52 protein-coding genes, 3 tRNA genes, 1 rRNA gene and 2 riboswitches are annotated in these 52,334 nt (G+C 34.5%); of the genes, 44 read left to right on the forward strand and 12 right to left on the reverse strand.

Annotated elements, in window-relative coordinates; translation table 11 throughout:
• The first annotated feature begins 117 nt into the window (after nucleotides 1-117).
• The 20 genes from F7888_RS19400 (at nucleotide 118) to F7888_RS19495 (ending at nucleotide 22,214) form a co-directional block, all read left to right on the forward strand.
• On the forward strand, nucleotides 118-1,032 hold the full coding sequence (locus tag F7888_RS19400) for an SP_1767 family glycosyltransferase (RefSeq protein ID WP_225228912.1): 915 nt from the start codon (nucleotides 118-120) through the stop codon (nucleotides 1,030-1,032).
• Between the two features lie 80 nt (nucleotides 1,033-1,112).
• Nucleotides 1,113-2,078, forward strand: coding sequence for a glycosyltransferase family 8 protein (locus F7888_RS19405; protein ID WP_318246327.1), 966 nt, complete (start codon nucleotides 1,113-1,115; stop codon nucleotides 2,076-2,078).
• A 197-nt stretch (nucleotides 2,079-2,275) separates the two neighbouring features.
• Nucleotides 2,276-3,106: a 6-hydroxymethylpterin diphosphokinase MptE-like protein gene (locus F7888_RS19410; protein WP_191782500.1), complete on the forward strand. Its 831-nt coding sequence runs from the start codon at nucleotides 2,276-2,278 to the stop codon at nucleotides 3,104-3,106.
• Nucleotides 3,107-3,188: 82 nt separating this feature from the next.
• Nucleotides 3,189-4,796: an aldolase catalytic domain-containing protein gene (locus tag F7888_RS19415; protein WP_191782502.1), complete on the forward strand. Its 1,608-nt coding sequence runs from the start codon at nucleotides 3,189-3,191 to the stop codon at nucleotides 4,794-4,796.
• Between the two features lie 12 nt (nucleotides 4,797-4,808).
• On the forward strand, nucleotides 4,809-5,546 hold the full coding sequence (locus tag F7888_RS19420; protein ID WP_191782504.1) for a 3-deoxy-manno-octulosonate cytidylyltransferase: 738 nt from the start codon (nucleotides 4,809-4,811) through the stop codon (nucleotides 5,544-5,546).
• Between the two features lie 60 nt (nucleotides 5,547-5,606).
• Nucleotides 5,607-6,284 (forward strand): HAD family hydrolase, encoded by a 678-nt coding sequence (locus F7888_RS19425; protein WP_191782506.1) that lies wholly within the window; start codon nucleotides 5,607-5,609, stop codon nucleotides 6,282-6,284.
• 48 nt (nucleotides 6,285-6,332) lie between these two features.
• Nucleotides 6,333-7,781, forward strand: a complete 1,449-nt coding sequence (locus F7888_RS19430; protein WP_191782508.1) for an MBOAT family O-acyltransferase — start codon at nucleotides 6,333-6,335, stop codon at nucleotides 7,779-7,781.
• 16 nt (nucleotides 7,782-7,797) lie between these two features.
• Complete coding sequence (locus F7888_RS19435; protein WP_191782510.1) at nucleotides 7,798-8,886, forward strand: hypothetical protein; 1,089 nt, start codon at nucleotides 7,798-7,800, stop codon at nucleotides 8,884-8,886.
• 603 nt (nucleotides 8,887-9,489) lie between these two features.
• Entirely contained in the window at nucleotides 9,490-10,602 is a 1,113-nt protein-coding gene (locus F7888_RS19440; protein ID WP_191782512.1) for a glycosyltransferase family 4 protein, read from the forward strand.
• On the forward strand, nucleotides 10,589-11,971 hold the full coding sequence (locus F7888_RS19445) for a nucleotide sugar dehydrogenase (RefSeq protein WP_191782514.1): 1,383 nt from the start codon (nucleotides 10,589-10,591) through the stop codon (nucleotides 11,969-11,971). The genes F7888_RS19440 and F7888_RS19445 overlap by 14 nt, the downstream gene beginning before the upstream one ends.
• Nucleotides 11,972-11,973: 2 nt before the next feature.
• Nucleotides 11,974-12,966, forward strand: coding sequence for an SDR family oxidoreductase (locus F7888_RS19450; protein WP_191782517.1), 993 nt, complete (start codon nucleotides 11,974-11,976; stop codon nucleotides 12,964-12,966).
• Between the two features lie 25 nt (nucleotides 12,967-12,991).
• Nucleotides 12,992-14,101 carry a glycosyltransferase family 1 protein gene (locus tag F7888_RS19455; protein ID WP_191782598.1) on the forward strand — a complete coding sequence of 370 codons (1,110 nt, stop codon included), beginning with the start codon at nucleotides 12,992-12,994 and terminating at the stop codon, nucleotides 14,099-14,101.
• A 5-nt stretch (nucleotides 14,102-14,106) separates the two neighbouring features.
• Nucleotides 14,107-14,991, forward strand: coding sequence for a glycosyltransferase family 2 protein (locus tag F7888_RS19460; RefSeq protein WP_191782519.1), 885 nt, complete (start codon nucleotides 14,107-14,109; stop codon nucleotides 14,989-14,991).
• Between the two features lie 183 nt (nucleotides 14,992-15,174).
• Nucleotides 15,175-17,103, forward strand: coding sequence for an asparagine synthase-related protein (locus tag F7888_RS19465; protein ID WP_191782521.1), 1,929 nt, complete (start codon nucleotides 15,175-15,177; stop codon nucleotides 17,101-17,103).
• A gap of 17 nt (nucleotides 17,104-17,120) precedes the next feature.
• The gene (locus F7888_RS19470; RefSeq protein WP_191782523.1) at nucleotides 17,121-17,279 is read left to right on the forward strand and encodes a paeninodin family lasso peptide; all 159 of its coding nucleotides are present in this window, start codon (nucleotides 17,121-17,123) and stop codon (nucleotides 17,277-17,279) included.
• 84 nt (nucleotides 17,280-17,363) lie between these two features.
• Nucleotides 17,364-18,314, forward strand: a complete 951-nt coding sequence (locus F7888_RS19475; protein ID WP_191782525.1) for an aldolase — start codon at nucleotides 17,364-17,366, stop codon at nucleotides 18,312-18,314.
• 4 nt (nucleotides 18,315-18,318) lie between these two features.
• Nucleotides 18,319-18,765: a lasso peptide biosynthesis B2 protein gene (locus F7888_RS19480; RefSeq protein WP_191782528.1), complete on the forward strand. Its 447-nt coding sequence runs from the start codon at nucleotides 18,319-18,321 to the stop codon at nucleotides 18,763-18,765.
• 25 nt (nucleotides 18,766-18,790) lie between these two features.
• The gene (locus tag F7888_RS19485; protein ID WP_191782600.1) at nucleotides 18,791-20,599 is read left to right on the forward strand and encodes an ABC transporter ATP-binding protein; all 1,809 of its coding nucleotides are present in this window, start codon (nucleotides 18,791-18,793) and stop codon (nucleotides 20,597-20,599) included.
• Nucleotides 20,600-20,711: 112 nt separating this feature from the next.
• Nucleotides 20,712-21,002 carry a lasso peptide biosynthesis PqqD family chaperone gene (locus F7888_RS19490; protein ID WP_191782530.1) on the forward strand — a complete coding sequence of 97 codons (291 nt, stop codon included), beginning with the start codon at nucleotides 20,712-20,714 and terminating at the stop codon, nucleotides 21,000-21,002.
• 51 nt (nucleotides 21,003-21,053) lie between these two features.
• The gene (locus F7888_RS19495) at nucleotides 21,054-22,214 is read left to right on the forward strand and encodes a nucleotidyltransferase domain-containing protein (RefSeq protein ID WP_191782532.1); all 1,161 of its coding nucleotides are present in this window, start codon (nucleotides 21,054-21,056) and stop codon (nucleotides 22,212-22,214) included.
• Between the two features lie 156 nt (nucleotides 22,215-22,370).
• Here the strand turns inward: F7888_RS19495 and F7888_RS19500 are convergent, their stop codons facing one another.
• From F7888_RS19500 to F7888_RS19530, 7 genes are all read right to left on the reverse strand, one after another.
• Complete coding sequence (locus F7888_RS19500) at nucleotides 22,371-23,168, reverse strand: class I SAM-dependent methyltransferase (RefSeq protein ID WP_191782534.1); 798 nt, start codon at nucleotides 23,166-23,168, stop codon at nucleotides 22,371-22,373.
• Nucleotides 23,169-23,286: 118 nt separating this feature from the next.
• Entirely contained in the window at nucleotides 23,287-24,387 is a 1,101-nt protein-coding gene (locus F7888_RS19505; protein ID WP_191782536.1) for a nucleotidyltransferase family protein, read from the reverse strand.
• A complete protein-coding gene (locus tag F7888_RS19510; RefSeq protein ID WP_191782539.1) occupies nucleotides 24,387-26,222 on the reverse strand; it encodes an ABC transporter ATP-binding protein in 1,836 nt (611 codons plus the stop codon). Before F7888_RS19510 ends, F7888_RS19505 begins: the two co-directional genes overlap by 1 nt.
• Before the next feature lie 18 nt (nucleotides 26,223-26,240).
• Nucleotides 26,241-26,696, reverse strand: a complete 456-nt coding sequence (locus F7888_RS19515; protein ID WP_191782541.1) for a signal peptidase I — start codon at nucleotides 26,694-26,696, stop codon at nucleotides 26,241-26,243.
• Nucleotides 26,686-26,949 carry a PqqD family protein gene (locus F7888_RS19520; protein ID WP_191782543.1) on the reverse strand — a complete coding sequence of 88 codons (264 nt, stop codon included), beginning with the start codon at nucleotides 26,947-26,949 and terminating at the stop codon, nucleotides 26,686-26,688. Before F7888_RS19520 ends, F7888_RS19515 begins: the two co-directional genes overlap by 11 nt.
• Nucleotides 26,946-27,728: a hypothetical protein gene (locus F7888_RS19525; protein WP_191782545.1), complete on the reverse strand. Its 783-nt coding sequence runs from the start codon at nucleotides 27,726-27,728 to the stop codon at nucleotides 26,946-26,948. The genes F7888_RS19520 and F7888_RS19525 overlap by 4 nt, the downstream gene beginning before the upstream one ends.
• 66 nt (nucleotides 27,729-27,794) lie before the next feature.
• Nucleotides 27,795-28,022 carry a hypothetical protein gene (locus tag F7888_RS19530; RefSeq protein WP_191782547.1) on the reverse strand — a complete coding sequence of 76 codons (228 nt, stop codon included), beginning with the start codon at nucleotides 28,020-28,022 and terminating at the stop codon, nucleotides 27,795-27,797.
• 357 nt (nucleotides 28,023-28,379) lie between these two features.
• Between F7888_RS19530 and F7888_RS19535 the strand changes: the two genes are divergently transcribed.
• Nucleotides 28,380-28,802 carry a hypothetical protein gene (locus F7888_RS19535; RefSeq protein WP_191782549.1) on the forward strand — a complete coding sequence of 141 codons (423 nt, stop codon included), beginning with the start codon at nucleotides 28,380-28,382 and terminating at the stop codon, nucleotides 28,800-28,802.
• Nucleotides 28,803-28,994: 192 nt separating this feature from the next.
• Here the strand turns inward: F7888_RS19535 and F7888_RS22870 are convergent, their stop codons facing one another.
• Nucleotides 28,995-29,210: a hypothetical protein gene (locus F7888_RS22870; protein ID WP_263601330.1), complete on the reverse strand. Its 216-nt coding sequence runs from the start codon at nucleotides 29,208-29,210 to the stop codon at nucleotides 28,995-28,997.
• Between F7888_RS22870 and F7888_RS23130 the strand changes: the two genes are divergently transcribed.
• The gene (locus tag F7888_RS23130) at nucleotides 29,113-29,409 is read left to right on the forward strand and encodes a VanZ family protein (protein ID WP_412096020.1); all 297 of its coding nucleotides are present in this window, start codon (nucleotides 29,113-29,115) and stop codon (nucleotides 29,407-29,409) included. The genes F7888_RS22870 and F7888_RS23130 overlap by 98 nt on opposite strands.
• Nucleotides 29,410-29,453: 44 nt before the next feature.
• On the opposite strand, the gene F7888_RS19545 is transcribed toward F7888_RS23130, so the two are convergent.
• The 4 genes from F7888_RS19545 to F7888_RS19560 form a co-directional block, all read right to left on the reverse strand.
• Nucleotides 29,454-29,777, reverse strand: coding sequence for a helix-turn-helix domain-containing protein (locus F7888_RS19545; RefSeq protein ID WP_191782553.1), 324 nt, complete (start codon nucleotides 29,775-29,777; stop codon nucleotides 29,454-29,456).
• Between the two features lie 158 nt (nucleotides 29,778-29,935).
• The gene (locus F7888_RS19550; RefSeq protein WP_191782555.1) at nucleotides 29,936-30,082 is read right to left on the reverse strand and encodes an anti-repressor SinI family protein; all 147 of its coding nucleotides are present in this window, start codon (nucleotides 30,080-30,082) and stop codon (nucleotides 29,936-29,938) included.
• A gap of 28 nt (nucleotides 30,083-30,110) precedes the next feature.
• Nucleotides 30,111-30,201, reverse strand: a riboswitch (cyclic di-GMP riboswitch).
• A gap of 212 nt (nucleotides 30,202-30,413) precedes the next feature.
• The gene (locus F7888_RS19555) at nucleotides 30,414-31,214 is read right to left on the reverse strand and encodes a YqhG family protein (protein WP_191782557.1); all 801 of its coding nucleotides are present in this window, start codon (nucleotides 31,212-31,214) and stop codon (nucleotides 30,414-30,416) included.
• A complete protein-coding gene (locus F7888_RS19560; protein ID WP_191782560.1) occupies nucleotides 31,192-32,877 on the reverse strand; it encodes a DEAD/DEAH box helicase in 1,686 nt (561 codons plus the stop codon). Before F7888_RS19560 ends, F7888_RS19555 begins: the two co-directional genes overlap by 23 nt.
• 249 nt (nucleotides 32,878-33,126) lie before the next feature.
• A riboswitch (glycine riboswitch) is annotated at nucleotides 33,127-33,224 on the forward strand.
• 243 nt (nucleotides 33,225-33,467) lie between these two features.
• On the opposite strand from F7888_RS19560, the gene gcvT reads away from it, so the two are divergent.
• The 22 genes from gcvT to F7888_RS19670 all read left to right on the forward strand — a co-directional run.
• The gene (gene gcvT, locus F7888_RS19565) at nucleotides 33,468-34,571 is read left to right on the forward strand and encodes a glycine cleavage system aminomethyltransferase GcvT (RefSeq protein WP_225228914.1); all 1,104 of its coding nucleotides are present in this window, start codon (nucleotides 33,468-33,470) and stop codon (nucleotides 34,569-34,571) included.
• A gap of 29 nt (nucleotides 34,572-34,600) precedes the next feature.
• Nucleotides 34,601-35,950, forward strand: coding sequence for an aminomethyl-transferring glycine dehydrogenase subunit GcvPA (gene gcvPA, locus F7888_RS19570; RefSeq protein ID WP_191782562.1), 1,350 nt, complete (start codon nucleotides 34,601-34,603; stop codon nucleotides 35,948-35,950).
• Nucleotides 35,943-37,400, forward strand: coding sequence for an aminomethyl-transferring glycine dehydrogenase subunit GcvPB (gene gcvPB, locus F7888_RS19575; protein ID WP_191782564.1), 1,458 nt, complete (start codon nucleotides 35,943-35,945; stop codon nucleotides 37,398-37,400). The genes gcvPA and gcvPB overlap by 8 nt, the downstream gene beginning before the upstream one ends.
• A gap of 409 nt (nucleotides 37,401-37,809) precedes the next feature.
• A complete protein-coding gene (gene cpaB, locus F7888_RS19580; protein WP_191782566.1) occupies nucleotides 37,810-38,559 on the forward strand; it encodes a Flp pilus assembly protein CpaB in 750 nt (249 codons plus the stop codon).
• A gap of 23 nt (nucleotides 38,560-38,582) precedes the next feature.
• Entirely contained in the window at nucleotides 38,583-39,734 is a 1,152-nt protein-coding gene (locus F7888_RS19585; protein WP_191782569.1) for an AAA family ATPase, read from the forward strand.
• Between the two features lie 12 nt (nucleotides 39,735-39,746).
• Nucleotides 39,747-41,096 (forward strand): CpaF family protein, encoded by a 1,350-nt coding sequence (locus F7888_RS19590; RefSeq protein ID WP_191782571.1) that lies wholly within the window; start codon nucleotides 39,747-39,749, stop codon nucleotides 41,094-41,096.
• Nucleotides 41,096-42,022, forward strand: a complete 927-nt coding sequence (locus F7888_RS19595; protein WP_191782573.1) for a type II secretion system F family protein — start codon at nucleotides 41,096-41,098, stop codon at nucleotides 42,020-42,022. Before F7888_RS19590 ends, F7888_RS19595 begins: the two co-directional genes overlap by 1 nt.
• Before the next feature lie 4 nt (nucleotides 42,023-42,026).
• Nucleotides 42,027-42,959 (forward strand): type II secretion system F family protein, encoded by a 933-nt coding sequence (locus tag F7888_RS19600; protein ID WP_191782575.1) that lies wholly within the window; start codon nucleotides 42,027-42,029, stop codon nucleotides 42,957-42,959.
• Nucleotides 42,960-43,009: 50 nt separating this feature from the next.
• Nucleotides 43,010-43,222 carry a hypothetical protein gene (locus F7888_RS19605; RefSeq protein WP_225228915.1) on the forward strand — a complete coding sequence of 71 codons (213 nt, stop codon included), beginning with the start codon at nucleotides 43,010-43,012 and terminating at the stop codon, nucleotides 43,220-43,222.
• Between the two features lie 33 nt (nucleotides 43,223-43,255).
• Nucleotides 43,256-44,653 (forward strand): vWA domain-containing protein, encoded by a 1,398-nt coding sequence (locus tag F7888_RS19610; RefSeq protein WP_191782579.1) that lies wholly within the window; start codon nucleotides 43,256-43,258, stop codon nucleotides 44,651-44,653.
• 179 nt (nucleotides 44,654-44,832) lie between these two features.
• Entirely contained in the window at nucleotides 44,833-45,237 is a 405-nt protein-coding gene (locus tag F7888_RS19615) for a pilus assembly protein (RefSeq protein ID WP_191782581.1), read from the forward strand.
• On the forward strand, nucleotides 45,234-45,893 hold the full coding sequence (locus F7888_RS19620) for a hypothetical protein (RefSeq protein ID WP_191782583.1): 660 nt from the start codon (nucleotides 45,234-45,236) through the stop codon (nucleotides 45,891-45,893). Before F7888_RS19615 ends, F7888_RS19620 begins: the two co-directional genes overlap by 4 nt.
• A gap of 29 nt (nucleotides 45,894-45,922) precedes the next feature.
• Nucleotides 45,923-47,665, forward strand: a complete 1,743-nt coding sequence (locus F7888_RS19625; protein WP_191782585.1) for an ICP22 family protein — start codon at nucleotides 45,923-45,925, stop codon at nucleotides 47,663-47,665.
• 29 nt (nucleotides 47,666-47,694) lie between these two features.
• Nucleotides 47,695-48,258 carry a hypothetical protein gene (locus tag F7888_RS19630; protein WP_191782587.1) on the forward strand — a complete coding sequence of 188 codons (564 nt, stop codon included), beginning with the start codon at nucleotides 47,695-47,697 and terminating at the stop codon, nucleotides 48,256-48,258.
• A gap of 25 nt (nucleotides 48,259-48,283) precedes the next feature.
• Nucleotides 48,284-48,640, forward strand: a complete 357-nt coding sequence (locus F7888_RS19635; RefSeq protein ID WP_191782589.1) for a hypothetical protein — start codon at nucleotides 48,284-48,286, stop codon at nucleotides 48,638-48,640.
• A complete protein-coding gene (locus F7888_RS19640; protein WP_191782591.1) occupies nucleotides 48,633-49,292 on the forward strand; it encodes a hypothetical protein in 660 nt (219 codons plus the stop codon). Before F7888_RS19635 ends, F7888_RS19640 begins: the two co-directional genes overlap by 8 nt.
• Before the next feature lie 3 nt (nucleotides 49,293-49,295).
• Nucleotides 49,296-49,730 (forward strand): DUF4234 domain-containing protein, encoded by a 435-nt coding sequence (locus F7888_RS19645; RefSeq protein WP_191782593.1) that lies wholly within the window; start codon nucleotides 49,296-49,298, stop codon nucleotides 49,728-49,730.
• A gap of 208 nt (nucleotides 49,731-49,938) precedes the next feature.
• Nucleotides 49,939-50,970 (forward strand): UDP-glucose 4-epimerase GalE, encoded by a 1,032-nt coding sequence (gene galE, locus F7888_RS19650; RefSeq protein ID WP_191782595.1) that lies wholly within the window; start codon nucleotides 49,939-49,941, stop codon nucleotides 50,968-50,970.
• A gap of 650 nt (nucleotides 50,971-51,620) precedes the next feature.
• Nucleotides 51,621-51,697: transfer RNA gene (locus F7888_RS19655), tRNA-Met, on the forward strand.
• A 7-nt stretch (nucleotides 51,698-51,704) separates the two neighbouring features.
• Nucleotides 51,705-51,778 (forward strand) — tRNA-Gly (locus F7888_RS19660).
• A 9-nt stretch (nucleotides 51,779-51,787) separates the two neighbouring features.
• Nucleotides 51,788-51,862, forward strand: a tRNA-Asn gene (locus tag F7888_RS19665).
• Nucleotides 51,863-52,227: 365 nt separating this feature from the next.
• Nucleotides 52,228-52,334 (forward strand): 16S ribosomal RNA (locus tag F7888_RS19670); the annotation flags it as partial.

The following is a 52,334-nucleotide window of genomic DNA, read 5'->3' on the forward strand; positions in this document are numbered from 1 at the left end:
AGAGTTTCACATATTATGAAAAATTTATTAGGAACCGTGTCGAAAAATATTTTTTTGACACTCTAGCAACGAGTCAAACCGTTGATATATCAATATTTATAGAGGGAGGAAATGAAATTGTGGAAATATCTAAAAAAAATTCTATTGAAATTATATTATATCATACTTGATGATTTATTACCTCGAATGACTGTTTTATATAATAAGTTTGTTTCGAAAGTTGTAAAACCTCCATTAGTCAGAACAACAGATGAAACAATAGATAAAATAATAAAAGATAAATGTTCAGTTAGCCGCTACGGAGATGGAGAATTTAAAATAATCCTAAAAGGGAAACAATATTTCCAAGAATATGATGATAATTTGAGAAATCGTCTTGTTGAGATTCTCAATTCAAATAGTAATAACCATATAGTTTGTATACCAGATGTTTTTGGTAGTTTGGATAGATTTACAGACCTAGGTGTTAACTTCTGGAATAAGTACTTATCCTTAAACAGAAGCAAATTATATGGAATTATCAATAAAGAGAAAACTTTTTATGATGCAATGATAACTCGTCTTTATATGGATAAAAAGGATAAAGATAAAGCTGATGAACGTTTTTTGAAGTTCAAGAAAATCTGGGATGGAAAAGAAGTTATTCTAGTTGAAGGGAACCTTAGTAGATTAGGTGCGGGAAATGATTTATTTAATAATGTTAAATCTTTAAAACGGGTTTTGTGCCCCTCAGAAAACGCATTTTCAAAATATGAAAATATCCTAGATGAGGTCAAGAAGAACGATCATTCAAAATTAATACTTATTGCTCTTGGACCTACTGCAACAGTTTTAGCGTATGATCTTTCTAAAATGGGTTACCAGGCAGTTGATATTGGAAATATTGATATAGAATATGAGTGGTTTTTAAAGAGAACTCAAGTTAAGATACCAATTAAAAATAAATATACTGGTGAAGCTCCGAATGGGAGAGTTGTTGGTAGAATACAAAGCAAAGAATATGAAAATGAAATACAAACTCAAATTCTATAAGTAATTTTATAAAGGGTTATACACATAACAGTATAAGCACTGATAAGAATCTGGCTATTATTATTTTTCTTTATTATGGGGTGTTAGTTTTGAATGAATGCAATATTTTAATTTACGGAGATGAGTCATACGTTAAACATGCGGGGGTTCTCTGTATGTCAATTGCTTTGAATGCAACAGAAAAAAATAACTATAATATTTATTTCTGTTATACAGGAAAAGAATGTGATACATCACTTGCTATAATTAAAAGAGATTTAAGTAAGTTTAAAAACATTAGCATAAGATTTATTGAAATTACTGAACATTTAAACGCAGATATAAAATCAAAGTCTAATAAGTCATATATATCCGAAAACATATATGCAAAACTTTATATTTTCAAGCAAATACCTTCAAAATTAAATAAGATTCTATTTCTGGATAGTGACACTATAGCACTCCGTGACATATACGATTTATATAATATGGATGTGTCAGATGTTTTGTTGGCTGCAAGAGGTGAGTCCCAAACTTTTGTGAAATATTATGGTGCTGAAGATAAAGTGAATATTCTCGGGTTAAGTAATATGGAGCAGTATTTTAATTCAGGCGTAATGTTAGTGAATTTAGAGAAGTGGCGTGAAGAATTTGTTTCAGAACGTACAATTCAATTTTTGGTGGAAAATGGTAGTGATATCTACTTACATGATCAAGATGGTCTCAATTCTATCATACAGGGTAATTGGATGAAACTACCTCATGAATGGCATCCACATCCACATTCTCTTAATAATATTTTTACAACTGGAGGATTATGTGCACAATTAACAGATGGGGATTTGGCAAGAATGAAGTTAGCAGGATTAGCTCACTTTCTAGGACGTGAAAAACCTTGGAGAGCTGGATGCAAAAGCCCATGGAAAAAAGAATATCTATATTACCTTAGTAAAACAAGTTTTAATCAATTGTTTGAAGATGTAAAAAAAATTCACCACAAAGAGAATAAAACTGACCTTATAAAAAAAGTATACTTTCGTATGCGACATTTGAACAAATTAATATAAAGGTAAATATTAAATAATAAACTAGTAGGATAAAGGATAACAACTAGATTGTTTTTAAACTTAGATATAGATAGTTAATGAGAAGGAAATTAATCTTTCTGTCCGCTTGTTCTTTAAAACGAACTAAGGCTGAACCGAAATTACGTTTAAGGGTATAAGCTAAGTAAAATATTAATTTTTAAGAAAGGAGATTAAAATTGTTAAAAAAAACTATAAAAAAGTTATACAAGATAACTAAATATTGGTTTTTGGGCACAGAAATTCTTTTATCTAAAGCTAATGTTCCTTTTAGTATAAACAATTACAAGGTATTAAATTTGAAAAATAAATTTAAGGGAAAGAGATGTTTTATTATAGGAAATGGTCCGAGTCTCAAACCAGAGGACTTAGATAAACTGAAAGGTGAAATTACATTTGCTTCGAATAAGATTTACAAAATTTTTAATAAGACTTCTTGGAGACCAACTTTTTATATGGTAGTTGACCCTATTGTACTAGAGGAAAATGTAAAAGATATAAATTTAGTAGAAGCAAAGACAAAGTTTACTTTAAAGGATTATAAGCATTTATTTAAGGCAGATATATATTTTAATAATAATCTTAATAATAAAAGAGGCACCTTTTCTAAGAATATAATGGAATCTTTGTACTCTTCAGGTAGTGTCTCATATCATCTCCTCCAAATAGCTTATTATATGGGGTTTTCTGAGGTGTACTTACTAGGACATGATTACAATTATAAGGAAGCTATTTCGAGAACAAAAGATTTATCATTTCTGAAAGAGGAAGAAAATTCAGAACATTATTTTACAAAAGATTACATTAGAGTAGATGAGAAGAAACCAGGCCAAGCACCAGAACTAATCTATCAAGGAATGGAAATTGCTAAAATTGTATTTGAAAGATCTGGTAGAAAAATATATAACGCAACACGGATTACTTATTTGGATATTTTTGAACATAAAAATTTTGATGAGCTAGGTAGAGATAAAGATAATGATAAGCAATATATAAAAGAAGTTTTATGAAAAAAATATTTTTGTGAAAAGCAAGGGTGAATTTTGTGAAGTGTAAATCTTGTTTTTAGTAAAGAAAGATAGGGTGAGAGCGATGGGAAATGTAAAGTTGTTGGACTGCACTTTGCGCGATGGTGGATATTATAATTCTTGGGATTTTGATATCTCATTAGTCCAAGAATACTTAAAAGCAATGCATGAAATTTCCGTTGATTATGTAGAACTAGGCTTACGAGGGTTTAATAAACAAGGGTTTAAAGGTGCTTGTGCGTATACTACAGATAACTTTATTAATAGTCTAATAATACCAGTAGGCTTAAAAATAGGAGTAATGGTTAATGCAAGTGATCTAGTTAAGTTCGAAGGTGGACTTGAAGTAGCTCTATCACAGCTCTTTGTGCCAGCAACTGAATCACCTGTTAGTTTGGTTCGTATTGCATGTCATGTACATGAATTTGAAGAAGCGCTTCCTGCGGCAACTTGGTTGAAATCTCATGGATATACTGTTGGGTTTAACCTTATGCAAATTGCTGATAGAAGTGAAGTGGAAATTAAAAAACTAGCATCCGCAGCTCATAACTCTCCAATAGATGTACTCTATTTTGCAGATAGTTTAGGTAGCTTAAACCCTGATAGTACTGCTAATATAATAAAAATTATTCGTGAAGTTTGGCATGGGCCACTTGGTATCCATACCCATGATAATATGGGGTATGCCTTGGCAAACTCAATGCGTGCAATTGAAGAAGGTGTGACATGGATTGACGGAACAGTTACAGGAATGGGGAGAGGTCCAGGAAATGCTAAAACTGAATATCTTGCAATAGAAATGGAAGATTATCGGAATGTAGAAAGCAATATAACTCAATTGATGAAGTTGATTGAGAGATATTTTAGACCTTTACAGAATAGATGTGGTTGGGGAACAAACACTTACTATTATCTAGCAGGAAAATTTGGAATTCACCCTACTTATATTCAAGAAATGCTTAGTGACTCTAGATATATTGAGGAAGATATATTAGCAGTTATTGATTATTTAAAATTAGAAGGTGGAAAGAAATTTAGTATTAACACTTTGGAAGCTGCACGTAACTTCTATAAGGGAGAACCAACTGGTACTTGGAAACCTAAAGATATAATTTCTGGAAGAGAAGTCTTAATAATTGGAAATGGGCCAAATATTGTAAAGCATAGGTATGCCTTAGAAGAATATATTCGAAACAAACGCCCTTATGTAATAGCTTTGAACACTCAATCACACATCTCGGCAGAGTTAATTAATATTAGAGCTGCATGTCATCCTGTTAGGATTCTTGCAGATAGTAGTCTACATGCAAGTTTACCACACCCTTTAGTAATTCCTGCTTCTATGTTATCTGAAAGTATAATTAAAGCTTTTAATGGAAAAGACCTACTAGACTTTGGTATCTCAATTCATGAGAATACTTTTAAGTTTGAATCGAATTTTAGTGTACTACCTAATTCATTAGTACTATCATATGCACTAGCTATCGCAACTAGTGGAAATGCATTGCGTATCCTTTTAGCAGGATTTGATGGATATGGAGCAGATGATCCAAGGACTAGTGAAGTAAATAACCTTTTATCTCAATTTACACAAGTTCCCAACACACCACCTATAGTATCTATTACTCCAACTCAATACAAAATTTCTACAAGTTCAGTATATGCTTTTTAGGAGGGATTAAATATGAATTATTGTGTTATCATTCCAGCCAGATTTAAATCTACGAGACTACCAGGAAAACCTCTAATTAATTTAGCTGGTATTCCAATGGTTATAAGAACTTACAAACAATGTATAAAAGCTTGTCCTGCAGAAAAAGTTTATGTTGCAACCGATGATGTACGGATTAAGGAGGTCTGTGAATTAAATAATATTCAAGTTGTAATGACTTCAAGTTCTTGTTTAACGGGGACTGATAGAATAGCAGAGTGTGCTAATTATATTGATGCAGATGTATACATTAATGTCCAAGGTGATGAACCTCTATTTAATCCAGATGATTTGGAAAGGTTAATTTCATATACAGAAAAATATCCAAGTGAAATATTGAATGGTTATTGTGAGATAAATGATGAAAGTCTTTATCGGAGTGGTTCTATTCCAAAAGTAGTTTTCCGTCCAGATGGTAGACTACTATACATGTCTCGTTCACCAATCCCTTCAAATAAAGAACAAAGTTTTGAAAAAGCATGGCGTCAAGTTTGTGCTTATGCATTTCCAAAACAAGCTTTAATGGATTTCTCAAGAGTATCAGAAAAAACAAATCTTGAAAGAATCGAAGATATTGAAATTCTTCGATTCTTAGAACTAGGTTGGGAAGTAAGAATGTTAGAACTTTCAAGTGATTCTGTTGCAGTTGATACTCCGAAAGACGTACAACGTGTAGAAGCCATATTAGAAGAAGGACTAAAAGTATATTAAAAATATATTAACATCTAACTGAGATTGGCCTATTAATCAATTAAAAAAGGGAGTAAATAAATGGATTTAGGAATTTTAAATAACTATGATATTATCATTTTTGATTGTGATGGTGTAATCTTTGATATTAATAATCTAAAATGTGAGGCTTTTGGAAAGGCAATAGAAGGCTATCAATCTAATATAGTGGAGGGTTTTGTTGAACATTGTAAAAATACTTTCGGAGTATCTAGATATATTAAATTCAAGGAGTTCTTCAAGGATTTTGCAAATGAGCAATTTCAAGAAGACAAATATAATAAGTTCTTAAAAAACTATGCAAATCTCTGTAAAGAAAATTATAAAATTGCAAACATTACACCATATACAGAAAATTTACTTTTAGAGTTATCGAGAAATAAAAAATTATATATTGCTTCTGGAAGTGATGAGGAAGAATTAAAAGAAGTATTTGTAAATAGAAATTTAAGTAAACATTTTTCAGGAATATTTGGATCACCGAAAACTAAACTAGAGTGTGCTTCAAAAATATTAGATAATTCTTCTAAACGGAAAGCGGTGTTTATTGGAGACGCAATAACTGATATGAAAACAGCTAGGGAGTTAGATTTAGACTTTATTTATATGTCTAGATATACAGTGCAATCCGAAGAACAGGATTTAATATGTCAAAAGGAAGCTAAAAAAGTTATTGGTACATTTGAAGATTTTATGACTACTAAAGATAGAATTCAATAGGTTTATAAGAAATTTGAAAGTAATTTCATGAAATGGAGAATAGAGTAAATGCTGTTTAATTCATATGAATTTATTTTTGCTTTTTTGCCAGTGGTTTTTATTATTTATTTCTCTTTGAACAGGTTACGACTTTTAATAGCTTCAAAGATATGGTTAGTAGCAAGTTCTCTCTTTTTTTACAGCTGGTGGAATATTTCTTATTTACCTTTAATACTAATTTCGATGGCATTTAACTATGCAATTGGGTCGGCCCTAAGTAAGGAAAAAGTTAAGATTAATAGAAAGTTAATATTAACAATTGGTACTCTATTCAACACCGGATTATTAGGTTATTTTAAGTATTCCGACTTTTTCATTTCTAATGTTAATACTTTATTTACGACAAATATGGCACTTCTTAACCTTGCATTGCCTTTAGCTATTAGTTTTTTTACCTTTCAACAAATAGCTTATTTAGTAGATGCTTATAGATTTGAAACTAGAGAGTATTCTTTTTTAAATTACGCACTATTCGTTACGTTCTTCCCGCAATTAATAGCTGGTCCAATTGTTCATCATAAAGAAATGATGCCTCAATTTGAACAACTTAGAAATAAGGTTATTAATTATCGGAACATTGCATTAGGCATGTTTATTTTCTCAATAGGTTTGTTTAAAAAGGTAGCTGTCGCGGATACGTTTGCAGTTTGGGCGACTAAGGGTTTTGATGAAACTGAAACTCTCACATTTATTGAGGGATGGATTACTTCATTATCTTATACGTTTCAATTGTATTTTGATTTCAGTGGTTATACAGATATGGCAATAGGAGCTGCACTACTGTTTAATATTAATCTACCGAGGAATTTTAATTCTCCTTATAAAGCTCTAGATATACAAGATTTTTGGAGAAGGTGGCATATCACTCTTAGCCGATTTTTAACCCAATATATTTATATCCCTCTCGGTGGAAATAGAAAAGGGGCATCTAGAACTTATATAAATATATTAATTATTTTCATGATAAGTGGCTTTTGGCATGGAGCAGGTTGGACATTTGTTTTTTGGGGGTTTTTACATGGTCTTGCTACTGTTATCAATCGGTTATGGAAGACTTTCAGATTAAAGTTAAATACAGTTGTGGCTTGGTTTATTACATTTAACTTTATTAATATTGCTTGGGTATTCTTTAGAGCTACAACTTGGAGTGATGCAATTAAAGTGTTAAAGGGAATGGTTGGGTTTAATGGAATCGTGTTACCAAGCTTCGAAAGCTTATCTTTTTTGGAGAGTTATGGAATTTTACTAGGTTCTTATTTCGTGGATCTGAGCGAGTTAATTAAGATCGTTCCATACTTAATTGCTGCTTTAATTATTGTAGTCTATTGTAAAAATTCTAACACAAATATGGAGAATTTTCATTCTAATCTATTAACGTCAGTTTTGATTTCTGTTGCATTTGTGTATTGTATAGTGAACTTTAATAAAATTAGCGAATTTTTATATTTTAATTTTTAATAAGGAGCTTTTAAACTTGAATAAAAAGTGGGTTCGATTTACATTAGCTTTTACGTTTTTATTCTCAATTTTTATAGTTCTATTCAACTTTTTTATTGATCCGTTGCACTTTTATAGAAGTAATGAAGAAAAAAAAGTATATTGGGGAGAACAAAGGTGGCAATTAGCTGGTCTAGCAAAGAATTATAACTATAATACTATTATTCTAGGAACTTCTATGACAGAAAACTTTATTCCTTCAGAGGTGGATAGTATTTTTCCTGAAGCAACAACATTAAAGTTATCTATGTCGGGTTCGTCAACCAATGAACAAAGTAAGATTGCTCATTTAGCTTTTAGTAATCGTGATATTAAAAATGTCATTTGGGGAATTGATTATACCTCACTAAGCAAAGATAACTCTGTAAATGAAGATTTTCCAGCTTTCCTTTATGATGAAAATGTAATAAATGATTTGAAATATTTACTGAATATGACAACTATAAAGTACAGCATTAGTTCAATCCTAAATTACTTATCGCCGAAGATATCACAAATTTCTTTATCTGTAATTAATCTTAATGATCAGCCCAAGCAAGATATAGACTATTTAAATTATTGGGGAGACCAACATACTTATAATAAAGAAATAGTGATAGCGGATTATCTACAAAAAATTAATGAAATTGAAGCAAATAAACAGGAATTACTTAAACAATTTAATATTATTAAGTTTAAAGATAATATTGATGAAAATATAATTCCTTATGTTAAAAATAATCCTGACACACAGTTTTATTTTTATTATCCTCCTTATTCTGTGTTAATGAACAAACGCTTTTATATTGCTGATCCCAAAATTGTAGAAGACATAATAAAAAGCAGAGAGTATTTTTACTCACAGATAAAATCTTATCCAAATGTAAAACTATATGATTTTACCTCTGAAAAAGATATTACATATAATTTAGATCTTTACAAAGATACAATGCATCATAACCCAGAGGTTAATAAGTTTATCTTAGAATCCTTTACTGACAGTAAATATTTAGTTACTGACAATAATATAGATTCTTTTCTACGGGAGTTTATAATGCAAATTGAAAACTTCTCCCTTGAACAGTAATTTTTGCTTCTTATGAAAATTATTTACCTAAAAGAATCCTTTCTTAAAAATTTAATCATTAGTGAAACAATTATAAAAAGAACACTAAATATAAGGAAGATAAATAATGAGATTGAAGAGTATTCATAATGAACCGGTATAAAATTAGTCATGACAGATTCTTTACCTATCAACATGTCGAATCTCCACTCCTTAATTTATGTATGTTAGTTATTTACATAATGGAGGTAAGTAATAAGCATTGAATAATAAGCTTAAACCAATAATCCTGAAAATAGATAATAAGGAATAATAGTCTTCCATTTAAAAAAGTGTTGACTTCATTAGATTTGAGTTATAGTATTATGTTAACTAATTTTGTTCTTTATAAAGAACTTGTAATAGTAGTCTTACTAATTGAGGTTTTAGAAGTTATAGAATTAATCCTCTTAGTAATTTTTTTGAATCAGGCGTTCTTTTTAAGGAACTTTCTCTTGTTGACATTATACCTTGTAAGTTAAGTTGGGTGTATCTTAAATGATGCTGTCAGTTTAAATGTATGTCTAATTTTAACATCGAATTCTAAAATTCACCTTATTATAGTTCCCTAAGGAGAGCTTATAAATGAAGATCCTTGTATTAGCAAATTTCGGTATGGGTTTATATAACTTCAGAAAAGAATTATTAGAGGAACTAATAAGTCAAAGTAATGAAGTGTTTATTTCTTTACCGAATGATGAATATGTACCAAAACTTAATAATTTGGGCTGTAAATACGTAGAAACGAATCTGGATCGCCGCGGCACAAATCCAATTAGTGATTTGAAGCTTTTACTACACTACATACAAATAATCAAAGAAATAAAACCAGACATTGTTTTGACGTATACCATCAAGCCTAATGTTTATGGTGGTCTTGCGTGTAGAATCACTCAAACCCGATATATCACGAATATAACAGGGCTTGGGACCTCCCTTGAAACGAAAAGTGTGATTCAAAGAATTACATTGCTGCTATATAAGGTTGGACTAAAAGATGCATCATGCATATTTTTTCAAAATAAAACCAATCTGAAGTTTTTCCGTGATCATCAAATAGCTAAGAGTAAAACTAGACTTGTTCCTGGATCTGGTGTGAACTTAAATAATCATAGTTTTGAAGATTATCCTGAGAACGATAAGAGTATTAGATTCCTCTTTATTGGACGGATGATGAAAGCCAAAGGAATTGATGAACTTCTTCAGGCCGCAAAAATAGTCAAAGAAAAAAATGTGAATGTACATTTTGAGTTAATTGGCAGTTGTGAAGAGGATTATCAACAACGACTAAATGATTTCAATGAAAAAGGAATCATCACGTATCATGGCCAACAAAACGATGTCCATTCATTTATAAAGCAATCTCATGCAACCATCCTACCTTCCTATCACGAAGGAACCGCCAATGTTCTGCTTGAATCAGCATCAGCAGGACGTGTTGTGTTGGCTTCAAGAGTACCAGGGTGTAAAGAAACTTTTGATGAAGATATAAGCGGCATCGGTTTTGACGTTCAAGATGTTGATAGTTTAGTAGAAGCCATCATTACATTTATCAACTTACCGTATGAACAAAAGAAAGCAATGGGGATGGCAGGACGCAAGAAGATGGAAAAAGAGTATGATCGGCAAATTGTCATTAATGCTTATTTAGATGAAATAAATCAGCTTGTGAGGAGGGAACGATATGAGCTTGTATGAAAAAATAGTGAACGGAGAAGAAAAGGTCTCATTAATTGGACTTGGATATGTGGGGATGCCAATTGCAGTCTCGTTTGCTAAGCAAGTGGATGTGATTGGATTTGATGTGAATACAGAAAAGATTGAGCTTTATAAAAAAGGAATAGATCCAACAAGAGAAGTTGGAGATGAGGTTATTTCCAATACCACGGTTGAATTTACGTCAGATGAAAAAAGATTAAGAGAAGCAAAGTTTCATATTGTAGCAGTTCCTACACCAGTTAAGGAAGATCGAACCCCTGATTTAACACCTCTTCAATCTGCAAGTAGAACGCTTGGTAAAAACTTAACCAAAGGCTCAATTGTTGTCTTTGAATCAACGGTTTATCCAGGTGTTACGGAAGACATTTGCGTACCTATTTTAGAAAAAGAATCAGGATTAACCTATGGCATAGATTTTAAAGTCGGATATTCACCAGAAAGAATCAACCCAGGAGACAAAGACCATCGACTTGAAACCATCATCAAGGTTGTTGCTGGAATGGACCAAGAAACCCTTGATATTGTTGCTAAAGTGTACGAATTAGTTGTTGATGCAGGGGTGTATAGAGCTGAGAGCATTAAAGTGGCTGAAGCCGCTAAGGTAATTGAGAATTCTCAACGCGACATCAATATCGCTTTTATGAATGAACTTTCTATTATTTTTAACAAAATGGACATTGATACAAAAGCTGTGCTAGATGCTGCAGGTACGAAGTGGAATTTTCTTAAATTCTCTCCAGGACTTGTAGGTGGGCACTGTATTGGTGTGGATCCCTACTATCTAACGTATAAAGCTGAACAAATGGGCTACTATTCTCAAATTATCTTATCTGGAAGAAAAATTAACGATGATATGGGGAAGTACGTCGCAGAAAGTATCGTAAAGAAAATGATTAAAGCTAATAAGCAGATAAATGGTTCAAGAGTGGCCATCTTTGGTGTGACTTTCAAAGAAAATTGTCCAGATGTTCGGAATACGAAGGTCATAGATGTAATTAATGAATTAGAGGAATATGGTGTAGATGTAAAAGTCGTGGATCCTCTTGCGGATAAAGATGATCTTTGGGATGAATATCGGATTAATCCAAGTGAAGTTCATGAAATTAAAGAAATGGATGCCGTCATTTTTGCAGTTCCACATGATGAGTTTAGATCAATTTCATTAGAAGATGTTAAAAAGATGTATAGAGCATCTGTGTCTAAGTATATGAACTATGAAGTTTTAAATGAAATTGCGGCAGCATCTGAGATAACAATTAAGGATACAAACAATGTATTAATGGACATAAAGGGCATATTTAATCGCAGAGAAGCTGAAGAAGCGGGCTTCATGTATTGGAGGCTATAAATATGGGGTATGAAAATATAACCTTTCCTAAAGGGAGTACATTTTTAGTCACAGGAGCAGCAGGATTTATTGGTTCGAATTTAGTTGAAGCCATCTTAAAGTTAGGTTATCAAGTGAGAGGGTTAGATAACTTTTCAACAGGGAAAGAAAAAAATGTAGATCAGTTTATTTACCATTCTAACTATGAATTTATAGAAGGAGATATTCGTGAACTGGATACTTGCTTGAAAGCTTGTGAAGGAGTCGATTATGTTCTTCATCAAGCGGCATGGGGAAGTGTTCCTAGGAGTATCGAGATGCCATTATTATATGAAGAAATTAATATAAAAGGTACGTTAAATATGATGGAAGCAGCACGTCAAAATGGGGTGAAAAAATTTGTGTATGCTTCTAGTTCTTCTGTGTATGGTGATGAGCCTGTGTTACCAAAAAAAGAAGGTAGAGAAGGCAATGTTTTATCACCTTATGCACTTACTAAAAAGGTTAATGAAGAATATGCGAAGTTATATACAAAATTATATGGACTTGATACCTATGGTTTAAGGTATTTTAATGTTTTTGGTCGAAGGCAAGACCCAAATGGTGCATATGCTGCAGTGATTCCAAAGTTTATCCAACAATTACTAAATAACGAATCGCCAACAATTAATGGAGATGGACAGCAGAGCAGAGATTTTACATATATCGAAAATGTAATAGAGGCCAACTTAAAGGCTTGTAATGCAAGTAGTGATGCTGCAGGAAACGCTTATAATATCGCATTTGGTGGTAGGGAGTATTTAATTGATATGTATCATCATTTATTAACTGCATTAGGCAAGGATATACAACCCTTCTTCGGACCTCCACGCAAAGGAGATATAAAGCATAGTAATGCAAATATTTCTAAAGCAAAAGAAATGCTAGGGTATGAGCCTGACTGGAGCTTTGAGCGGGGGATTGAAGTAGCAATTGAATGGTATAAAGAAGAATTTGAGGTGTTAAAACCAATTTAGTTTTTTGAATGGTGGTGAATGTGAAATGAATAAACCGGTCAGAGTTTTACATGTAGTGGTTAATATGAACCGGGGTGGGGCTGAAACGCTAATCATGAATCTATATCGAAATATAGATCGCACCAGAGTTCAGTTTGACTTCCTCACGTGTAAAGAAGGAGTTTTTGATAGCGAAATAAAAGAACTTGGGGGGATGGTACATCGGATTCCCTATGTAAGTGATGTAGGTCATTTTGGTTATATAAAGTCACTTAATCATTTTTTCTCTACTCATCATAACTACTCGATTGTTCATTCACATTTGAATCAAATGAGTGGGTTGGTTGTTAGGGAAGCTAAAAAGAATGGAATAAGATACTGCATTACCCACAGCCATAATACAGGTGGGGAAGGTAGTTTTTTAGCAAAGAGCTATAAATGGTATTCTAGATTACATATTGCTCCTTATTCAGATTATACCTTTGCCTGTTCTCAAGCTGCTGCAAAGTGGTTATTCGGTCATAAATCAAATGAAGCGAAATTGCTCAACAATGGAATAGAACCGGAATCCTTCATGTACTCTCCCGACATTAGATTGGTCAAAAGGAAAGAATTAGGGATTGATAACCAACTAGTGATTGGGCATGTTGGGAGATTTACAAAGCAAAAAAATCACAAATTTATAGTTGGGTTATTCTCTGAATTTTTAAAAAAAGAACCCAATTCTATTTTATTATTATGTGGGGACGGTGTTTTAAGAAAAGAGATTGAAAAAAAAGTTAATGAATTAAATATACAAGATAATGTCAAGTTCTTAGGAGTTAGAAGTGACATAAATTATTTACTTCAAGCCTTTGACATTTTCATTTTTCCCTCTCTCTATGAGGGATTAGGAGTAGTACTTATAGAAGCACAAGCAGCTGGACTCCCTTGCTTGATATCAGAAGAAATACCAAAAGAGGTAGATATGGGGTTAAATTTAGTAAAACCTCTGGATATTACTCGCAGAGATTTATGGATAAATGAACTTGAAGAACTTAACAAAGAAAAATATAATCGAAATCCCTCACAACTGAACAGCTTAAGAGAGAGAGGTTATGACATAAAAGTTACAGCAGGCTGGCTTCAAGATTTTTATATAATGAATTCGAGGTGACCTTTTTGACATTATTAACAGTATTTACCCCAACCTATAATAGAGCTTACATCCTCCATCAATGCTATGAGAGTCTTAAAAGACAAACGAATAAGGATTTTGTCTGGTTGGTTATTGATGATGGGTCCTCAGATAATACGGAAGAGATGGTGAGAAGCTGGATATCAGAAAATGTAATTTCAATTCAATATTACCGACAAGAAAACCAAGGGATGCATGGTGCTCATAATACTGCTTATACGTTGATAAACACAGAATTAAATGTCTGTATTGATAGTGATGATTATATGCCTGACGATGCTGTTGAAAAAATCGCCTCATTTTGGAAAGAATATGGTAGTGAAAATGTTGGAGGTATTATAGGACTTGATTGCTATAGTGATGGACGTATCATAGGAACAGAACTACCTATGAATATAGTAACCTCTACTTTATTTAACTTGTACCATAAACATGGAGTAAAAGGTGACAAGAAGTTAGTCTATCGAACGGAGTTAACAAAGAAGTTTCCTTATCCAGTTTATCCAAATGAGAAATTAGTCCCTTTATCGTATAAATATTATATGATCGACCAGGAATATGAGATGCTTCTTATGAATGACCCACTTTGTATTGTGGAGTATCTGCCAGATGGATCATCTATGAACATATTAAAACACTATAAAAATAGTCCCAACGGATTTAGGTTTTATCGGATGGAAATGATGAAGCTATCGAATACTCCGTTACAGTTCAAATTTAAGCAGGCCATTCACTATGTTTCTTGTAGTTTATTTGCAGAAAGTAAAGATATATTAAATCAAACTCCACACAAATTACTTACACTTGTTGCAATTCCTTTTGGTATATTACTCAATAGATATATCTTAGGTAAGATGGTAGAAAAATAATATAATTTTTGTAGTTGACATTATATAGTAAAGGTGATAATTTTAACCTAGGTGTTCTTATTAAAGAACGAGTTTGCGTGGGAAATACATTAAACTTAGTTTAGAAAGTAAAACTTATTATCTAATGGATTTGAAAATCAACTTTAACCATATTTTCGCTAATGAGAATAACAGGGGGAAAAGATGAGTGCAATTGCTGGACTTTACAATAAAGATAAAGTAACAGTTACAATAGAACAAATTAGTAGAATCATGGAACCATTAACTCAGTATCCAGCTGATGATATTCAGGTTTGGAATAAGGAAAATGTTTTTATAGGTTGTCATGCTCAGTGGATCACTCCTGAATCAGTAAATGAACAGCTACCTTACTTTGATTACGAAAGGCAGATGGTAATTACAGTTGATGCAATTATTGATAATAGGCAAGAACTTTTAGAGAGACTCCAGTTAGATCGAGAAGAAAGAAAAGTTGTTTCAGATAGTTTGTTAATCCTATTAGCGTATCAAAAGTGGGGGGAAGAATGTCCCAAATACCTAAATGGTGATTTTGCTTTTATGATATGGGATAAAAAGCAACAAAAGTTTTTTGGAGCAAGAGACTTTTCTGGAGGTCGTACTTTATATTATTATAACTGCTTTTCACACTTTGCGTTTTGTACAATGATCGCACCATTATTAAATCTCCCATTTGTTAGTGAAACCATTAATGAAGAATGGATTGCAGAATTTTTAGTTATTGCGGGTATGGTTGATGTGGTGGACACAACTATCACACCTTATAAGGATATTAAACAACTCCCTCCGGCCCACAGTATTACAGTAACAAGTGGAAGTATTAGTTTAAAAAGATATTGTATGTTAAAAAGTGAAAGTACTCTTTATTTAAACTCAGATGAGGAGTATGTAGAGGCATTTCAAGAGGTTTTCCAAGAAGCTGTAAATTCTAGACTTAGAACTCATAAAAAAGTTGGAGCACAGTTAAGTGGTGGTTTGGATTCAGGTTCTATTGTTAGTTTTGCTTCACGTAAACTACGACAAGAAAATAAGCAATTGTATACCTATAGTTATGTGCCAACAGCTAATTTTAATGACTATACAGCAAGTCATTTAACAGCAAATGAGACCCCATTTATAAAATCAACAGTAAATTATGTTGGTGGAATAAAAGATTATTATTTAGAATTTCAAGGACGTGACTCTTACTCTGAAATCGACAATTTGATGGATATAACAGAAATTCCTTACAAGTTTTATGTTAACTCATTTTGGTTAAAAGGGATTTTTGAACAAGCAAATAACCATGGTGTAGGCATATTGTTAAACGGAGGTAGAGGGAACTTATCGATATCATGGGGAAATGCACTTAACTATTATGCCGTGCTAATAAAGAGGTTAAGGTGGATTCATGCACTTAAAGAAATTGGAAAATTCAGTCAAAACGTAGGATCAGGGCGAAAAAGAGTAATTTCCTCTGTGTTTAAATTAGCTTTTCCGATACAACTTATCAACTCTGATAGTAGAACAGGTACTGATTCACCACTTATTAATCCAGATTTTGCTGCACAGACAAAAGTTTATGAGAGAATCTCAAAACATGGATTTGATAGATTAGGAAAATCAGTGCTGAGGGATCCATATGAACTAAGGAAACAACACTTTGAACAATTATGTCAATGGAATGCTAGTAACACTTTATCTACAAAACTGTCATTACGATATGCTCTTTGGAAACGTGATCCAACAAATGATGTACGAGTTATTAGGTATTGCCTTTCACTACCTGAAAGTCAATATGTTCAGAATGGATTAAACAGAGCTTTAATCAGAAGAGCAACTGAAAATTTACTACCAGACGACGTAAGGTTGAACATGAAAGTTAGAGGTGTTCAAGGAGCTGACTGGGTCTTTCGAATGATTCCAAAGTGGGCAGAATTCAAAAATGAAGTTGATAGAATGTGTAATGATAACTCATTTATGAGAATAGTAAATCACAAAAAATTATTAGAAGCAAAAGCTCAGCTTAAAGAAGATGTCATGCCAGAACATGCATATTCCAACCATTTGAAAGTATTAATGGATAGTCTAATTATGTATCGTTTCTTAAATTAGAAGGGGGGTGAAAAGATATGACAAAAAAAGTATGGGCTAGACCAACACTTGATATTCTTAGCGTTAACATGACGGAAGCTGCTACATATGACCAGCCGGAACATGATGAGGCATATAACGGGGATAATACTCGTAAAAAGCCTGATGGTACACTTGTTCCTCACCATGAAAGCTAAGTAATATTTACTTGGATTGTTGGGGCTCTTATGTAATTCATAAGAGCTTCTAGTTTTATTTTGCAAAATGGAGTGAGTATATTAATGATTAATAAAGGTTATTTCCAATTTGAAGCATTTGGTTTAGTAGTTAGTAGTGATATCAACTTTCCTGAGCTGCATAAAAAAAATGATCGTACTCTAAACATTGATATTACTCTTAGTATAAATAAAGAACTTGCATATCATTATTCTGGTAGACCTTTTGATTTTGTCATGAAAAATAACATAGTAACATTACTAGTGCCAAAAGTCGGAGTTTTTCAGATGAAAGATGGGAAAGAGATACTGATATCTCCATATAAAGATGCGAACGAAGATATCATTAGATTATATATATTGGGTTCCTGCTTCGGTACTTTGTTATTACAAAGGGGGATTTTACCTCTGCATGGTAGTGCAATCGCTGTAGATGGTAAGGCTTATGCAATTGTAGGGGAATCTGGGGCAGGTAAATCAACTCTTGCTTCAGCTTTTATGGAGAAAGGTTACCAGCTTTTAAGTGATGATGTCATTGCATTATCATTTTCGGGAGTTGATGATAATCCTCATGTAATTCCTTCTTATCCACAACAAAAACTTTGGCAACAAAGTCTAGAGGAGTTTGGAATAGATTACAACTCTTTGCGTCCAATTTACGGACGAGAAGATAAATATTGTATACCTGTTAACGATAAATACTGCTCGATTCCTATGCAATTGGCCGGAATTTTTGAACTTAAAAAAACTGATGCAGGTTCTGTTTCAATCCATCCAATTATTGGTTTAGAACAGCTTCGAATACTGTTTGAACATACCTATCGCCAGTTCTTAATTCCTAAAATGAATTTAACAGAATGGCATTTTAAGCAATCAACGCTACTTGCTTCAAATCTACCGCTTTATAAGATTTCTAGACCAATAACAGGATTTTCAGCGTATCAGATAGTAGAGCAAATATTAAATACTATTCATAAAAATAGCCATAAAAATTATAGAAATATCGCTATAGGGTGATTCAATGCTTAATAGGATTATTGTAATATTTAGGTTAGATGTAAAAACAGTATTTCTTTTAACAGAGTCATTTATATTCTTAGGATGGGCTAGATTTCAACTCGTTTTTCGACAATTCTCTAAGATTGCACCTAGTCTTGGGCATTACATGAAAGAAACTGAGGAAGTGAGTCCCGAAGAGCATAAAGAAGCTTTAAAAAAAATCCGTCACACTATTCATATTATGAGCAAATATACACCTTGGGATAGTAAGTGTTTGGTTAGAGCAATGGCAGCAATGAAGATGTTAGAAAGACGTGGAATCGAGAGCACTCTTTATTTAGGAACAGGAAAAGACCGTTCAGGCAAAATGATTGCTCACGCATGGCTAAGAAGTGGTCCTATTTATATTACAGGTTATGAAGAAATGCATCTTTTTACGGTAACTGGAAAGTTTGCGAAAACAAACTAAATAATAGATGGAAAGTGATAGAATGATAAGGTCTTTGTTCTACTTTTTAAAGAAATTACATGCTTATTCAGGAAGAATTTTATATTTAAATCTTTTTGGGAGTATGTTAATGGGTCTGCTGGATAGTATCGGAATTTTGTTGTTAATTCCCCTACTTAGTATTATCGGTATTGTGGATGGCTCTATGACGGATATATCTGGTCTTAATATTTTTATACCTTTACAAGAAATTTCACAAGAAACAGCTCTATTGATGATTTTAGGACTATATTTATTAATTGTTTTTGGTCAAACTCTAATTTCGCGAAATTTAGGGTTAAGAGAAATCAGGATTCATACAGGTTTTATAAACCATATTCGTTTAGAACTATATCAAGCTTTGTTAAAAGCAAATTGGGAGTTTTTTATTAGTCGAAGAAAATCAGATTTGATTAATTCACTAACAACTGAGCTAGGAAGGGTAACGAATAGTACATTTCTTTTATTACAATTATTAGCATCAATTGTATTTACAACCATTCAAGTCATAATAGCAATGATCATTTCTTTCAAATTGACTCTGTTTGTTTTAGGTTGTGGTTTGGTTATTGCTTTACTTTCTAGAAGGTTTATCAAAAAGTCTGGTGAATTGGGTAATGTTATGAATGAGTTATCACAAAGCTACCTTGCTGGAATATCAGACCATTTTAACGGCATTAAGGATATAAAGAGTAATTTATTGGAGGTTTCCCGTTATCAATGGTTAACTAGTTGGTCTGACAGGATTGCTGCTGAAAGGTTCGAAAATGCTAGAATTAGAAGTAATTCTAAGATCATGTATAAGTTATTTTCTACAGTAATGATTGCAGGCTTTATATATGGATCATTTAAGCTGTTTCCCAATCAAGGATTCACTTTATTGTTAATTATCGCTATCTTTTCTAGATTATGGCCTCGATTTACTGGAATACAGTCTAGTTTAGAAAATATTGCATCATCTTTACATGATGTAAGAAAGATAATGACTCTTACAGAGGATTGTCGGAATGCTGAAGACTTAGGCGGATTAATAAATGTAAATAAGTCATTTAAGGGAGAGTTGAAATTTCTAAAAAAACTAGAGTGCTATCATGTGAATTTTCGATATAATCCGAGACAAAAGGATTACACTCTAAATGATATCAATCTACGAATCCATGCAAATCAGATGACTGCAATTGTTGGAAGATCCGGAGCAGGTAAGAGCACGTTAATAGATTTAATAATGGGACTAATTAAACCAGAGTCTGGTAAGATATTAATTGATGGGCAGGAACTAACTGATCAAGATTTGTTAAATCTTAGAAGTTCTATTAGTTATGTTCCCCAGGATCCATTTCTATTTCATGGTACTGTCAGGGAGAACCTATTGATGATTAACTCTGAAGCAAGAGATGAAGATATGTGGGAAGCAATAGAATTCTCGTCTGCTGCTGAAATTGTACATAAGCTTCCTAATGGGTTAGATACGATAATTGGAGATCGCGGAATAAGATTATCGGGAGGAGAGCGTCAAAGACTCGTACTGGCTAGAGCTATTCTAAAGAAACCGAAAGTTTTAATTCTTGATGAAGCGACTAGTGCATTGGACACAGTAAATGAAGCGAAGATACAAAAGGCTATTGAAAGACTAAAAGGTACAATGACGGTCATTGTTATCGCTCACAGATTGTCAACAATAAGAAATGCGGACCAAATCGTTGTGTTAGAAAATGGAAACATTGTTCAGGCTGGTGAATATGAAATTCTCTCAAAGGATAAAAGTGGTTTGTTTAGTGAACTTTTAGGAAGCCAGCTTAAGATATCATCATTTTAATTGTGCTTAGAAAGTGATTATTGTCACAGCTTACATTAAGTGTTATTTTTTTATGCAAAATGTTCATTATAATGAACATTGTTTTATATATAGAATTAGGAGCGTGATCCAAATGATAGATAATAAAGTAGTTTCTTTAACCAGCATTGTAGAGAAGACTGAAGGAAACATAGTTTGTGATATGAATGGAGAAAAAGTGATGTTAAGTATTGAAAATGGAAAATACTACAATTTCGGGAAAGTAGGAGGAGATATTTGGGTGTATATTAACTCTGTTAGAACTGTCTCAGACATTACACAATTCCTCCAAGACGATTATGAGATTGATCAAGAACAATGTGAACAACAAGTATTAAATTTCATTGAGAGCCTATATAAAGAAAATCTTGTAGTATTAAAATGAGGAAAATGATTACATGACTGCATAGTTTGTAAGATAGTAAGGGTGAGGAACATGAAAAATGCCAACAGATTATCTCTGAATAAAGTTTCTAAAGAACTTTTATTTATACTAGATATACTTAAAGAAAACTCAAAAAATTATCCATCAAGGGATATTAACTGGGATCTGTTTCTTGATCTTATTTTACACCACCGACTATATTCATATATTTATCCAAGAATATTTGATAAAGAGGAGTTTGTTCCTCAACATGTCATTAGTATTTTAAATCAGTTATATAAACAAAACACATTTAAAATGCTTCATATAAGTGGAGAATTAGATTTCCTTAATAAGATTTTCTCACAAAACAAGATTCCTTTAATAGTTTTAAAGGGACCTGTCCTAGGTAAGGATTTATATGGAGATATTTCTTTGCGTACATCCTCAGACCTTGATGTACTAGTACCATTAAAACAGTTACTTCAAGCAGAAACAATATTAGAAGAAAAAGGTTATGTTAAGGATGATTACATAAATACAATACTAAATGATTGGAAATGGCGCCATCATCATGTGACTTATATACATCCTAAAAAGGGTGTAAAGGTAGAGCTTCATTGGAGACTAAATCCTGGACTAGGAAAAGAACCTAAATTTAATGAACTTTGGAGTCGCAAACGTGTAAGTGCCCTTACCAAACATCCAATTTATATATTGGGAAAAGAAGACTTATTTCTGTTTCTTGTGATGCACGGGGGAAGGCATGGATGGTCGCGTTTACGATGGTTATTGGATATACACCAATTATTGAAACAAGAAGTGAGTTGGAGTTTTGTAGAAAGACTTTTGAAGAGAAATCAATGTTTACCTATAGGAGCGCAAGCACTGCAATTATCATCACAGATATTTAATAGTCCTTTAATACCAAGCCTGAAAAAACTTGCTAATACAAGAAGAGGGGTACAATTAGCGCAAAAAACTACCTTTTACTTAGAAAACATGGTGAATTTACACACTGATCCTGTACCAGAGGATATTGCAAATTATCATAGTCATTTTCTTTTTTCAATAATGTCTTGGCAACAAAAATGTTATTACTTATTTAGTATTATACATCCATTACCGAAGGATGTTGAAACATTACCTTTACCCAAATGGCTACACTTTTTATATTTTCCTTTACGTCCTTTGCTTTGGGCTAAACGAAAAGTAAATAAACTAAGTCTTTAAGTTTAAGAGTTGTAAATGATTCATATTTTAAAAAAGTTGATTACTCCAAGGCGAAATTAAAAGAGTAATCTTTTTTTGCGAAAAAAAAGGTACTACTCAGTACCATCTACAAGAAAGACGAAAAGTCCTAGTCATAATCATGTTGTATTCAATAAGTCAGTGTTGCTTTATAAAAATGCTGTGTTGAGGGATTGGATCTTTTATTAAATTACTATACTTATCGAATACTGGTGATAAATAGTCCTTCTGGTTATTAATTTCCAAAGCTTTGTACTTATGTGTAACCTTAGTATCCTTAAGTGTATATTGAGTGTAGTGAACAATAAGCAACCCACCAGGTTTAATCAGTTTATCAAGTTCAATAATTTGTTCTTCAAATTTTTCAAAGGGATAAATTTTCTTTAGGTTTGTTATTCCTTTAGATGCAATATAATGTGGTTTTCTTTGCAAAACAGCCATACAAAAGATTGCATCAAATGTTCCATACTTTTCGATTTCTTTGGGTGTAGAATAAATAAAAGTAATGTTCTCGTCTACATTCAGTTTTTTGCAAATTGCAAGGCTATTTTTGTTGATTTCAGCTCCGATTATATGTCCTGTTGGAAAATATTTTCGAAGAGTTAAAACTTCTTCACCTGTTGAGCAGCCATAGGAAAGAATTTTTAAATCTGTTTTGTGATTGAAATAGTCTTTGCAAGCTTTGAAAATGGTAGGGTATCTATCCATAAATGTGAGTGAGTTGGTTTGATGGACATTCTTCTTGTTTAGAAATAACATTGTAACAATAGCACGATAATCTTTGTCTTTATATATACGCACTAAAGTTCGGAATGTAGTTCTTAAGCAAAAAGCGAATGAAATACCAAGTCTGATTATCCAGTTCTTTGATGAATGGTGTTCTTTGACAAAGTTGCGTGCAGTTCCGATGATTTGAGTACTAAGCTTATTGTACATACATCCTTTATCCTTTCTTGTGAAACCTGTATTTTGTATATTTTGGTAGATTATTAACAATAATTGCAATAAAAGTCTATGATTTCATATAACAGATAAGATAGTTTTCACTTATTTGTTACTTTGAAAAGCGAAGGAGAGTCCGAACAAAAATTAAAGCTCTTTTTTGAAAAAGAGAAATATATAATGATATCTTTGTTTCTTCAAATCCTATTTCCTGACCAACATTTGCTTGAGGGAGGATCAACCAATTTTTAATTTCAAGCAAAGAATACTTCATTGAATCATAACTACAAAACTGATAATCAATAAAATCCATGTATTTTTTCATTGTCTTTCTTTTATCCTTAAAATGCGAATAATCCCACAAAATGATCTTTCTTTTGCTTGGTAGAGTATAAATGTTATCTAATTCTGGAAATTTCAAATAAACGATAGATAAGGTCCTCATTATTCTCTTAAGCGTTCGATCAGAAGTAGCAGCTTTAATTAAATCTCGATAATCTATACGTTCATTAATAACGTGAATCAATTGAATAAGGTCTATAAAGTATTTAAGCGAATTCATATTATGGCGCCAGCCATGAAGGATCATCAGATAAAATGTATGGAAATCAGAGAGTTCTTTTACAAATCGATAGTTCTTAAAAGGGGACGAATGAATCCAAAATTCTTCAATGTTAAAGTTAGTTGTTGCTGTATCTAACAAATCCCAATGTAATTCAATTGTTAAAGGAATTGGTGAGTTTGGTAAGACTTTATTAAAGCTTAAATTAAAATTGGATGGAACAAATTTAGGATCGGGAACATAACCATGTTTTACTACAGTTTCTATTGCTTTTTCCAGATATTCTGGCTTTATTAATAGATCAATATCAGAAGTCCAGCGTGCTCCAATATGACCAAAATATCTTTCTGCAAATATTGTCCCCTTTAGTGGTATAACCTCAATTTCATTTTCTTCAAAAACACTTAACATTTGTTCGGTCTTATTCTTGATAAATATATTTTGATACAGAGCTTCCGTGTATTTTTTCTTTAACCGTTGTTGGAAATCAGAAGGTGTTTGTTCAAGTTTTTCTCGCGTTTTTAATAAATGATAGACTTGTGAAGAAATCGCGCAAAATTCAATATCCTTAATGACTGTATCATAATACTGCTTACATTTAGGGAGGGTAGCGGTGGAATCGTACAAAGCTGTTATTAACTGGAAAGGCATCATTTTACCTCCTTGTATAAATTAGTTGAAACTGCTTTAACCGGAAATTGATTATTATGCTGAAATGAAGAATGATAAAGGTCCTTGTAAAGACCATTTTGTTTAACTAGTACATCATGACAACCAGTTTGAACTACTTTACCTTTATTCAACACAATTATGATGTCTGCGTTTTGGATGGTTGATAAACGATGAGCAATCACTATGGTTGTTCGATTTTTCATTAATTGATCTATAGCAGTCTTGACGTACGATTCTGTTTCACTATCGAGTGATGACGTTGCTTCATCTAAAAGTAAAAGCGGGGCATTCTTTAACAATGCTCTTGCAATGGCGATACGTTGCTTTTGCCCACCAGATAACTTTACTCCTCTTTCGCCAACTTCAGTATCGTATCCTTTAGGAAGTGTTAATATAAAATCGTGAATCTCTGCATGGATAGCAGCCTTGAACATTTCTTCCTCATTTATAGAGGGACGGGATAATACAAGATTCTCTCTGATCGTTCCATCAAATAGAAAAGATTCTTGTGGAACATGAGCAATCATGCTTCTAAGTTCTGAAAGGGAATATTGCTCTATAGAAATTCCATCAATTAATATTTTCCCGCTATTTGGTTTATATAAATTGAGCAGTAGATTAAATATGGTTGTTTTCCCTGCACCACTATGTCCGACAAGTGCAATCATTTTTCTAGCCGGAAGAGTGATATTTAATTTATTAAATATATTTTTGTTATCCTCATAGCCAAAGGTGACTTGATCAAATTGAATAGACTCTTTAATTGGAATTGGAGTCAAAGGACTAGACAATTCTTTGGAATCGGTTGAATACTCAAGTACCTTTGAAAGGCGTTCAATTGCAGTAATAGAATGCTGTAAACTAGCCCATAAGCCTGCAATGCCTGTTAAGGGATAAATTAAATGGTTAATAAGATTCATAAAAGAGAGCAATGATCCGACAGTAATTTGTTGAATTGATACATAATAGGCTCCCAAACAGAGACTAATCAGAAAAGCAACTGAACTAATTGCCTGGCTACCTGAGTAAAATAAGCCACTTAATTTCGTGTTATGAAGCTGTAAGGAATACATTTCCTGGTTTTGCTTGATGAACTTTCTATGAAAATATTTTTCCATGGTAAAAGATCGAATGACATTTAATCCCTGAAATGATTCATTTAATAGAGTGTTCATTTCACTCATTAATTTATGTGCTTTCCTACTATTACGACGGAGTAATAAACCGAAATATACTCCAGCTCCTACAGCAAGTGGGACTACAATAATACTTAATAAAGAAAGCTGCCAGCTTATATTTAATAAATAAATGAATGCAGCTACAGATAGTAATGGTAATCTAATGAAGTTGATTAAGCTACTTCCTAGTAAACCACCTACATTATGTATATCATTCGTAAAATGGGATAGTAGTTCTCCTGAATGATGAGCTGAGGTCTTTTTTGCAGGAAGGCGTAAAATATGATTGTATAAATCTATTTTTAAGTCTCTAATGATAGTACTTGAGGCAGTAGTTTCAAAATAGTTACCAAAATAAGTAGTTAAAATACTTGTAACTGTAAGTAAGATTCCGAGTGGGACCAACCATTTTAAACGATTAAAGTCACTTAGTACTGCAGCATCAGTAATTTTTCCCATAAACCAAGCAAATGACAAAGTAAGGGATATTTCAATCAATAAGAAGATCAAAAGTCCTATATATGCTTTTCTGTGTCTTGCTACATATGGTTTTAATAGAGCATAAGCTTTATGAAATTCTTTAAGTGTGAAATATTCCTTACCTTCAGCTAGTAAATGTTTGAACGTTTGAATCATTAATAACACTCCAGTATCTTAAATAAAATTTGCATGTTTTCGTCGAGTTATATATAGTCTTAACCAATATGAAATGATTGGAAAGAGAAGAAGTGTTTTCCCCCAGACAAATGGAGATAGGCTGGATAAATTAATTTCGTTGCTTTTTCTCTTGATCTTTAAAAGTTTTCCGATAATTTGTGATGCTACTATAGGCTCGTCTGTTCCTAAGTTTGTATCCCCTTTAAAAATAAAATATGTTTTGCTATTAATAATCTCTTTGCGATAGAACCGATGTGCAATCAATTGTCCACTGTTAGTAAAAAATAAGATAATATCTCCCTTTTGAAGGAAGAGTGGATCGCACTTTTCAAATGTACATATATCTCCTAGTCTGATAAGAGGGTACATACTTGTACCATATGATGGTAATTCTATGATCCCGAACTTTTTCAGTACATTTAAAATTAGTTGGATTTCCCCATTAATCTGCATGTTTTACTAATCCACATTCCATCATCACCGATAAAAAAGATTCAACATCTTCCTCGGTTTGGTCCTGATAATATTTAGTTTGTAAAGCGTCAATGATATTATTAATTGTTAGTGATTCATGCAGTAATTCCCAACAGAAACCACCAACCTCATTAACTTTTGTAATAGTATAGTTATCCGTATTCAAGATAATCACTTCATCATCTAGTATTGTTGCTTCGTAATCACTTCTTCGAATATATTTTATACTCATGAAATCAACTCCCAAAAAGTATCATTTTTTTGAAAATGGAGATTAAAAATAGGAACTTGTTGTACTAATAGATGTAATAAGTTGATTATTTTATTCATTTCTTTTGATCTAACATCCCAGAAAAAAACTTTATCCATCAATTGAAGGAAACCATCAGACTTTTTTAAATGTATTCTTTTGTTACTAATATCTTGATATAGTAATTGAATGCTAGCTAGTGTTCTCCATCCCTGATAATTAGTAGTAGATAATTCACTCCTAAAGGGTGAATTGAAAATAATGACTTCATCGTGCGTGATTTTGACAATTGTTGCTTCATCAGATAGTAATTCTCTAGGGGAGGATAGTCTTGCAGCTGTTGATTTCCCAGCCCCAGAATGGCCTGAAAAGATATGGGCTTTTTCATCGCTGATTATACATGATGAATGGATCAATAATCCCCAATTGAAATGAACTATATAACTACTATATAGGTTTAATAAGGCATGTTTTAGTGCGAATAAGTCATAAACTGCAATAGTTGCTTCTTTATAATCCTTATTAATCGTTATCTTATAGTCGGTTCTTTGATATGATATTTGACCATTCTCTTCAGTGAACTGTACATTATAATTAACAAATGGTTTACCGTATCCTTCTTCCAACAATATTGTTATATTTGGTTGATCCATGTAGTTTTTTATTACTTCATAGTTTGTATGTATAAATGTCATTAATTCACTTGAATCACTTCTTATCTCTATGACATGCTCTGCAATGACTATTCTTTTAATTTCCATTGTTATTACTCCTAATAAGTTTAATGAGAGAAATAAAGGGAGTTATAATAACCTCCCTTTTGAGAGTTATGGTCTTTTACCAGGTTTTGGACCTTTTCCAGGGAAGTTACCACCTGTGGCACCACCACCTGGAAAATCTCCACGTTCTTTTCCAGGAACACCTCCAACGCCCCAACCTAAGCCTGGAAAGCTACTAGACTCGCCTCCAATATTACCACTTATGGCAGTTTCAAAAGTTATAGGCTGATGGACTAAAACTAAAGGGCGATGCTCGACATTATTTTTCATTTTCATTTATTCTCCTCCTCATGGTATGATAGAACATTTTGTTTTTTATAAAGAACAGTGATACTAAAAAAAAGAGGCTGAACATATAAACATTAGTTGTTGTACTTCCTTTTAATTATATTACTCTAAACGTTCGTTTTAAAGTATATATTATCGACTAATATCGGCAAGATATGACAGGGATTTTTAAGGGTTTTATTATAAAAAAACACATATAAAAACTAGATTCATATTAAAAAGTTATGAAACATAAGCATTGACTAACTGATTATTAAATGGTAATTTTATACTATAAATTCTTTATTGAGAACGTCTATTTTAGGGGATATAGTGCTTATAGAGCCAAGATGAGAGGAGGTTAACATGAAAAGCTTAAAAAATCGGATTTGTCTTATTACTTTTGTTTTAATTTTATCTATTCCTATAACAACATTTGCGACTAGTGGTTACTATAACAATACAAACCCAAACTATTTTCAATCTAATTATAACCAATTCTTTTATAATTACGGGAATGATAAATATGGCTATTACGACTGGGGACATAAGAATTGGAACAATAATTGGTGGTATGATGACAAAGGTAAGGGTAACTGGGATGCGTGTTATTATGATGACCATTACAAAAAAACATTATTTGGTTACGATCATAAGAAAAAGAATTGTAAAGAATCAAAGGATATTTGGAAAGATTGGTATGGTGGAAAGGATAAGGATGACAAAAAAAATTGGTATGATGGATCGGATTCTATTTGGGGCATTATTGGTAAATTGTTAAAGTGGTAAAGAGAGATTGCTTTTCATGAGAAAGTAGCATTGTAAAACATACTGCTACTTTCTAACTGAATTTCTTCTAGTAATTTACCGAGTTAAAAATCTCTAATATATCCTGTAGTGTGTTAGGAGAATAAATTTGTCATTTATAATAAAGTGCTTATTCAGAATTTTTCCATTTATATACATGAGTGGAATTTGGCTTCAATCGGCCAATTTCAACCCATCATCCGTTGAATATGTATTTGATGGAATGGATATTAGATTATTTCTCTTAATAGGAGGAACATTAGAACTTGCCCATCTAATCGAATTCGGGATCTTGTATGTCTTACTAATCGCAGCACTTCTAACCTTTGGCCCATTAACCAATAAGAAAGAAGTCTTTGCTATAATCATCGCGATTATATATTCGTTCACCGACGAAATCCATCAATATTTCGTACCATACCGCTCTTTCTCCATAATTGACATAGTAAAAAATGTAGTTGGTATTTGGTTCTTTTGGTGGTTTATCAAAAGGACATACTACAAAAGCAATTCGAAAATAGGCTCTCTTTTCCGTAGGATACCATCTAAAAGAGAGAAGGAGAGCTTTACTTATTTAAATACAAAATAAAAAAGCGCCTGTTGATCCACAATCAATAGTCGCTTTTTACATTCTTATTTATTTGTCCGCCATTTGTTAAATTCAAGAAATTCTTTAAATTGCTCTTTAGAAACTCCAGAGTTCATAGCTTCTTTTACTAGAAATGCCCACTCACTATCTAACTCAGCTGGTTCACTGTTATACTCACCATCGAGCAAAGTATTAACGGATACTCCAAGAACTGTTGAGATTTTCTCTAGAAATTGAATAGAAGGGTTTGATTGGAGATTGCGTTCAATCGAGCTGAGATAGGATTTAGCAACTCCTGCTCTTTCAGCTAATTCTGAGAGAGATATTTTTTTTTGTAGTCTGTAAGTTTTGATCCGTTGACCAATCATGCTTCATGTCACCTTCCTTACTCTCGATTATATCATATTAGAAATTATTTAATAAGTAAATTTCATAAAAATACAATGACACTAATGAATAGGAAAAAAAAACACCTGCTACATAATTATAACAGGTGAGTTCTTTAATGTATTGTAAAATGCTCTTTTTAAACAGTTTCTGTTTCATTCATTTTATGTTTTCTAAAAAATTCTTGAATCTCTTGCACTGAAATGCCAATTTCCATTGCATATAGAATAAGATCTACCCATTCCCCATCTAACTCTACTCTGTCTTTAATAGTACCCTCAACCATTGTATCTCCCCCAAAATACTTTAGTATTTCAGGCAGCCCAGCCGCCGTTGTTCCTTATATAGAACGTTAGACCCGTGACTTTGCGTCCCAATTTTTCAATAGGTTTGCCTTTAACTGATCATTAACCCCTTTTAGTCTATGACTGAATTAAGATATCTATGTCGATTCTTTTATGTATAATGGAATTATAAACTCTATCTTTAGTAGGTGTTGTAGAATTGTGTCGAAAATATTAAAATTTTTTTGAATTATCGACATTATCATTTTGAATTTGTTAGAAAAGCTCAATTAGTTGGAGAGACCCATTCACAATCTAATTGAGCTGTCAGGCTTAGTTCATCATTGCTTGAGGAGTTAAATAATATAAACCCCCATTAATAATTTCAATTTTCACCTTGGGTTCATACTGCTCACGAAGTGCTTCTTTTTCTGTTTCATAGATTTCTGGCTTTTCTTCAAGATCCTCATAAAAGTGGTTAAGCAGCTCAAGGTCTTCATTCCAACGGTCGCGTGCTGCATCCGCCCAGGAGTGATCCTCACTTTCAATAAAGCCGCGAATATATTGCTGGAGCCGGTTTAGGCCACTTTTATGCTTAATCAGAGGGGACATTGTGAAGCAGTAATCTGGAATTTTCGGTGTTAGTTCTAACTGCTCTAGCCTATCTTGAAAGTCTTCGATTATACCACCACTGATAAGGTGAAGTCCAAGGGACATTAGGATATCTCGTTTCCGATCACATTGATAAGAAATTTTTGCATTGATTCCTAACCAGGGGTGAAGAGGGATATTACTTGGTACTGTCTGCTTCACATTTTGATAGAGCCGCATGTAGCTTGCTAGTTTTTTTGTTGATTGAAATATTTGATGCAGTCTTGGTGCTCCAAAATGAATTAGCTCACCCTTTAAATCCTTTGGCGCTTTCTCCTGATCAGTGATTAAGGTAAGTGCCATTGGATTAGGGATGCCACCAGTTTTTTCAAGGTAATGCCAATAAAAAGGTCGGTTCATTAACTGTTTATCAAGATCTATTGTAAGCTGTACGGTCAAATATCCGGGCTGATTCTCCGTAATTTCACAATGATTTGAGTTGAAATAGCGTTCAAGAAAGTTATGAATTTCCGCTTGCTGCATGCTTTTCATCTCCTTCGGCTTCTTCCGCATAATTTAAGATCGACGTTAAATTATCCATTTTTATGCGTATTTCTCCCTCGCTTTTTGAATGGAGAAGGATGTCTTGAACATGTTCTTCGAGATTTCCAATATCTAGTCGTGTTAAGATATCATCTAATTGACCAACGACTCGCTCAAATAGATTTATCTTTTCATATAATAACTTTAAGATATGCTCCTCGACAGTATTTGCTGTAGAGAAATTATAGATGTTAACGTCATGCTCCTGACCAAGTCGATGGATACGACCAATTCGTTGCTCAAGGCGCATTGGATTCCACGGTAAATCATAGTTAATTAAATGATTGCAGAACTGTAGATTAATTCCTTCTCCACCTGCTTCTGTTGCGATTAACACTTGGGCATTGTTTTGGAAGAGCTGTTTCATCCAATCCTTTTTACCACGCTTAAAGCCACCTCTAAAAGGAACGGAAGAGATTCCGTTTTGCTGTAGAAACCATTGTAAGTACATTTGAGTTGCACGGTACTCTGTGAAGATAATGACTTTCCCGTTGATTTGTTTTATGATCTCTAACGCTTTTTCTGCCTTTGAATTAGTTTGTACTTGTTCAACTTTCTTCATTAAATGCATGACCAAATCTTCTGGAACATTTTGTTCTTCTTCTGTATTCTTCTCTAACATTTTCTTTAAGGTAAAGAAGACTGCTTCACGACTACTGCAGGCCTCACGTTGTAATGTCATAATAGCAAAGCTACTTGTGATACCTGGGCCATTACGGAATTCGGAAATAGCGTCATATAGCTCTCGTTCTTCCTTAGAAAATTCAATAGGAACCGTTTTAACTTTGCGCTTTGTCCACTCAATTCCTGTATCACTTCGACGATTGCGGATCATCACTTTATTTACTAATTCTTTAAGATGCGCATCGTCTTGTATTGATCGTTTCTTTTTTCCATATAGCTCATCGAAATAGGCTTGATTTCCGAGATGTCCTGGTTTTAGTAGTGAGACAAGATTAAAGATTTCCTCAATTCGATTTTGAATAGGTGTTGCAGTTAAGAGTAAACAAAACTTTTTCTTTAAGGTTTGAGCAAATTGATAGTTTTTGGTTTTATTGTTTTTTAGTTTATGTGCTTCATCAATGATAATCATGTCATAATTCTGTTCTAGCACTATTTCTCGGTGGGGACTACGCTTTGCTGTATCAATAGAAGAAACTACAACATCACATTGCTCCCATACATAGCTTTTCTTTTGTTCAACTGCAGGAATATAGAATTTCTGTTGTAGCTCGAGTGCCCATTGTGAAACAAGTGATGCTGGTACTAAAATCAATACTTTTTTTACGAGCCCACGAATCATATATTCTTTTAATATAAGCCCAGCCTCAATCGTTTTACCAAGTCCAACTTCGTCAGCGAGTATTGCTTTTCCATTCATTGTTTCTACAACTTGTTTTGCGACTTCTAGTTGATGAGGGAGTGGGGTTAAGTGCGCTAGATGTCTTGGAGCTTGTAGCCCTTCGAATTCAGGGACAGTTACGTGCTTTTCAACTTCATAAGCAAGCTTGTATAATTCCCAGCTTGCCCATGGTCCGTCATCCTCGATTCGTTGTAAAAAGCCATCTTCCCATGTGTGATCAAACTCGGTAGTGACTTTCAATGTATTCAGTCCTTTCAGTTATCTTGTTTATTATTCAGTAATCGAATTTGATAATTGTAAGTTTAATTCATTAATAGGCTTTCATTTATCAAAACACGAACATTAGATATTAAAAAATAAATTAATGTTCATGTAAATTCTTGTTGCCGAATGAATGGTTTTAATGATAGGATGTTTATAGAAAAAGTTGTCACAATTAGACTATATTAGGATAGTATTACCAAGTTTCCCAAAATTATATATGAGCGAATGATGACAAGGGGAGAGACTACTGAACCTATGGTGGCGCCGAAGGAGCAAGCAAAGTAATTTGTGAATCTCTCAGGCAAAAAGACTCTTGTTTGACGCAACTCTGGAGAGTGTCTATTAATAAATAAAGTATAAATTTTGTACTTAGTTTTAGTGTCTAGCTCCAGCGCTTGTCGGGGCTGAACGAGGCGCTTTTAGCTTTTCTATTAGACCACCAAAGGGGAAAGCCGTGTTTTTCGGTAAACTTTCAGGTGCCAGGACAGAGAACTTCATGTGTGTTTATGGGGTTCTTCTGTCCTTTTTTTTGTACAAAAATAGGTTTAACAAAGGAGGAAGGCATTTTGACTGAGTTAAAACGAACACCACTTTTTGAGGTTTATGAAAAATACGGTGGAAAAACAATCGATTTTGGTGGGTGGGATCTACCGGTTCAATTTCAAAGCATTAAGGAAGAGCATGAAGCGGTAAGAACGAGAGCAGGCTTATTTGATGTTTCCCACATGGGAGAAATTGAAGTAAAGGGTGCTGGTAGCTTAGCATTTCTACAAAAGATGATGACAAATGATGTATCACTATTAAAAGATGGTGGTGCTCAATATACAGCGATGTGTTATGAAAACGGTGGTACAGTAGATGATCTTCTTATTTATAAAAAGGCTGATCATGACTATCTGCTTGTTGTTAACGCTGCAAACATTGAAAAAGATTTTGACTGGTTAAAAGACCATGTCTCAGGTGATGTGCAGGTAGTAAATAGATCCAATGAAGTTTCTCAGCTGGCATTACAAGGGCCATTAGCTCAAGAAGTTCTTCAAACATTAACTTCAACCAATTTGAGTGAGATTCGACCGTTTACATTTAAGGATCAGATTGAAGTGTCTGGTAAGACTGTTCTTGTTTCCCGCACTGGTTATACAGGTGAGGATGGCTTTGAAATTTATTGTTCACCTGAGGACGCGGTTGTTTTATGGGATGCCATTTTAACTGCAGGAAAGGATGAGGGTGTTCTACCAATTGGTCTGGGTGCTCGTGATACATTACGATTTGAAGCAAATCTTGCCTTATATGGACAAGAGCTATCGAAGGATATCACTCCAATTGAAGCAGGCATTGGATTTGCTGTTAAAACAAACAAAGAAGCTGATTTCTTTGGCAAATCTGTATTAAAGCAGCAAAAAGAAGAGGGAGCTCCTCGAAAACTAGTGGGAATTGAAATGATTGATAAAGGAATTCCACGTCATGGTTATGAAGTATTTGTAAGTGATGAGCTAATTGGGGAAGTAACAACTGGCACTCAATCCCCAACGCTTAAGAAGAATATCGGATTAGCGCTATTGAAGACCGAGCAGGCTGTATTAGGAAATGAAGTTGAAGTACAGGTTCGTAAAAAAAGATTAAAGGCGGTTGTTGTTTCAACACCATTTTATAAGCGTCCTAAAAACTAATTATCGGGTGAGATGAAAGGGGTACATGTATGAAACATCGTTATTTACCAATGACAGAACAAGATAAAAAAGAAATGCTTCAAGCAATTGGTGTAGACTCTGTTGATGAGCTTTTTAGTGATATTCCAGAAAGTGTTCGCTTCCAAGGTGAATATAACATTAAGCCAGCTAAAAACGAAGCACAATTAATGAAAGAGCTTGCTCAGCTTGCTGCTAAAAATGCTGACCTAAGATCTAATGCTTCATTCTTAGGTGCGGGTGTATATGATCATTACATGCCAGTCATTGTGGATCATGTGATTTCACGTTCGGAATTTTACACAGCATATACGCCATACCAGCCGGAAATTTCTCAAGGTGAACTTCAGGCAATTTTTGAATTTCAATCAATGATTTGTGAATTGACAGGGATGGATGTGGCAAACTCCTCTATGTATGATGGAGGAACTGCATTAGCAGAAGCTGCAATGCTAGCTGCAGGTCAAACAAAATTGAAAAAAGTTCTTGTCTCAAGTGCAGTGCATCCAGAATCTCGTGACGTACTAAAGACATATGCAGCAGGACAATATATTGAGGTTGTTGAAGTGCCTGTGAAAAATGGTGTAACTGATCTTGAAGCGCTTGAAGCAGCTATGGATGAATCAGTGGCATGTGTGATTGTTCAATACCCGAATTTCTTGGGACAAATTGAACCATTAAAGGAAATAGAAAAGATTGCTCATACTGGGAAAAGTATGTTTGTTGTATCAAGTAATCCTCTTGCACTTGGTGCATTAACACCACCTGGAGCATTAGGCGCAGATATTGTTGCTGGAGACGCTCAGCCATTTGGAATTCCAACAGCATTTGGTGGACCACACTGTGGCTATTTTGCAGTTACGACTAAATTAATGAGAAAAGTACCTGGACGTTTAGTAGGACAGACAGTGGACGAGGACGGAAAACGTGGTTTTGTATTAACATTACAAGCACGTGAACAACATATTCGACGTGACAAAGCAACCTCTAATATTTGCTCAAACCAAGCGTTAAATGCATTAGCAGCTTCAGTTGCGATGACGGCTCTAGGGAAAAAGGGTGTCAAAGAAATGGCCACTCAGAATATCCAAAAAGCACATTATGCGAAACAACAATTTGAAGCACATGGTTTTGAGGTTCTCTATTCAAATGCATTCTTTAACGAATTTATCGTGAAAGTAAACAAACCAGTTAAGGACATCAATCAACAATTAATTAAAAAAGGCATCATTGGCGGTTATGACTTAGGTCGTGACTACTCAGAGTTTGCTAATCAAATGCTAGTTGCAGTAACTGAGCTACGAACAAAGGATGAAATCGATACACTTGTGGGAGAAATGGAGGGCGTATGTCATGAGTAATCAAGATCAATCACTAATTTTTGAAGTATCTAAGCCAGGACGTGTTGGTTATAGTTTGCCAGATTTAGATGTTCCTGAATGTAATCTTGAAGATATCATTCCAACAGACTACCTCCGTACAGAGGAGCCAGAGCTTCCAGAGGTTTCTGAGTTGGATATTATGCGCCATTATACAGCACTATCTCGTCGTAACCATGGAGTAGATTCAGGATTTTATCCACTTGGGTCTTGTACGATGAAATACAATCCAAAGATTAATGAAAATGTTGCACGATTCAATGGATTTGCACATATTCATCCAATGCAAGATGCATCAACGGTTCAAGGTGCACTTGAATTAATGTATGACCTTCAAGAGCATTTAAAGGAAATTACGGGTATGGATGAAGTGACATTACAGCCAGCTGCTGGGGCTCATGGGGAATGGACCGGCTTAATGATGATTCGTGCTTATCATGAAGCTAATAATGATACGGCACGTACAAAGGTCATTGTTCCAGATTCAGCACATGGGACAAATCCAGCATCAGCAACTGTTGCAGGCTTTGAAACGATCACTGTTAAATCAGACGAGAACGGATTAGTAGATTTAGAGGATTTACGTCGAGTAGTTGGACCTGATACAGCTGCCCTAATGCTAACAAACCCTAATACACTTGGCCTATTTGAGGAGAATATATTAGAAATGGCTAGCATTATACATGAGGCTGGTGGAAAGCTTTATTATGATGGTGCAAACTTAAATGCTGTTTTAAGTAAGGCGCGACCAGGAGATATGGGCTTTGATGTGGTCCACTTAAATCTTCATAAAACATTTACTGGTCCACATGGAGGGGGAGGTCCGGGATCGGGCCCAGTTGGTGTGAAAGCTGATCTTATTCCATTCTTACCAAAGCCAGTTCTTGTAAAGGGTGAAGAAGGCTACAAATTCGAATATGATCGACCACAATCAATTGGCCGAGTGAAGCCTTACTATGGTAACTTCGGAATTAATGTACGTGCTTATACGTACATTCGTTCAATGGGCCCAGACGGATTAAAGGCTGTAACTGAGTATGCCGTGTTAAATGCGAACTATATGATGCGCAGGTTATCGGAGTATTTTGACCTACCATTTGACCGTCATTGTAAGCATGAGTTTGTATTATCTGGGCGTCGTCAGAAGAAGTTAGGTGTTCGTACATTGGATATTGCCAAACGTTTATTAGACTTTGGTTACCATCCACCAACCATTTACTTCCCGCTGAATGTTGAGGAATGTATTATGATTGAGCCGACAGAAACAGAATCAAAGGAAACGTTAGATTCATTTATTGATGCAATGATTCAAATTGCACGTGAAACAGAGGAAAATCCAGAAATCGTTCAAGAAGCACCACATACAACGGTGATAAAACGTCTAGATGAAACATTGGCAGCTAGGAAGCCTGTCCTACGTTATCAAAGATAAATCAGTTCTAATTAAGAGAGTTTGTCCAAATGGATGAAATCTCTTTTTTTTTTGGATCTTTTTTAAAAAGTTACGAAAGACCTAGATGAAATGTTGAGTTTAGTGATTTTTTACAAAAAATACCCATATATATGATTGACAAAATCAAATGTATATATATTGTACCTCATCAAAATGAGTCCTATATGACTAAAAAAAATCTTGATTTAGAGATTTTTTTAGTAAAAATCTCCTAATTTGTTACGTATTTACACACAATTGGTAAATTTGACTAAAATGTGAACAGGTGATAGTAATAGATAAAGAGATTATCATACTTTTTCACCATTTTAGAAAATACCTGTGTAATGAATAGCAGAATATTCCTAATCAATAACAAAAAAATGAGTATAGGAGAGAAGATGCAAAGATGTTGGAATCTAAGAGGAGAGCCGCGATATTCTTGTTGATCGCATTTGTTTTAGCTGCGGCTGCGGGATATTTAGTGCTACAAAAAGTGAAGGATTTAAATGCTGAATTAGGTGGAATGACTAGAATCTACATAGCTAACGCAGATATTCCAGCCAGAACACTGATTCAGGAAAGTCAAATAACGACGATGGAAATCCCTAATAAGTTTGTTAACAGTGCTCATGTCCTAGATAAGGAAGAACTTCTCAATCAAGTGGTTGTTGTCCCGTTAGCAGATGAAGAAATCATTACTAAGAATATGATTAAACCATACTCTAATCTAAGGAATGAGAATAACAGATTAGTAGCTATGTACCCTTCAGAAAAGGTTCAATTCGATCAAGTGATAGAAGCACTAGACAGGGTCGATATTATTGTATCAATTGAAGATGAAGAAAGTTCATTAAGGTATAAGACAGAAATCTTTATGAGGGATGTGCCAGTTGCCTTCGCTCAAGGGACGAACGAAAACTTTTCCGGAGTTGCACTAGAGGTAAGCATTGAGGATGCTGAGAAATTGATACATATGCAAAACTATGCAGATCAAATTAGGGTTTTGAAAGCAAATGTTGGAAAAACAGGGGATGAGATTCAAATTCCTGAACAAGAAGTGGAAGAAGAACCGTCAGAATCAGAGGAAGAACAGCCATCAGAATCAAATGAAACTCCATCGGAGGAAGAAAGTGAAGAAGAAGCATCTGATGAGTAATTTATATGTAAGAGGGATCAAAAATGGATGAAAAATTAAATGTATTACTCGTAAGTGATGATGAAGTAATCCATCATCAAATCCTAAATAGCTTGTCAGGAAATTATCCAATTCAGTTAATTAATCCAGGTGAAGTAGCCAGAGAAATTAATCGTAACGCGCAGGATATTGTGATTTTTGTCCAGCCAGCTACAGATACGGCTAGTGAAACGATTCAATATATTAAAAGTTCTAGTCCATCAACCTTGGTAATCTTTATTGCGAAGGGGTCAGATTTCATGCTCTTGCGTAATATTACTAAAGCTGGGGCATCTGACTTCTTTGTTTATCCAGATGAACATGGATTATTTATAAGTCGTTTTCCAACGATTTATCAAAACTATGAGATTCAAAAGCTAAAACGAGAAGATTCAGTATCTGTATTTGCAGGTGGTGGAGGACAAATTCTTTCATTATTTAGTGGGAATGGAGGAACAGGAAAATCATTACTTTCTACCTCACTCGCTCAAACGATTAAGCTTGAATCAACTGCAGAAGTGATTTTGATTGATTTGAATTTACAGTTTGGTGGAATTGAGACATTACTTTCAATTGAGTCAAATCGTTCGATTGCTGATTTAACTCCAGTCATTAATGAGTTAAATGAAAGTCATATTCGAAATGTTTCGCAGAGAGTGGAATCATCAAAGCTTGAAGTGTTAATCAGTCCATGCGATGCAGAGGTGGCTGAAACCATAACAGAGGAATTTGTGGCAAAACTATTAAGAACCTGCCGCAGAAGCTTTGACTTTGTCATTGTAGACTTGCCGCATTATTTAAATCGTAATGTTGTAACTGTTCTAGAGGAATCCGATCATATCTATTATGTCCTAAATCCAAATACACCATCTTTAAGACTGTTAAAGCAGTTTGAAGAATTATCTTTGCGACTAGGAATAGACCTGAAGTCTAGGACATCGGTGATCTTAAATAAAGTTAGTAAGGAAAATGAAATTCAAGAAAAAGATTTATCTAATACACTTCGTTTTCCGATAGAAGCTTCGATCCGACTTGATCAAAAAGGAACACAGCCTTTTATTAATAAAGGTGTACCAATTCGAAGTGCAAAAAAAGAAAAACGATTAATTCCATTTGCAAAGGATATTCGAAAATGGTCATTGTCTGTTTTGAAGTAGGGGGAGTTGGAAATGGCGTCATTATTTAATAAAAGGAAGGATAAAAACGTCCAGACGCAGGGTATACAGTCCTATCAATATGAGAACCGCTTTGTGGATGATCTTGTTGAGCACTATAAAGCGCGATTGCTTCGAGATACCAATCTAGAAGCCCTTACTCAGCTCTCTCAAGGTGAGATGCGATTAAGAATCGAACAGTTTGTCAGTCAATTTATGTCTGAAGAGAAAGTCATTATCTCAAGACATGACAAGGAAATTCTGATCACAAGAATTCTTGATGAATCAGTTGGGTTTGGTCCGTTAGAGCCTTTGATTAACGATCCTTCGATTACAGAAATCCTAATAAATGGTTCAAATGAGGTATATGTTGAACGTTTAGGGAAGCTGGAACAATCTGAGATTAGGTTTCGAGATGATGAACATGTTCGTCATATTATTGATCGAATTGTTGCCCCTCTTGGAAGAAGAATTGATGAGAGCTCACCGATGGTTGATGCGAGATTACCAGACGGAAGCCGTGTAAATGCAGTTATTGCCCCTATTAGCTTAAGTGGGACCTTAGTATCAATCCGTAAATTTAGAAAAGAACCTTTTAAAATGAACGATTTATTAAACTTCAATTCTCTAAATCCAGCAATGGCCCAGTTTCTAGATGGTGTTGTGAGGTCGAAAATGAATACATTAATCTCTGGAGGAACTGGGAGTGGGAAAACGACAGTATTGAATGTACTTGCTACTTCTATTCCAGTTGGAGAACGAGTGATTACCATTGAGGATTCGGCGGAATTGCGATTAGACAGACCAAACGTAGTTGGTCTCGAAGCACGACCTTCAAATGTGGAAGGTCGTGGGGAAGTTAGTATTCGCCAATTAGTTCGTAACGCCCTTCGGATGAGACCAGACAGAATTATCGTTGGGGAGGTTCGAAGTGGGGAAGCTTTTGATATGCTCCAGGCAATGAATACAGGTCATGAAGGTTCAATTACAACTGTCCATGCCAATTCTCCCGATGATGCATTGCGGCGTGTAGAGGCAATGGTTGTCATGGCAGGGATGGAGCTTCCAAGTAACATCATAAGGGAATATATCGTGGGTGCGTTAGATATTATTATTCAAGCCACTCGTTTAACAGATGGTACAAGAAAGATAGTCAGTATTTCCGAAGTAGTAATAGAAGACGATGGCTCTCATCGAGTGGAGGAAATCTTTCACTTTAAACGGACTGGAATCAAAGAAGATGGTTCAATTGAAGGGTATTTCACACCAACCGGTTATGTACCTAAGTGCCTAGAGCGATTACGTGTATTCGGGGTTTCTATTCCAGAGGGTGCATTTGTTCCTATTTATGAGGAGGTCAGGTAATGGCAGCTTTTTATGTCACGACAGCCTCAGCGCTTATGTTCATTATAGGATTCTATTACTTACTTGATTTCCGGAAAGAGAAGAAAGAATGGAAAAAAAAGGTCCATCATTATTATCATGATGGCAAAAAGCGTAAGAGCATGATTGTTTTACTTGGTGATCGCTTTGACCAAACCGAAACAGCAGCTCCAATTGCTGAGAAACTTCGGGCAGCTAATATTCCATTTACACCATCAGAATACATCGGGGCTATAGTTGTTTCTTATGCAGGCATTATGATCATGCTTCAAAACTTTTTTAATATCAAATTTCCTTTGAATCTAATCGTTGCGATTTTGATTGTTGAGATTGGTAGAAGACTCCTTTTCTTCGTTCGAAAAAACAAAATGAAGCAGCGGATTGTAGAACAGCTGCCTGAGGTGTGTCGGACGCTAGCCAATGCAACAAGGTCAGGAATGACATTAACGCAAGGTGTGAATTTAGTAGCTCAAGAGGTAAGTGAACCCGCAAGAAGTGAATTTAAACGATTAGCTAGTGAGCTAGCATTAGGAATTGAATTTAATACTGCCTTACATTCAATGGAAAAACGGATTGAAAATCGTGAATTTAAACTGTTTGTCGCTACTCTTTTGATTCAAAAGAAGGCAGGAGGAAATTTATTCTCTGTCTTAGAAGAAATGGGTCAAACGTTAGAGGAACGAAAAATCATCCAGCAAGAAATCAAGACGATGACGGCTGAACAACGATATACATCATATATTGTGCCAGTGATCCCAATTTTTCTTGTGTTGATGATGAACAATATTATTGACGGGTTTTTGGATCCGTTGTTTTCAGGAATTGGCATCATACTTTTATTACTGTTCGTTGGTGGTACCGTCTTAACATTTATTCTTGTAAGAAAGGTAACCAATATAAGGGTGTAGAGATATGGATGGATTAATTGTAATTATTGTTGTTTTAACCTTACTTTTTCTTGCTTTTGCTCTAAGAAGTTTCTATCAGTTTCTTCTAAAGAAAGAAGAATTAAACGAGGAAATTAAAGAACAGGTATATATCTATAATGCATTCGAGAAAAAGATTACAAGAGCTGAGAAATTGTTAATTAGAACCTTTCGTTATGCTGACGACTTTGCTTCATTAGGTCAAAGAATCAATTTTTTTAGTGAAAATGATGAGGTGAAAAAATGGTTAATGCAAGCAGGGCATCCGTACCAATTAACGGTTGAGAGGTTTCAAGGATTGAAAATGTTCTTATTAGTAATTGGGTTATTTATTGGAGGGTTTTCACTCATCTTACAATTACCTTATTCCCAAATTGCAGTCATACTTTTTCCGATTTGTGGTTATTTTTTAGCTATTCTTTGGTTGAAAAAGAAGGCGAAGCAACGTCAGGATGAACTCTCCTATCAATTACCAGATTTTTTAGATACGATGAGTGTCACATTGCAAGCGGGCGTAGGCTTAGATCAAGCGTTAAGGGACATTGTTCCATATTTTGATGGTCCCATTAAAGATGAGTTTGGTAGATTTATTCAAGAGACTGATGTAGGAGTTCCACGTCATGAATCATATCGTACTTTATTAAATCGGAATGAGAGTCGTGAATTCCAAATGCTGATTAAGTCGCTCATACAGGGAGAACGTCTTGGTGTCCCTATTTCGAAAACATTTAAACAGCAATCAGATGAGATGCGAAAAATCAAAAAAGAGAAGGTGAAGGAGCTAGCGGCCAAAGCGTCTCCTAAAGTAACCTTGATCACGACATTTATTGTAATGCCCTCAGCATTAATTATGATTGGTGGTTTAATGATCATCAATATGTTTACTGGCAACAGTGGAATCATGGATTTATTTAAATAGGTTATATAAATATTTATATAGAAGTCTACAAAATGATAAAAGAGGAGAAGATGAGAATGAAAAACATGATGATAAAGGCTTGGACTAAAGTAATGGTTCCTGTAAGAAATGAAAGAGGAGCACAATCGTTAGAATGGCTAGGCTTAGCTGCATTATTAATATTAGTATTAGGGATTGTTTCTCAAGCTGTTAATGAAAATAGTACAGGAATTGGTACTATTATCAATAATATTATTCAAAAGATTACTCAAATGGTAGGTTAATTTAATTTCTCTAAATTTTAGGCGGTGTAAAAGATGAAGTTATTACTTAAATATCCATTTGTATTGTTATTATTACTTGTAGTGATGGTTGGATGTAAACAGGCTGGAACTGAAGATCCGAAAGAACCAACACCTGAAGAGACAACACAAGTGGAAGTTGAGGAAGTGGATCCAGCAAAGGAAGAACCAGAAGAAACTGAGCCAGTAGAAGAGCCTGAAGTAGTGGAAGTGGAGCCTCTCCCTTCTACATATGAAGAGCTAGCCAGTCAACCGATTGGAGAGCATGTAGATTTTGCAGCAGTGAATAATGATGAATTAACAGTAGAAACGTTTAAGGATTTACCGGATATTAGCAATACTCCATCTGAACAGCAAATGGATTTGTACTATCGAGAATTATTGCGAATGGTTCAAAAGGAGTTCAAAGGTCCTGAGGAATTAATGAAACGACTACGATTTGATTTAATGGGTAGCCCAGATATCGAGGATAGTCGTTATCAATTCAAGGAAAATTTAAATGTAGAAATCATCTTAGATGCTTCAGGAAGTATGGCTGCACAGGCAGGCGGGAAAGTGAAAATGGATGCTGCTAAGGATTCAATCATTTCGTTTGTCGATCAACTTCCTGAGGATGCAAAAGTTAGTTTGAGGATCTATGGTCATAAGGGGACAGGGAATAATGCAGATAAAGCTCTTTCTTGTAAGAGTAGCGAGCTTGTTTACCCGATGACTTCTTATAATCAAGCAAACTTTCAAGATGCACTCAATAAAGTAAAGCCTGCAGGTTGGACTCCGATTGAGTTAGCTATAAATGAAGCGAAAAAAGACCTTGAAAAATTTGATGGTGCCTCAAACACAAATATTATTTATCTAGTAAGTGATGGGGTATCGACCTGTGATGATGATCCAGTAAAGGCAGCTAAAGAACTATACGACTCAAATATTTCGCCAATTATTAATGTAATAGGTTTTGATGTTGATAGTGAAGGGCAAAATCAGCTGATAAAAATTGCAGAAGCAACTGATGGGATCTATCAGAAAGTTAATGATGAGAGTGAATTAAAGAATGAGTTAAACAAAATTAATGAGCTTGCTGAAGCTTGGGAGAGTTGGAAAAAACAAAGTGAACAGCAGCTAGAGTATAAAAAGGTAAACAACAATCTTGATATTTTCGTCTATATTGGAGGAGAGTCATACAACGCCACCTTTGAAAAACTTGAAATCGAAAATATATTATACACATTAAAACGAAATGACGTCATGGACGGTGACGCATTAAACTATTTACTGGATCGTAATCGAACGTATCACGCATGGATTACTGAAGAAATTGAGAAATTTAAAGTTGAGTTACAAAATCTAAATGAAAAAAGCTATAGTGAGGCAAAGAAAGCTTTAGACGAGAAGTATCAGAGTAATACCCTAGATTAGTATTGAGAGATTTTATGGCTTTAACGATTGTGTCTACAAAAATATAGCGACATAGCATTATGTGAAACGCCTATTTTATTGTCACATTCTTTGGCCATGAAGTCTCTCTTTTTTACTTTTGGTATGGAATGTCAGGTTACTGCCTTCAATTCATTGGGAAGTCGATTGGAGGAAAGTTGATGGAATTACGAGCGGTAGGTCGTTTTAACAACGAAAAGGGCGCAGTAAGTATTGAATTTCTCGGGATTTTGCCTTTTTTCTTTTTGTTCTTCTTATTACTTTGGCAGGTAGTAGGTACAGGATATGCTGTGTTTTCTGCTAAAACAGCCGTGAATGATGCAGCGAAAGTATATGCCTCAACGGGAAGTTACTATGAAGCTTCTGAAGCTGCGAAGAACTCAATTGGTAATAGCTCAGTCGTCAAATATAAAAGGATTGAAATTCCTTCAACTGCGAGCAATGGTAAATTCAGAATAGAGCTCTATAGTGATCATATCTTCACATTTGTTCCAGATAAGTGGAAGAACCGTGCGTCCATTGAATTTAAGCAAGAAGCACATGGAAGGTTGCTTACAACGCCATGAACTATATAAGAAATGAACAAGGTAATGCTACATTTTATATGATTTGGCTAATTGGCATCGTTGGACTTATTTTTGTACTTGTCATTAATTTGGTTAAAGTGTATGTAGTAAAAGAACATGCAAATCTTTCTGTTGAACAGGCAGCCATTGCTGGTACAGCCGAATTATTAAAATTAACTGAGCAAGCAATTGATTCGATTGATAATGATCCACTCATTATTGCGGAAAGACTTCTAACTGGAGAAGAAAAACTATCCAAACAAATTAAGGATAAGCAAGATTCATATATTTATAACCAGAATCTAGATCCTTCAACAGCTTATATTAAGTCAGTCAATCAAATCATCCCAGCTAAAATGAACGATAATGCTGTATTTGAATATATTATAAAGCAAAAATTCAAGAGTCGATTAGGGAGTTCGATCTGGGCTTTACAAACAAAGGTAAGACCAACTGTGCAGGATATGATTTCCAGTAATGGTGGAAATATAAGTGATACTGAAATCGAGTTCTCTACCAGTAAATGGAGACTTGAAATCAAATCAACCGTCACCTTTGAATCTATTGCTGATCATAAAATCATCAATAGTTTTGTAAAAGACATACCTCAAAGAGGATATGGGCCGAGTTTAGATTTTCTTAAAGACATTTATTAAATGCTTGTTTTGATAGAGAGGTGAATGATTTGAGAAAGAGAAATCGTAAAAAGTTCGCAGTGATGCTGATGCTATCGTTTATGCTTTTTATGCATTTGTTCCCATTAGTTGGATTTGCTAGCTTTATAAAGCCAGGAATGCCTATGGTTCCAGGGAAGGTGTTGACTCCGGGAGATCCAATTAGCGGTGGCAAGTTCATCATTCCTGGAGCAGTCTACGATCCTGGTACACCACTAGAAGCAGGTGAGTTCGGTGCATCCGGACAATTAATCTTTCCGTCTGTACCAACACTGACAGGATCCTTTATTATTCCGAATGCCCCTCCAGCCATACCGAGTATACGGTATGCAGAAATTAATTTGCAACCAGGTAATGCGATTGAAGCTGGTACTCCAGTTCAAGCTGGGGATGCGGCAAACGGTGGAGATGGTCCAAGTGGCGGTCAAGCGGTAGAAGGTGGAGATGGTCCAAGTGGCGGTCAAGCGGTAGAAGGTGGAGAAGGACCAAACGGAGGTCAAGCAGTTGAAGGTGGAGAAGGACCAAATGGAGGTCAAGCGGTAGAAGGTGGAGAAGGACCAAACGGAGGTCAAGCAGTTGAAGGTGGAGAAGGACCAAACGGAGGTCAAGCAGCTGAAGGTGGAGAAGGACCAAACGGAGGTCAAGCAGTTGAAGGTGGAGAAGGACCAAACGGAGGTCAAGCAGCTGAAGGCGGAGAAGGACCAAACGGGGGTCAAGCAGTTGAAGGTGGAGAAGGACCAAACGGAGGTCAAGCAGCAGAAGGTGGAGAAGGACCAAACGGGGGGCAGGCAGCAGAAGGTGGAAATGGCCCAAATGGAGGCCAGACTCCTACTGGAGGCAATGGTCAAGGTGGAGAAGCTACTGAAGGCGGTCTTGCAAATACAATATTAAATTTCGGTAGTAATGCAAAAAAGTGGTTAATTACCTATCCAAAAACCGCTGGTGATTTTTTGGATGGAACCCTATCTATGATTGCGGGATTTCAAATTAAAGATTTAAAAACAGCAACTGGGAACAAGAATTTAATGCAGATTATGGGAGATAAGAAATTCACCAATTCAACAAACCCAATTGCTAAATGGTTAAACAGCAGATACCAAAACTATTTAGAAGGCTTTAAACAAAATAAACTAATCTTAAAAGGCAGACAAATAACGGAAACAGTTGTTGATTCAGCTGGAAATACAGTCCGACAAAATTCGATTTTTAAAGATCTCCGATCTGGAGACGTAGTGAAACAAAAGAGGCTCATGCCATTTTTAACTGAGAATTTTGGACCGAAAACAATTGCAAGTGCTGTGGGGAAATCGTTTAACGAGAATTGGAATTTTGCCAATAAAACATTTTGGAAACCAAGTAATATGGCAAAAGGTAGTGGTATAGTTAATGTACTCTTATCAACAGGAGAAAGAATCATAGAATATGCTACTGATTCTAAGAAATCATTCGCTAGTACAAATTTTGCAGCTGGTATTACCACGGATGTAATGGCAGGGTTAGCAACTACTGCGATTAGTGCTGGCGCTGGTTGGATGGCAACAGCAGGTACTGCAGCAGCGATTGGCTCTGTTGTTCCAGGTATCGGGACGGTAGTAGGAGCAGTGGTTGGTGTAGGTGTCGGATTATTCCTTGCATCAGAAACTGGACAGAAGATTAAGGGGGCAGTTGAATCAGGGGTGAAAAAACTCTACGATGGGGTTGCTTCAAAATTCTCATCGGCGAAGAAAAAGTTTACTAGTTTATTTGGATCATAATATTTTTTGATTAAGGGAGAGAAGAAATCATGACAAACAAAGTATCAGTACTTGGAATAGGTATGCTAATCGTTGGAGCACTCTTTTTTCTCCCTTATCCTTACTTTTCGATACACGCTTTTTGGGCATATCTAGCGTTATTTGTACCATACTTGTTATTCACTCTTTTTCTAGATATGACGGGGAAGGTGAATAATCGAAAGCTCAAAGGGTATGCGGGCTACTTTGCATTACTGCTGTTTGCGATATCTTTTGCTGTGCCAGCGATTAAACAATTTCATGATCGGTTTATTATAATTGGATTACTTATCGTACTCTTCATTACTATTAACTTCATCGTACTTAAGTATAATAAAGTGTTTTATCAAATGGTATTACCCGAGGGTGCTCAAAATAGGAAGTACACTTTTATATTTTGGGGATTGTTTGCGCTTATCATTTTTATCGGGGGCGGGCATTTTACAGCACCTCGGTACTTTGAATTAGCCTTTGGTCAGCAAACAGCAGCAAATTTTTATTCAATACTCTTTCTATTGTTATCCTATTTGTTTTCGATATTTGCTACAAGTACCACTTATAAATTTAGAGGATAAAATGAAATGATAAGGATGTTGAACTATGTATTCTTTCCTGAAGACTTTAGGAATTTCAATTTTAATTTTAATCGTAACTAGTTTTGTAGGAATTTTACTCCTTGGGGATGTATTGCTTGTTTCTATGGTAGTTCTCCTAATTACTTATTTCTGCAATGGAATAATTGCAGCGAAGACTAATAACACCTATCCGTATTTTGCAGCCTATATGAGTGCTATTGTGTTAATTCTGATTAATTTTATCTTTTCCATAGTTCTACTTGATATCAATGTGTTTATTAATGCAGACATTGTTTTTTCAGCGTTATTAACCGGTACATTGGTTTCACTAGTAGGTGCACAATTGCAACTATATTTGAGAAGAAGGTCAGAACATGTTTAGAGATATCATGTATTATTACAATCAAGGAATTCTGAAGATTTTGGGGTTTGTCTTTTTAATCTTATTACCAGTACAGATGTTTTTTTATGGGTGGATTTATTATTTCTATCAGTTAGATTTAGATAGTATTGAATATATTTTAAATCTCTACATATTTATTCTCATGTTTATTGTTACGCAGAAACCATTTATGTATCTATATCAGCATTTGAAAAATAATGAGGAATTAGAATTTAAGGAGATGCTCAAATCATTTGTGTCTTCATTTGGTTTTATCTTCTTTTCTGCATTCATCTTATTTACCTTATCTTATGTAGGGACAATGTTGTTCATTATTCCTGGGGCAATTGTTATCACATTTGTGTTTTTTCTGCCGTTTTATAAGGAATCATTATATAATATGAAGAAACTCGTTTCGAGAGCGTGGAAATTTTATATTCGTCACATTGCATCAATCTATGGTGATATTTTGTTGTGGGCCTCTGTTAATATTCTTATTTGGGCTGTGTTTATGAATGCAGTAGCTATGTTTGAAATTAATCTACTCACGTCAACGATTGTAAAAATTATCATTAATATATTTCTATTTCCTTTTATATATTTCTACCTCACTGAAAAATATGAGAACCTTGAAGAGAAGTTAGGTGAATGATAAATGTTTAAGAAAACAAACATAGCATTAATGGTTTTACTTACGATTATTACAATGGGAATCTACATCCCATATTGGTTTCTAACTAGAAGAAAAGGTTTTGAGGGATTCAGTGATCAAAAGTTGAGCTACTTTTTGATCATTTGCTTATTAGTGATTAATAGTACGACATTTTTCTATAGTTTCTTTCAGTCATTGTTTCTATCAGAGTATGGAATCGCGATCTTTGACAGTTTAGAAACTGTGTTCACTTTTATTGGATTAGGGTTATTGTATTTTTCCGCTTTTAGAGCTAAGGAAGCAATTGAAAATGAATTTCAGGAGGAGATGTTTAATCCAGTGTTATTGGTCCTATTTCATATATGGTACCTTCAATTCAAGATTAATCGTCTGGACTGGAATGATGTAGCAAGTTCATATCGAGTTGTTAATGAATAGAAAAGAAGGGTTAGTTCTAATTAGAGCTAATCTTTCTTTGTTGTAATAGCGTTAAACTTTGATTGATTTTAAGGGATGATGGAGGTATTATTAAAGAGAACGAAATGTTCGTTATTAAGAATATGTTTTTTGATTAAAATAATAGTATTACATACTTAATGCGGCTTAATTGTTCGTTATTGAGAAAGTGTGAGAGGTGAGGAAGCTTATGAGTATATTAGTTACAGGTGGTGCAGGGTATATCGGTAGCCATACCTGTGTAGAACTATTAAATGCAGGCTATGACATCATTGTCCTAGATAATTTCTCAAATAGTAATCCAGAGTCATTACAGAGAGTACGACAAATTACTAACAAGAGTTTCAAAATATATGATGTAGACTTACTTGAGAGGGAAAAGGTTGAGATGGTTTTTGAGGAAAATCATGTTGAGGCTGTTCTACATTTTGCTGGTTTAAAAGCAGTTGGTGAATCAGTGTCAATTCCAATTGATTATTATCAAAATAACATTACTGGTACTTTAGTGCTATTAGAAATGATGGCAAGACACAAAGTGAAGAAAATAGTATTTAGTTCATCTGCAACTGTCTATGGAGCCAACGCAAGTGTACCAATAATCGAAGATTCTCCGCTTGGAGCAACGAATCCATATGGAAGTACAAAATTAATCATTGAACAATTACTAAATGACGTTTATTTATCTGATAGAAGTTGGGGTATAGTCATCCTACGATATTTCAACCCAATTGGAGCGCATATAAGTGGTGAGATAGGTGAAGATCCAAAGGGAAAACCGAATAATTTGATGCCATATATAACACAGGTTGCTGCAGGTAAGCATCCGAGGTTAAATATCTATGGAAAGGACTATCCAACACATGATGGGACAGGTGTGAGAGATTATATTCATGTTGTTGACCTTGCAACGGGGCATATTAAAGCACTGGAAAAAGTATTAAGTGGTAAGGGGATTGGAGCCTATAACTTGGGAACTGGAACAGGCATCAGTGTTTTGGATTTAGTACATGCCTTTGAACAAGTAACAGGTCTAAACATCCAATATCAAATTCTTGATAGGAGGCCAGGCGATTCTGCTACATGTTTTGCGGACCCCAAGAAGGCAAGAGAAGAATTAGGATGGGAAGCAATTAAGGGAATCGAAGATATGTGTAGAGATGCGTGGAGATGGCAATCAAAAAATCCAAATGGATATAAGAAGGTTGACATTGTTTCAATTTAAAATGTATGATATAAACTTCAAATACCATGGTTATCAATTAAAGGGTACTCCATGGTTTCTCTTTGTGAGATAAGTATAAAAAAGTTTTTGACTTCTATGAAGTTATCGTGTTATAATTTCTTTACTGAAAGTCATTTTTGTAAAAAATGCATAAAGTCTTACTTGATTGTTAATACTTAATTTTGTTGGCTTATATAGGCTGAATTTAGATGGAGTATTTAATTTAATAACTTTTATTATCGCGGGGTGGAGCAACGAGCGCTACTTCAAGAAAACCATCGAGTTGTACTGATTGAACTGCTTCTTGAGTAAGCTATCTGAGATCAGGACAGTCTTTAACTAAGGTGAAGCAATAAAACTCAATACTTTTTATTATCGCGGGGTGGAGCAACGAGCGTTACTTCAAGAATAATCTACGAGTTGTACTGATCGAGTAACTTCTAGAATAAGCAACCTGAGATCAGGACAGTCTTCAACTAAGGTGGAGCAATAAAACTCAATATTTTTTATTATCGCGGGGTGGAGCAACGAGCGCTACTTCAAGAATAACCAACGAGTTGTACTGATTGAGCTGCTTCTTGAGAAAACTATCTGAAATCAGGACAGTCTTAAAATTCAGGTGAAGTACTTAACTAAATACTTTTTATTATCGCGGGGTGGAGCAGTCTGGTAGCTCGTCGGGCTCATAACCCGAAGGTCGCAGGTTCAAATCCTGTCCCCGCAACCAATTCTTTGCGGGTGTAGTTTAATGGTAAAACCTCAGCCTTCCAAGCTGATGTCGTGAGTTCGATTCTCATCACCCGCTCCAATTAATTATTCCACAGTAGCTCAGTGGTAGAGCTATCGGCTGTTAACCGATCGGTCGCAGGTTCGAGTCCTGCCTGTGGAGCCATTTTAGGAATTCTTTCATTTTATTTACATTTTAATTATGTTGACTCAGATAAATAAGTATAGTAAGATATTTGTTGTTCGTTTGAAAACGAGTGATCTTATTAAGAGGTTGCTTTTTATTTCTTCAAAAACTTCGCGGAAGTTGACGAAGAAGAAGTTATGTGTTACTATGATTGAGTTGATTTGTGACTGATTTCTTTTTAAAAAACATCTTGACATTAATTTTTTAAAGTGATAAATTGATTAAGCTGTTTTTGAAAAAAGTTCTTTGAAAACTGAACACAATAAACAAGCGTCAACGTTTTATCAAGCAACAAATGATTGAGCAATCAATGGATATAAGTGTCTAACACTTAATCATAACTCTTTTTGGAGAGTTTGATCCTGGCTCAGGATGAACGCTGGCGGCGTGCCTAATACATGCAAGTCGAGCGGATCTTTGGGAGCTTGCTCCCTAAGATTAGCGGCGGACG

It is taken from the genome of Litchfieldia stipae (assembly GCF_014837155.1).
Classification (GTDB): domain Bacteria; phylum Bacillota; class Bacilli; order Bacillales; family Bacillaceae_L; genus Litchfieldia.

Bases quoted from the DNA above. Each gene is read 5' to 3' on its own strand.
- F7888_RS19415 (WP_191782502.1), top strand. From the start codon at position 3,189: ATGGGAAATGTAAAGTTGTTGGACTGCACTTTGCGCGATGGTGGATAT.
- F7888_RS19420 (WP_191782504.1), top strand. From the start codon at position 4,809: ATGAATTATTGTGTTATCATTCCAGCCAGATTTAAATCTACGAGACTA.
- F7888_RS19425 (WP_191782506.1), top strand. From the start codon at position 5,607: ATGGATTTAGGAATTTTAAATAACTATGATATTATCATTTTTGATTGT.
- F7888_RS19430 (WP_191782508.1), top strand. From the start codon at position 6,333: ATGCTGTTTAATTCATATGAATTTATTTTTGCTTTTTTGCCAGTGGTT.
- F7888_RS19440 (WP_191782512.1), top strand. From the start codon at position 9,490: ATGAAGATCCTTGTATTAGCAAATTTCGGTATGGGTTTATATAACTTC.
- F7888_RS19445 (WP_191782514.1), top strand. From the start codon at position 10,589: ATGAGCTTGTATGAAAAAATAGTGAACGGAGAAGAAAAGGTCTCATTA.
- F7888_RS19450 (WP_191782517.1), top strand. From the start codon at position 11,974: ATGGGGTATGAAAATATAACCTTTCCTAAAGGGAGTACATTTTTAGTC.
- F7888_RS19455 (WP_191782598.1), top strand. From the start codon at position 12,992: ATGAATAAACCGGTCAGAGTTTTACATGTAGTGGTTAATATGAACCGG.
- F7888_RS19465 (WP_191782521.1), top strand. From the start codon at position 15,175: ATGAGTGCAATTGCTGGACTTTACAATAAAGATAAAGTAACAGTTACA.
- F7888_RS19470 (WP_191782523.1), top strand. From the start codon at position 17,121: ATGACAAAAAAAGTATGGGCTAGACCAACACTTGATATTCTTAGCGTT.
- F7888_RS19475 (WP_191782525.1), top strand. From the start codon at position 17,364: ATGATTAATAAAGGTTATTTCCAATTTGAAGCATTTGGTTTAGTAGTT.
- F7888_RS19480 (WP_191782528.1), top strand. From the start codon at position 18,319: ATGCTTAATAGGATTATTGTAATATTTAGGTTAGATGTAAAAACAGTA.
- F7888_RS19490 (WP_191782530.1), top strand. From the start codon at position 20,712: ATGATAGATAATAAAGTAGTTTCTTTAACCAGCATTGTAGAGAAGACT.
- F7888_RS19495 (WP_191782532.1), top strand. From the start codon at position 21,054: ATGAAAAATGCCAACAGATTATCTCTGAATAAAGTTTCTAAAGAACTT.
- F7888_RS19500 (WP_191782534.1), bottom strand. From the start codon at position 23,168: ATGTACAATAAGCTTAGTACTCAAATCATCGGAACTGCACGCAACTTT.
- F7888_RS19505 (WP_191782536.1), bottom strand. From the start codon at position 24,387: ATGCCTTTCCAGTTAATAACAGCTTTGTACGATTCCACCGCTACCCTC.
- F7888_RS19510 (WP_191782539.1), bottom strand. From the start codon at position 26,222: ATGATTCAAACGTTCAAACATTTACTAGCTGAAGGTAAGGAATATTTC.
- F7888_RS19515 (WP_191782541.1), bottom strand. From the start codon at position 26,696: ATGCAGATTAATGGGGAAATCCAACTAATTTTAAATGTACTGAAAAAG.
- F7888_RS19520 (WP_191782543.1), bottom strand. From the start codon at position 26,949: ATGAGTATAAAATATATTCGAAGAAGTGATTACGAAGCAACAATACTA.
- F7888_RS19525 (WP_191782545.1), bottom strand. From the start codon at position 27,728: ATGGAAATTAAAAGAATAGTCATTGCAGAGCATGTCATAGAGATAAGA.
- F7888_RS19530 (WP_191782547.1), bottom strand. From the start codon at position 28,022: ATGAAAATGAAAAATAATGTCGAGCATCGCCCTTTAGTTTTAGTCCAT.
- F7888_RS19535 (WP_191782549.1), top strand. From the start codon at position 28,380: ATGAAAAGCTTAAAAAATCGGATTTGTCTTATTACTTTTGTTTTAATT.
- F7888_RS19545 (WP_191782553.1), bottom strand. From the start codon at position 29,777: ATGATTGGTCAACGGATCAAAACTTACAGACTACAAAAAAAAATATCT.
- F7888_RS19550 (WP_191782555.1), bottom strand. From the start codon at position 30,082: ATGGTTGAGGGTACTATTAAAGACAGAGTAGAGTTAGATGGGGAATGG.
- F7888_RS19555 (WP_191782557.1), bottom strand. From the start codon at position 31,214: ATGCAGCAAGCGGAAATTCATAACTTTCTTGAACGCTATTTCAACTCA.
- gcvPA (WP_191782562.1), top strand. From the start codon at position 34,601: ATGAAACATCGTTATTTACCAATGACAGAACAAGATAAAAAAGAAATG.
- gcvPB (WP_191782564.1), top strand. From the start codon at position 35,943: ATGAGTAATCAAGATCAATCACTAATTTTTGAAGTATCTAAGCCAGGA.
- cpaB (WP_191782566.1), top strand. From the start codon at position 37,810: ATGTTGGAATCTAAGAGGAGAGCCGCGATATTCTTGTTGATCGCATTT.
- F7888_RS19585 (WP_191782569.1), top strand. From the start codon at position 38,583: ATGGATGAAAAATTAAATGTATTACTCGTAAGTGATGATGAAGTAATC.
- F7888_RS19590 (WP_191782571.1), top strand. From the start codon at position 39,747: ATGGCGTCATTATTTAATAAAAGGAAGGATAAAAACGTCCAGACGCAG.
- F7888_RS19595 (WP_191782573.1), top strand. From the start codon at position 41,096: ATGGCAGCTTTTTATGTCACGACAGCCTCAGCGCTTATGTTCATTATA.
- F7888_RS19600 (WP_191782575.1), top strand. From the start codon at position 42,027: ATGGATGGATTAATTGTAATTATTGTTGTTTTAACCTTACTTTTTCTT.
- F7888_RS19605 (WP_225228915.1), top strand. From the start codon at position 43,010: ATGAGAATGAAAAACATGATGATAAAGGCTTGGACTAAAGTAATGGTT.
- F7888_RS19610 (WP_191782579.1), top strand. From the start codon at position 43,256: ATGAAGTTATTACTTAAATATCCATTTGTATTGTTATTATTACTTGTA.
- F7888_RS19615 (WP_191782581.1), top strand. From the start codon at position 44,833: ATGGAATTACGAGCGGTAGGTCGTTTTAACAACGAAAAGGGCGCAGTA.
- F7888_RS19620 (WP_191782583.1), top strand. From the start codon at position 45,234: ATGAACTATATAAGAAATGAACAAGGTAATGCTACATTTTATATGATT.
- F7888_RS19630 (WP_191782587.1), top strand. From the start codon at position 47,695: ATGACAAACAAAGTATCAGTACTTGGAATAGGTATGCTAATCGTTGGA.
- F7888_RS19635 (WP_191782589.1), top strand. From the start codon at position 48,284: ATGTATTCTTTCCTGAAGACTTTAGGAATTTCAATTTTAATTTTAATC.
- F7888_RS19640 (WP_191782591.1), top strand. From the start codon at position 48,633: ATGTTTAGAGATATCATGTATTATTACAATCAAGGAATTCTGAAGATT.
- F7888_RS19645 (WP_191782593.1), top strand. From the start codon at position 49,296: ATGTTTAAGAAAACAAACATAGCATTAATGGTTTTACTTACGATTATT.
- galE (WP_191782595.1), top strand. From the start codon at position 49,939: ATGAGTATATTAGTTACAGGTGGTGCAGGGTATATCGGTAGCCATACC.